Genomic DNA, 57,671 nt, shown 5'->3' with positions numbered 1-57,671 from the left:
CCATGGCGCGGTTCGCACCTGGCGCGACCGCCGGACTGATTTATATCCCGATTGGACTTAAGGGGAGATGTGGCAGTGTATAAAAAGCTTTATCTTCCCTATCAAGGGAAAAATGCCCGGGTGGTCATCCGCAACTATACTGAGCAGGATTTTGCGGAACTGATCCGCATTCAACAGGAAAGTTTTCCGCCTCCTTTTCCCTCTGAGCTGTGGTGGAATGAACAGCAATTGCACAATCATGTGACCCTGTTTCCAGAGGGGGCCCTGTGTGTGGAAGTGGAAGGAACGCTGGCCGGATCGATGACAGGGCTCATTGTCGACTTTGATCCCAGCCACCCTGCCCATACCTGGGAAGAGATAACAGATAACGGCTACATTACCAATCATAACCCGCAAGGAAACACTCTGTATGTGGTCGATATTTGTGTCCGGCCGGCCTACCGGGGCCTTGATCTGGGCAAATGGCTCATGCAATCCATGTATGAAGTGGTGGTGCACAAAGGATTGGAGCGCCTGTTAGGCGGCGGCCGCATGCCCGGTTATCACAGACATGCCTCGCACATGTCAGCCGATCAATACCTGCAAAAAGTTGTGAACGGTGAGCTTAAGGACCCGGTGATCAGCTTTCTTCTCCGTTGTGGACGCACGCCTTTGGGGGTCGTGCCCAATTATATAGAGGATGAAGAGTCACACAACTATGCGGCCTTGATGGAATGGCGCAATCCCTTCTGGCCAGAGGAAGAATAAGCAAAAATACCTGTTAAAGGATACTGAGACGTTATCATTCAGTCTCTCCGCTTGCAGACGCTGAAGTACCCAGGTTCACAAGGTCTGCAAGCTTTTTTGTTGCTGTTTGATATATTGATGCTAAAGGCTTATTTTTACTGGCATGGGACAACCACCGTTTCAAGCTTTGTTGGCGTTCCATCGCGTGCATCGCCAAGGATTGACCGGAAAAGGTGTGACGATCGCCGTTATTGATACGGGAATTTATCCCCATCCTGATTTAATCAATCCCGAGAACCGGCTTGTGGCCTTTAAAGATTTTGTCAACCGGCACACTGAACCTTATGATGACAATGACCACGGGACTCATTGTGCTGGAGACGCTGTGTCCAATGGCTACAGTTCAAATGGCACTTATACAGGCCCTGCGTCGGAAGCTCATGTGATTGGCGTTAAAGTGCTTAATCGTATGGGACCGGCTCCTTGTCAACGGTGATGGCCGGGGTGCAGTGGTGGGTGTGAATATTGTTTCTTGGCGTGCACCAGGTTCCTTTTTGGATAAAGCTTCCAAATCCGGGCGGGTGGGAGAGTATTATCTGACCATGTCAGGCACCTCCATGGCCACCCCCATTTGTGCCGGTGTGGCTGCGCTGATTCTAGAGCAACATCCCGGTCTGAGACCGGATGAGGTGAAACGCCGGCTGCTGGAGACTGCACAAGATTGGGGCTTGCTGCCTCAGGTGCAAGGTAAAGGGTATGTGGACGCTGAACAAGCTATACAGGTTAAATAGTACAAGGTATAAAAGAAAATGGTTTCAGATTGAGGGAAAAAGGCGGAGCATTGCCTCGCCCTTTTTTCTGTGCATATATTTTACATAATTATGAAAAATAGAAATATCTGCTAATGCTTAAAAAATAGTATTAAAATCAGCTTGAAACTTGCCGACACATATAATGGACGGCCCGGCTTTGTCAGGTAAATAATGAATATGTCAAAACAGACAAGGAGGAAACGCGGATGAAATCACTCAGTTTACGTTACAAGATTAGTATCCCATTTGTCATAGTCATTTTAGTGGCTGGCCTCATCCTTTCTTTTTTCAGTTACCGGTTTGGCGCTACGCTGTTGGAAGAAGAATTGTCGCAGGAAATGATGGGGAGCATGGACCAGCTTAACCAGTCATTTGAATTGTTTTTCCATAATATTGAACGGAACGCACTGATGTTTGCCAACAATGAGGCGGTTAAGGGGCTTGAAGAAGAAACCATACTGCAGCAATTTGCCAACTATCAAGAACATCATGCAGAACAGATTCTAAACATCTACGTGGGGACAGCTGAGGGAGATATGATATTATACCCCACTCAATCCTTGCCGGATGATTATGACCCGCGTGTACGGCCCTGGTATGAACAAGCAGTAGAACATCCTGATCATGTCATTTGGACAGATGCCTACATAGATGCAGTGACTGGCAACCTGGTCGTTACGGCTGCCAAGGCGGTTTTGGATGGGGGGAGCCTGGTGGCTGTGGTGGGGCTGGATATTTCGGCCCAAACTTTGGTCGAGTTGATTGGCCGGGTCAATTTTGGACAGACAGGTTACGGTATTCTGTTTGATAACCACGGCGTGTTGCTGGCCCATCCTGACCCGGATCTGGTAGGCCAGGATATGAGCAGTGAAACTTTTTACACCGAGATGGAAAGGAGTGGGGAAGCGGGTATCGTGCAGTATACTTACGACAGCAGTGACCGGATCATGGCCTTTGTGAACAATCCAACGACAGGCTGGAAGCTGGCGGGGGTTGTTTTACGGCATGAGTTTGAACAAAAGTCATCCAAGATGATCTACCCGATGGTGGTGATGTTTGGTCTGGTCATGTTAGCTTGTATCATCATCTCCTTTTTCCTGGCCAGAAACATAACCAAACCGATTAATCAGCTGACCAGAGCAATGAAGAAAGTGGAGTCCGGGGATCTGAATACCGTCGTAAGTGTAAAGCACAAGGATGAAATAGGCCAACTGGCTGCAGGATTTAATCTCATGGTCAGCCAAATGAAGCAGATGATTGCCAGCGTGTCGCACATGTCAGATCAGGTCGCTGAGTCAGCACAAACATTGGCTACCAGTTCAGAGCAAAGTTCAGCGGCTTCAACAGAAGTGGCCAAAGCAATGGAGGAGATCGCTTCCGGTGCCACTCAGCAATCTGAGCTGGTTGTTGAAAATGCCCAGGCCGTGACCCACTTGGCCGAGCAAATCAAGGTGATCGAAGATCAGGGTCAAGAGATTAAGACGGCCTCACAATCGATGTTGGCAGCTTCAAAAGACGGCCTCAGCCAGATGAATCATCTCCGGGAACAATCTGACCGGGCGAGCGCCATGACGGAAGAAGTGGTCAAGGCTATTCAGGTCTTGGAAGAAAGATCAAAGCACATCGGCGAGATTGTGAGCACCATTTCAGAAATTGCCAATCAAACCAACTTACTGGCCTTAAATGCGGCCATTGAAGCGGCCCGAGCCGGTGAATACGGCCGAGGATTTGCGGTTGTGGCCGGTGAAGTGCGCAAGCTGGCAGAGCAATCAGAACAAGCATTGCAGCGTATCAGTGGCATGATTGGCGAGATTCAAGCGGATACCCGCAAGACGGTTCAGATCATGGAAGAAACGTTGCAAGCAACAGAGGAGCAAAGTAAAGCAGTCACTGGTACACAACATGTCTTTGAAACCATTATGAGCCAGATTAGTGCTATTGACCAATTCATTGGCAATGTGGTGGAATCCATTACAAACATGGTAGAACAGAAAGAAAAAATGTTAAAAGGGTTGGATACTATCACTTCTATAACACAACAAACAGCGGCCGGAACGGAGGAAGTGTCAGCCTCTATTGAAGAGCAGACTGCTGCCATGGAGGAATTAGCCCGTCTGGCAGATGATCTGGAATCCTATGCCAGTCAGTTAAAAGAACAAGTAAATCGTTTCAAGTTGTAGCATTAGCCCCTGTCATGCATGAGCGGCGGTCAAACGGGAAACAATCTCATAAAGAGCCTATTATGCTGACAGGGGTGCTCTTATGGTCTATCTATTATTTGTCATTTCCGCTTTGGTAACCATTGTTGTGGCTGTACGTTTGTCCACCTACGCCGACGTGATCAGCCATAAAACAGCGTTTGGAGGTATGATCATTGGTGCTGTCTTGCTCGCTGTGGCCACGTCTTTACCTGAGGTGACCACCAGTGTAACCTCAATTTTGATTAATAGCCCTGATCTTGCCGTGGGAAATGTACTAGGCAGCAACTTATTTAATCTGTTGATCATTGCGGTTTTTGACCTGTATTTCCGCCAGCAGCAAGGCTTGTTGCATACAACCAGAGCATTAAAATATACCGCTGTTTTGGCGCTTTACCTGAGCATGGCCGTCTTTTTATTCTTGCTTGCCAAGTTTCCTTACGAAATATGGGGTGTGGGGGTGGATACATTGTTTCTTATCGCCGTGTACGGAACAGGCATGGTGCTCATATCCCGGCTAAATAAAGAGGATGGGGCTGAAGTGTCGGTTCCTGTCACACGTAAGACCATGTCTATCCCCGTTAAAGCAGAAGCAGATAGGGGGCGGCAATCAAACGATCCGTCGCGGGATATTCCTGTCCGCCAGGCCTGGATTGGTTTCATCGTTGCTTCTGTCATCATTCTGGTGGCTGGATCAGTCTTAACGATGACCGGTGACCGTATTGCCAAACTAACCGGATTGGGCTCTACCTTTGTCGGCAGCTTTTTGATTGCTGCTTCCACTTCATTGCCTGAGTCTGTTTCAGTTTATACCGCCTTTCAACTGCGTAACTACCAATTGGCTATTGGCTCTGTTTTAAGCAGCAATTTATTTAACATCTTAATATTAGGTCTTACGGATCTCTTATATCGGAAAGGCCCGCTTTTGTATATGGCTGATGAGACACACCGTCTGACGGCCATGTCAGCTATTGTATTATTGGGAATTGTGCTTTACGCCATGGGCCGCAGGCAGCCCCGTCCCCTTTTTTATCCACTCCCGTCTGCTATGCTGGTTGTCTTATATTTTGTATACAGTTATTTGATCTACGTTAACTCATCCCAGTATTAAAGTTTTAGGTCCTAAGAACCAAACAAAAAAATTTGAAAATTAATATTGATCAATCAAAAAGTATTGTTATATAATAGTATCAACAAAATAAAATCTGTATTAGTACAGATGTATAACAATTATCCGGTGCTCATCAACAGTAAGAGAGGAGGGAGACTGATGGATTGTTATCGCTGCGGCGGACACGGCGATGTGGAGTGCAGCCAGTGTCACGGCCAAGGTTTTGTCAATCAAGACACCCCTTGTCCCCACTGCCATGGTGAAGGATTTCATATTTGCCAAACCTGCTTGGGAAATGGGGCCATCGATTAAAAAAGTGATCAACGTTCTGGCAGCCGAATTCACCGACTGTCAGACATGTTGATCACAAGGAAGAGATTCAATATGGCGTTAAGGTGTTCCCCTCCATTATAGCACGTCGCTCATTTTTCGCAAAATGGGGAGTATATCTTTTTAAGAAATATTAAAAAAATAATTCCGTGGATAGGAGTGGTTGTCATGATAAACGAAAAAGACATTTTGGCTTTGGAGGAAAGCTGGAAATCAGAACGGTGGAAAGGGATTGAACGCCCCTACACTGCAGAGGATGTTTTGCGCTTGAGAGGTTCGATCAAGATTGAGTACACTTTAGCCCGCATGGGGGCCGAACGCCTGTGGGAACTGATTAATACTGAAGATTATGTTCACGCTTTGGGTGCCCTGACTGGGAATCAAGCAGTGCAGCAAGTGAGAGCGGGCCTAAAAGCGATTTATGTCAGCGGGTGGCAGGTGGCAGCTGATGCCAACTTGGCCGGCCAAATGTATCCGGACCAAAGTTTGTATCCTTCCAACAGTGTGCCCCATGTGGTTAAACGCATCAACCAAGCTTTGCAACGGGCTGATCAAATTGAACATGCGGAAGGTAAAAGCGACCGTTACTGGTTTGCCCCCATTGTAGCCGATGCCGAAGCAGGATTTGGCGGTCCGCTCAATGTGTTTGAACTGATGAAAGCGATGATAGAAGCCGGTGCAGCAGGGGTCCACTTTGAAGACCAGCTGGCTTCCGAGAAAAAGTGCGGACATCTGGGGGGCAAGGTGTTGCTTCCTACCCAGCATGCCATTCGCAACCTGATTGCTGCCCGGCTGGCTGCAGACGTTATGGGCGTGCCCACTGTGCTCATTGCCCGTACTGATGCCAACGCCGCCCGGCTCTTGACCAGTGATGTGGATCCTTATGATCATCCTTTCTTGACTGGAGAGCGTTCCCCTGAAGGTTACTACTATGTGAAAGCAGGACTGGAGCAAGCGATTGCCCGGGGATTGGCTTATGCGCCTTATGCCGACATGATCTGGTGCGAGACTTCAGAGCCCAATCTTGAAGAAGCCAGGCGGTTTGCTGAAGCAATCCATGCGAAATATCCGGGTAAACTTCTGGCCTACAACTGCTCGCCGTCCTTTAACTGGAAGAAGAAGCTGGATGATGAAACCATTGCTAACTTCCAAAAAGAGCTGGGCAAAATGGGTTACAAGTTCCAGTTTGTCACCCTGGCCGGCTTCCACTCCCTCAATTACAGCATGTTTGAATTGGCCAGAGGCTACAAAGAACGTGGCATGGCTGCCTATTCAGAATTGCAACAGGCCGAATTTGCCAGCGAAAAATTCGGTTACACGGCTACCCGTCACCAGAGGGAAGTGGGAACCGGATATTTCGACGAAGTGGCCCAAGTCATCTCCGGAGGCACCTCTTCTACGACCGCCCTGGCCGGTTCAACAGAGGAAGAGCAATTCACAACTGCACAATCATAATCCACTGAACTCCTTAAACATTTGTCCCTTGCCGCAGGGATGGCGTGAGCGAACTGCTCACGCCCCCGGGTGGCAAGGGCTTTTGGTTGCACACATTTTTCGCATGGCTATTGATAGCCGGTGTTTGCTCTAATTATGACCTGAACAAAGGGGGCGGGATTGTGTTACACTATCAATAGACACTATCCATAAAAGCTGAGGTGAAACAGATGGCTGAAACAATGGTAGGGCAATTCGTTCCCGACATCCGTTTGCCTGCTTCAAACGGCGAAGAGGTCGCTCTGACAGATTTTAAAGGGCAATTTGTCGTACTCTATTTTTATCCCAAAGATATGACACCAGGCTGTACCACAGAGGCATGCGACTTTAGGGACCATCATCAGCGCCTGAAAGAGCTGGGGGTAAAGGTGATTGGCGTCAGTCCTGATGATGTGAAGTCCCATCAAAAATTTATTGAAAAACACCATCTTCCTTTTCTGCTCTTGGCCGATACAGAGCAGCGTCTGGCCAGACATTTTCAAGTGTGGACCTTAAAGAAAATGTTTGGCAAGGAATATATGGGCATTGAACGCTCCACGTTTGTCATTGACCCGGAGGGCAAGATTGTCAAAGAGTGGCGTAAAGTGAAGGTTAAAGGGCATGTCCAAGAGGTCATCCGTAATATCGAACGGCTTACGGGGTAACTGCTCACAGCTTAAAGACTTGGTCAAACGGTTGACCAACACAGCGAGAATCAGGCAAGGAGGGATTAATGGTGAGTGCGCGGGAAATACCGTCTGCTGACGATCGTTTAAATGAATTTAAACATTTTCCTGTTGCTTGGGAGCCGAGTGAAGAACAAATCAAGGATGCTAATCTGACCCGCTTTCTAAAGCAGCACGGCCTTGAGGATTTAGCCCAGTTGTTGAAAAAGTCGACGGAAGATTTGGAATGGTTTTATGAAGCTGTGTTGAAAGCGCTTCATATTAAATGGCATCACCCTTATCGGCAAGTGGTTGATTTGTCCAAAGGGATGCAATGGCCCCGTTGGTTTGTCGGTGGCAAAACCAATCTGGTGGACAATTGTCTTGAAAAACATATCGAGAGTGGACGTGGCGATCATCCGGCTCTGATTTGGGAAGGGGAGCCAGGGGATAGTTGTGAATGGAATTATGCCAAGTTGAGCCGGGAGGTCAATAGGCTGGCTGCGGGACTGAAGGCATTGGGCATTGACAGAGGTGACCGGGTCGGCATCTTTTTGCCCATGTTGCCCCAAACCGCTGTTGCCCTGTTTGCTTGCGCTAAAATAGGGGCAGTTGTTATTCCCATTTTTTCCGGCTATGCGGCTGACGCAGTGGCTAAACGCCTGGACGATTGTAAAGCGAAGCTGTTGATTACGGCAGACGGCTTTTACCGGCGGGGGCGCATTGTTTCGATGAAAGCAGTCGCCGATCAAGCTCTGCAAGCAGTCCCGTCTGTTGAACATCAGGTGGTGGTGAAGCGTGCTGGCCAGGAGGTCGAGTGGCAAGAGGGGCGGGATATCTGGTATGATGAATTGCTTAAAGACCATCACACACCAGTAGAAACGGCATCGCTGGCCAGTGATGAACCGTTTATGATCATTTACACGTCTGGCACAACAGGGCGTCCGAAGGGGACGGTACACACCCATGCGGGCTTCCCGATCAAAAATGCAATCGACATGTATTTCTGTTTTGATGTGAAAGCCTCAGACCGCATCTTTTGGCTGACAGATATTGGCTGGATGATGGGGCCTTGGCTGTTCTTGGGAACCACCATGCACGGGGCAACAATGGTCCTGTATGAAGGGACGCCCGATTATCCCCATGCGGAACGGTTGTGGCAGCTGGTGGAGAAACATCAGGTGACTGTTTTGGGCATCGCCCCCACTGTGATTCGCGCCATGATGAATCATGGGGATGCATGGACAACCCGGTATCATTTATCTTCCTTGCGCCTCTTGGGTTCAACTGGTGAACCATGGACGGCCAAATCGTGGCAATGGTTCCTGGAAAAAGTGGGGCGGGGCCGCTGTCCAATTATTAACTACTCAGGTGGAACAGAAGTGTCCGGTGGGATCCTGGGTTGCTACCCCACTCTGCCGCTTAAGCCATGTTCATTTCATGGCCCGCTGCCCGGCATAGCTGCTGATGTGGTGGATGAAGAGGGGCATTCGGTTGTCGGCTCGGTTGGAGAGCTTGTGATCAGAAAACCATTTGTAGGCATGACCCAATCGTTCTGGCAGGATGATCAGCGTTATCTGGAAACCTACTGGTCAAAATGGCCGGATGTGTGGGCCCACAGTGACTGGGCCGCAGTAGATGACGACGGTTTTTGGTATATTTTAGGTCGTGCCGATGACACGATTAAGGTGGCTGGCAAACGGGTGGGCCCCTCTGAAATTGAATCGGCTGTATCCGAGCATCCAGCCGTCAGTGCAGCGGCAGCGATTGGCGTCCCAGATGAGGTCAAAGGAGAAGTACCTGTACTGTTTGTTGTCCTGCGCTCCGGATATTCGCCATCGGAAGCGTTAGAACAGGAGTTGGTAGGACAAGTGACCAGCCGCCTGGGTAAAGCATTGAAACCTCACCGAATCTGTTTTGTGGACGATCTGCCCCGTACCCGTAATGCAAAAATCCAGCGCCGTTTAATCCGGGCCAAATACCTCGGGCAACCGTTGGGAGACACATCAGCCTTGGAAAATCCCCGCTCCCTGGAGCAAATTGTCCCCTTAATCAAAGATAAAGTAACGGATTAATCTTTATGTTTATGTTTGGCAACCCTCACCTTGACAGGTGGAGATCGCTGGTTCGAGCCCAGTCGGAATCACTAGAGCGAGAGGCTTGAAATCCTTGTGTATCAAGGGTTTCAAGCTTTTTTCGTTTTATTGGCAATTGTGTTAAAATCCCTGTGATTTAAAAACTTGCACAAGTACTTGCACCTTTAGTCAACTAAAGGGTTCTAACTCTGTTTTAACAGGATGTCCTAAAAGCGATCACTTTTAGGACACCCTCTATTACATTTATCATACTCAAATTATGGTTTATAATTTCTGTTTTTGGGGGAATTGTAATAAAACTAAAAGGAATTAAAAATACCCTTTACAAAAATTTCGTTGTATGTTATATTAAAAGCGCAGGGATGGTCAACCATAAGTTACTTCATTAAATAATGAGTAATGTCTTTGAAGACAATCCTTGCGACAATGGAATTATTGCATAAGGAAGTTTCTTTTTTGTATTAAAATTAAAAAGGAATTAATAATACTTTATTAAAAAGTTAGGAGGTAAAATAATGAGCCGCGACAAAGCGTTGCAATTTATTCATGAATTAGAAAATCAATTTAATAAGAAAGAAATTGAAGCGGAAAAAGGATTAACAGTCGAATTATTAAAGCTGCATACTCTGTTTTTTGCCATGGAGAATGAAAAATATGGTGAGAAGCTTACAAACATCATAACAAGGGAAGAACTTAAAAATCGCCGCGGAAATGTAAAAGAGACCATCCAATCTTTATACCGTATGCTTGAAAGTATAGAGCCTTCACTCTCTGGCGTGTTTCTTAACGATACATTCAAGAACATCGAGGAAACCACTCTTTATAAATTAGTGGTTCTTCTTGAACGATATGGATTAACGAAAACGGAGTATCAACATAGCGAGGCTACGGCAGTTTTTTTTGAAACATTAATAAAAGAGCTGCTTGCATCTTCAAAAGGTTATGACTTCACACCCGATGGCCTGTCACAGCTAATGATTCAGGCATTAAAGCCAATTACGGGATCCGTATATGACGGAACCGCTGGAATTGCAAATATACTGGTTGATGCCTACCGATACGTTAAAGGCAAAGGAAAAGATATTACTGTTTATGGACAAGAGATTAATGAGGAGTTATATGTTATTGGCAAGCTGAATTTGTTTGTCAATCATATCTTGCCAGAACAGGGGGATATGAAATTGGGTGATACCATTCGTGACCCGAAATGGCTCGAAAATGGGCGCCTGATGCAATTTGACTATATTATGATGAATTTCCCATTCGGTTTAAGAGATTGGGGATATGAGTTTGCCATCAATGACCCTTATCATCGATTTGAATTATATGATCTTCCATCTAAATCACAAGGAGATTATTCCTTTATATTACACGCATTGGCGTCTTTAAATCAGGAAGGGAAAGCGGCATTAATCGTTCCTTTTGGAACACTGGTTAGAGGTGCGGCAGAAAGAAAAATTCGCTCCATCTTATTAAAAGACGATGTAATCGAAAGCATTGTTTCCCTTCCAAACAATTTATTTAGCGGAACGGGTATTCAGGTGGCGCTTCTTCTATTGAATAAACATAAACCAAGCCACAAAAAAGGCAAAGTGCAATTCATTAATGCCGAAGGGGATTATGAGCGGACAAGAACACAGAAATATTTGACTTCCAAACATGTCCAGAAAATCATTGAAACGCTCGAGGAATATGAAAACAAAGAAAAATACTCACGCATTGTTACTATAGATGAAATTGCCGAAAATAATTGGGACTTAAACCCATCCTTATACTTTATTCATGTGGAACTGGACACAGAATTCGGCAAGATCGTCTTTAATAAGAAAAAATACGAAAGCGAAGCGGAAAAACTTGTGCAGATCGGGGACATTGCGGAGGTCATCCGCGGCGTGAATCTTCCAACCCGTAGACAAATCGAAAGTGCAGACGGGGAGTTATTCCCTGTTATTCAAATACGAGATATCGAAAATGGAGAAATACGCTTTGAAACCATTGATGAATTTCCGATTCAAACAAGAGATGTACAGCGTGTTACCGCACAGCCGGGGGACATTTTAGTGTCAAGTAGGGGAACCCAACAGAAAATTGCCATTGTTCCGGAATACGATGGAACGATTTTAGTATCGAATATGTTTATTATCATTCGCCTTCATTCTACGAAAGAAGTCGATCCTGTCTACGTTAAACGTTTCTTAGAAAGTCCGATTGGCCAATACTTTTTTGAAGCTCATCAAAGCGGATCTATTGCAACAGTTTTAACTCCAAATGATATTCGCTCCATTGAGTTGCCTTTGCTTCCTATTGAGCAGCAACAGGAGATGATTAGACAGCTGGAAGAAGCAGATGAATTAATTCGCAAAGCTTATGAAGAGAGGAAGCAAAAATACTTTGATGCTTATCAAAAGTTTGGCATTGGAGCTTTTATCCGACCAATGATAAAGCAGGGGGAATGAGTGTTGAAAAAGAAACTTCTTCTTGAATTAAGAAATAGTCTAAGAAGACGAGGGTTTTGGGTGGACGTAGTAGATGAAGAATTAGTTTTGGATGTATGGTATTCAAAATCTAACTTCATCGAAATGATCAGTTTATTAACAGCATTACAAATAGGCATCAGCATTGGCGAACAAGGGATTCGGCTGAAGCCGAATACCCTTGTTTCGGATGAACTATTCCAGCAAATAGAGTTTTTTCATCGACAAGGATGGAACTGGTTTTCTGTTTTAAGACCACAAGAAGTCCCAGTTGCATGGAATCATAATCCGGACAACGACCTCTCTATATTGGATTTGGATAGCGGCATTGCTAGTCTAGTATTTGCATTAAATAAAGTCGGGTTATATACTTCTATGAGTTGTGACGGTCATGGGCAAAGAGAGCCAAACATCTGGCTACGCAGACAGGATCATGCTGAAACAATCCGGAACATACTTATGGAAGCTAATCAACAAGTCAGTTTTGCGTATGATTGGGAAATAAAGAAAGGATATAGAAGTATTGTTCTAACCTCAAAGAGGCGTTTATCCAACGATAAATGGGATGTGGAGAAAATACAGGATGATGCATTAGCTTTATCAGAATACATTTATAAAAACTATTCTGCATCTTCTGGTAAAAAGTTGAAGTTGTTATAATATTTCTAAGGTGTATGGAACGCTGTATAATTAAAGTTGGAACACTTTGGAGCATCCTAATGATTTCAAGTCTTTACTTTTGTTTTTCAACAAATCTAGTATGAAAAAGATAAAGAAGCAGGAGGAAGAGTATGACTGTAAAAGCAGACATCGATTTTCAAAAGGATTTATTTGAAGCAGCCAATAAAATGCGCGGGAGTGTGGCTCCTGCTGATTATAAACACTATGTACTTCCGTTAATCTTTTTGCGCTATCTTTCTAACAAGTACGAAAAGCGCCGAAAAGAATTAGAGCAAATCGTAAAAGATCCAAGCAGCGATTGGTATACGGAAGATGATGAAATGCAGCAAATCATCATCACCGACCCGGACCAATATAAGGCGGAAAACGTCTTTGTCGTGCCTGAAGAAGCAAGTTGGTCTTATATTATGAAAAACGCCAAGCAGCCGAATATTAAAGAGATTCTTGATAACGCGATGAAGCGTCTCGAAGAGGAAAACCCAGAACTGGAAGGCATATTGCCGCGAATATACCAAGGTTCGAACTTACCACCTGAAAACGTGGCGGGATTAATCGAAATTTTTTCTCGAGATGTGTTTAGTGCCAATACGGATGACAGTGTAGATATATTGGGCCGTACTTATGAGTATTTTATTAGTTCTTTTGCCGCTTCCGAAGGTAAAAGAGGCGGAGAATTCTTTACACCATCCAGTATTGTTAAACTGCTTGTTGCCATGCTGGAGCCGAAAAGTGGGATTGTGTTTGATCCAGCGTGCGGTAGCGGCGGGATGTTTATCCAAAGTGAAGAATATGCGCCAAACAAACACGCTCTTTCGTTTTACGGGCAGGAAAATGTGGTAACGACCGTACGTCTTGGAAAAATGAACGTTTTATTGCATGGCATCAATGCGGAAATTCGCTTGGGTGATTCGCTGTTAAACGATCAGTTCCCTGATTTAAAGGCCGATTACGTGATTGCCAATCCGCCGTTTAACCAAAAAGACTGGGGAGCAGACCGTTTATCAAAAAATGACCCGCGCTTAATCGGACCAGTCACAAACAGCAATGCGAACTATATGTGGATGCAACACTTCCTATATCATTTAAATGATACAGGTACCGCAGGGTTTGTGATGGCAAACGGAGCGATGACCACGAATGTGAAAGAGGAGAAAGAGGTCCGTCAAAAATTAGTGGATGAAGGATATATTGACTGCATTGTTCAATTGCCTGAAAAACTGTTCTTTAGGACAGTCATTCCATGTTGTTTATTTTTCTTAAGCAAAAACCGTGACGGCAAAAACGGCTATCGGGCAAGAAAAAATGAAATTTTGTTTATCGATGCCCGCAAAATGGGGACGCTCGTCAGCCGTAAGCAAAAAGCACTGTCCAAAGAAGAAATTGATAAAATCGCAGCCGTTTATCGTGCCTACAAATACGAAGGTGCTGAAGGATACGAAGATATTGTCGGGTTCTGTAAAGTTGCAACAATTGATGAAGTACGAGCCAATGACTACAAATTAACACCGGGGATTTATGTTGGGACGGAAGTATCCAATGAAGACGATGTACCGTTTGAAGAAAAAATGGCTGAATTGACACAGCGTCTTTTAGAACAATTTGAAGAGTCTAATCGCCTTCAAGAGAAGATTAAGAAAGACTTGGAGGGATTAGTATGAGTCAGTGGAGGGAAGTCACTCTAAAAGAAATCGGAGAACTTGCACGAGGAAAATCAAAACATCGTCCTCGCTATGATCCGATCCTTTATGGGGGAAAATACCCATTTATTCAGACAGGAGATATAAAAAATGCTAATAGAACTATAACAAAATATGAGCAGACTTATAATGAAGTGGGGTTAGCCCAAAGTAGACTGTGGCCAAAAGGAACTCTCTGTATTACCATAGCAGCGAATATAGCAGAAACTGCTATTCTAGGAATAGATGCTTGTTTTCCTGACAGTGTTGTTGGATTTATACCAGATAAGGATAAATGTAATGTTTATTATATATATTATTATCTTCAATGGTATAAGAAAAATATTCAGCAACTTGCTTACGGAACGGTTCAGGATAATATCAATTTAAAGACTTTTGATAACGTAAAAATTCTCCTACCTCCTCTTGAAATTCAAGAGAGTATAGCATCGATACTAGGTTCATTAGATGATAAAATCGAACTCAATCTCCAAATGAACGAAACCCTCGAAGAAATGGCCATGACGCTTTACAAACATTGGTTTGTTGATTTTGGACCATTTCAAGATGGGGAGTTTGTGGAGTCGGAATTAGGGATGATTCCAAAGGGATGGACAATCCACAAATACAGTGATTTACTTGATTCTTATATAGGAGGAGATTGGGGGAAAGATGAACCTAATGAAATTGAAAATGTTGAGGTTGGAGTTATTCGGGGATCCGACTTTGATAAGTTAAGTAATGGCGAATTTGGTAACATTCCGAAACGATTTATCAAAACTAATAGTTTCGATAAAAGAAGGATGATGGAAAGAGACATAATAATAGAAAACTCTGTAAATTCATCTACTAGATGCGTAGGCAAAAGTTTTATTGTAACAAAAGAGTTAATCAATATTTTAGGCACAAATTTAATATGCGCGAGTTTTTGTAAATTATTTAGATTAAAAGAGAAGAAATTTGCTTCTTTAGCATATCTACACCTCAATTATCTGTATGATACAGGGAAAATGGAGGACTACCAGAATGTCTCAAGTAATGGTATAGGCAATTTCCAAGCAAAGGAATTTGTTAAGATGGAAGGCATAGCAATGCCAAACGATTTCAAACAAATAAAAGATATTATAGATACTTTTAACAACATAATAGACCAGATTTCTTTAAATAGAAGTGAGGTTTTCCAACTTTCGTCTTTAAGAGATTTTCTCCTCCCTCGCCTTTTATCCGGTGAAATTGATGTATCTCAAGCCGAAAAGCAAGTAGAAGAAGTGCTTTAATAGACTTACATTTGACTAGGAGGTGCAAGCAACATGGCAACGAGACCTCTAGGTGAAACGGAATTTGAAGAGACGACGATTGAGCGTTTAAAGCGGTTAGGTTATGACTATCTTCATGCGCAGGAATTGTTTCAGCGTGGAGAGCGTAATAGTCTTCACGAAGTAGTTCTTTATGGTCGGTTGGAAGCCTTCTTAAAGAAGGCTTATCCGGTCATACCGGAACAAGAAATCAAAAGGCTTGCTCAAATTTTGACGGCGCCGGATGGGGTAAAACTGATTAACCGAAATATGCATTTTCACCAAATGTTGACGAAAGGACTTGAATTTTCTTATGAGGTAAACGATGAAACATACACGCCTCATGTTTTCCCGATCGATTGGGAACATCCGGAGAACAATGACTTTTTAGTGGTCAATCAATTGCCGATTGAAGGACGCATGTCCCGCCGGCCAGATATCGTTATATACATTAATGGTTTGCCGCTGATTGTGTTTGAGTTGAAAAATCCGAACAACGAGCAAGCGACTGTTTATGATGCATATACCCAAATTCAAAACTATACGTATGATATCTCGCAATTATTTAACTACAACGCTTTTGTTGTCATTTCCGATAACGTGGAAACGAAGCATGGGATGCCGTTTGCTGATTACGATTTCTTTGCTTCATGGAAATCGATTGATGGACGAAATGTCGATAACAACCGCGCCAATACGATGCGCACGCTGATTGAAGGATTATTCCCAAAAGACCGTCTGCTAAATTATATTCGTAATTTCATTGTCTTTTTGGAGGAAGGAAGCAAAATTACAAAAATTGGCGCGAAATATCACCAATTTTTTGGTGTAAACTTCGCTGTCAATGAAGCGATCCGTGCAACGCGGCCGGATGGGGATCGGAAAATCGGGGTGATGTATCATACAACGGGTTCGGGCAAATCGCTAAGCATGTTATTTTTCGCAGGAATTTTATCGCGCCATCCTGAACTGGAAAATCCATCTATTGTCATTCAAGTGGATCGTAATGACTTAGACGAACAGTTGTATGAGACGTTTGTGCAAGGGAAATCTTACATCGGCCATGTGCATCACGCGGAAAGTACCGAACAGTTGCGAACATTACTGAGAGGGGAAGCGGGACAAATCATTTTCTCCACCATTGAAAAATTCCGTAAAAAAGAAGGAGAAACCCGACACCCTGTTTTATCGGAAAGACGAAACATTGTCGTGATTGCCGATGAAGCACATCGCACCCAAGCCGGTTTTGCGGGCGGATTTGCCGCTCAGTTGCGTTATGCTTTGCCGAACGCTTCCTATATTGGATTTACGGGAACCCCGGTCGATTTTGTTGATAACAATACAGAAGAAATTTTTGGACATATTATCCACCGCTACGATATGGCTCAGGCGGTCGAAGACAAAGCGACATTGCCAATCTACTATGAAAGCCGTCTAATTCCGCTTGATTTATCTACTGAGGACATTGATGAAAAATACAGAAAAATTATCGAAGAAGCAGGGGAAGACGATGAAGAGTCAGAGAGCTATAAAAGAAAATGGGCCGCTCTGGAAAAAGTCGTCGGTACTCCAAAACGGCTCCGTCGTTTAGCCAAAGATATCGTATCACATTTTAACCAAGTCGCCAATCCATTTCAAAAAGCGATGATTGTCTGCATGAGCCGGCGCATTGCGGTTGATTTGTATAACTATCTAAGAGAAATTCCGGAATGTCCTCCTGTTGAAGTGATTATGACAGGGGATGTATCAAAGGATCCTAAAGAGTGGCGCGAAGTTCAGCCGGGAAGCAAATATGCGCATATTAAATCGAAAAAAGAGCAAGAAGAAGTGAAAGCCAAACTTCGTGACCCAGAAGATCCTTTGAAATTTGTCATTGTCGTCGATATGTGGCTGACAGGAATGGACGCTAAACCGCTTTCTTACCTTTATGTCGATAAGCCAATGAGGGGACACAATCTTATGCAAGCCATTGCCCGTGTAAACCGTGTGTTTCCGGGAAAAGAGGGCGGTGTCGTCGTTGATTATATTGGCATTGCCACATCCCTGAAAGAAGCAACTCATAAATATACGCAAAGCGGCGGCACGGGAAGTCCTACTTATGATATTTCCGAGGCCGTTAACATCTTTATGAATCATCTGGAGACAGTAAGGGGATTTATTCCAAGCGATATTGATGTTCAAAACTGGCGCGCAAAACCAAAGCTAGAGCGCGAAGACTTCATTGCAGATCTTGTTAACATTCTTTTAAACCGAGATCCTGAGGAATATATCCAAGCAGCTGCCAAACTTGAAAAATCGTATCAGTTGGTGAAACATCATCCGGATGTGCTTGAACTGGCGGATGAGGTCATGCTTTATTTCATGATGAAAGCGCAACTTCGCAAACATTTGCGTCCATCAATTGAAAAACCGAGTGAAAATAAAACATTGGAAGAGCGATTATCAGAACTCATCGATAACAGCCTGTTGGCAAAAGAAACGGTTGACATTTTCCAAATAGCAGGAATTGAACGTCCGGATATCAGCATATTGGATGATGCGTTCTTGGCAGATTTAACGAAAAAAGAGCATGTAGACTTGCGCTTAAAGTTGCTGAAAAAACTATTAGAGGACCAAATCAAAGTGACATTTAGCCAAGGAAGCCCACAGTCAAAGGCGTTAAGCGAACTTCTAGAAAAAACGTTAAGGGATTATCATAATCGTGTCATTCAAGCTGCCGATGTGGTCAGGGTTATGATTAACATGCGCAAAGAAATGGAAGAAGAAATACGCAAGCGACACGATTTAGGACTGTCAGAGGAAGAAATTGAATTTTACAAAGCGATCTCTGCTATGGAGCAGGAAGCGTTCTCAAACGAGTTTCTTGCTAGTTTAATCCATAAGGTGGTTAAAGCCTTAAAGAAACAATTAGCCGTAGACTGGACAAGTCCACACCGTCGTGATGTTTACGCTAAAGTGAAATTAGCCGTCAAGCAAGTACTCATCAAAGAAAAAATTACCGGCCAACAATTGCAATTTTTAACAAACAAATTCATGGAACAAGCCGAGCAGCAATACAAAGACTGGCCGATGAATGCGTGACAACGAGAATAGGATCGCGCTTTTTTTGTCACGTAAATGTTTGATAGGATGAGTGTCGGACATTGCCAGCATCCTTTTTATCACTCCACTGTTTTATTCTTCACAATCGTAACAGTGGCGGAGGGGATTTTAGGGGCTGGCAAGTCTTTTTTATATAATGAAAAGCTCTGCACTTTTCGGTTGCAGAACTCTATACTTTCATTTTGCACTAAACAACCACTCACTTAATTATGGATTTGAGTCAATATCCTGGACACAAAAAAGTTAAGTTTTAAGCCGAATGTTTCAAAAGATCTTCCACTTCCTGAGGTGTTCTGTAACCCAGGCGGCTATGGATTCTTTTACGGTTATACCACCCTTCTATGAATTGAAATAAGGCAAAGCTTGCCGAATGAAAGTCGAGATACTGTACATGGTTGACTTCCTCTTTCTTTAGGATGGCATGAAATGTTGCTAATCCCACAGCAAATAGCGAAGAGCCCTTTATCAATTATATGGAGACCTGAATTCGTGAGGATTCATCTATTAATCCCTCACCTGCTTTGATACAATGGGAAATCGAAGCCTTTCGTGAGGATGACTTCTTCCAATATGCCCTTCAGCTCAAAAGTGTACCGTCTCCAGCCCGGCTCCGCCAGCGTCTGGACGGGCTGGAATATATAGGTATTTAAGGTGATAATCAAATATTTTGTGATCATTTTAATGTCTATAAGTCATCATGTGGCAAACATTTAAACCAATCCCGCCCATATGTCACGGATTCCGGTGCTATTTTTTAATTTTAAAAACATTTGAAATAAATCTAAAAGTATGGTAAAAAATAATTAGACAGATTCATCTAAAAAATGGGCAAACACGGGTCCAAATAAAGGACTTCACCCCTTCTTGGAGAATATTTCAAGTGACCAAACAAGAAAAATCAAGAAAGGATGAAGTCACTATGTGTCCTAAAAGGGTATCCATGCCAAACTCTAGTTAGAAACTTCCTGTGTGTAAACAAAATATAAAATAGCTGAATAATAAAAAAAGGGGACGTGTGACATGCATATCGGCAAACGCATCGCCAAACTGCGCCGGGAGCAGCAGTTATCACTGGTTGACCTTGCAGATGGGCATTTATCCAAAAGCGAGCTGTTTCAAATTGAAGCAGGCCACCGGCTTCCAAAACCGGCTGTTTTGGAATATCTGGCTCAAAAATTGGATATCCCTGCTGACCACCTGCTTCGTTATGACCGGGAAAATCCGTTTTTGATGAAACAGCTGAGGCAAATACATGCAGAACTGGATAAGGGGTGTGTTCAAAAAGCAGAACTATTGCTTAAGGAGATTGGGGAAACCTATCCGTATATCTCCTCCGTGGAACAGGAGCTTTATTATTTGCTGCTTAAAAATTACCTATATATCTACCTGAAGGAATTTTCTCAGGCTGTTAAGTTTTTTGACGAACAGATTGTTCCTTTAGTGGATGACACCATTGTTATCCAGAGGCTCTCTTCCACTTCAGCTATTAACCTGTATTACTATGTTCAGGCTCGCGTTTTTCAATATAAGCACAGGTATTTAGAAAGTAACCGCTTTTTTTGCAAACTTTTGACCCAGCCGCTTGATGAACACCAACAAGCCCATGTGTTTTACAATATGGCCCGCAATTATTATTTTTTAAATGAATTTGAACAAGCCAAAACTTATGGTCATGATGCCCTGCCGCTTTCCCTGAAACACCATATGTGGCCGTTAGTCACCCAAACGTATATCCTGATTGGCATGATTGGCAGGAGATTAAAAGATTACGAAACGGCAGAGGAGTTTTACAAATGGGTGCTGAAATTGACAGAATTACACGAAATGGTTGAATTCCAGACTTGTGTTTTAGACAATTTAGGAAATTTGTATTTGGATCAGGGGAAATACCGGGAAAGTCTTGCCTATTTTCAGAAGGACTTGTATCTATCTAAGCACATTAACAGTCCGCAGTTGATCATTAGTTATTGTAATGTACTGGAGATATATTTGGCTCTTAGTGAGTTGGAAGAGTATCATGTACTGATGGATGAAGCTAAACAGGTCTGTGAACATGAGGAAGATTGGTATAGGTTGCTCATCATTGAAGCTAAAAGGTTTTACAAATCAGGTGACGTAAAAAATTACGAGACATTGATGGAAAAATGCATTAACTATTTTTCCCGAAAAAATATGTTGTTCTTTATACTGGAGGAAATCAAGCATTTGGCCTGCCACTTGGCCAAACAGAAAAACCACGCCAAGGCCCGTCATTATTTTAACTTATTGCGTGAAGATGATGCCAAGTTTTTACAAAAGGATAACATGTATCTGGAACCTCGTTCAAGATAATCTCATTCAACGTCAGGTTTGGTTAACCAAATGTATATATAAACCAACTTATTTTATAGGTTGACATTGTCTCCCTCTCTCCCTATACTGAGAATAGTAGCCAGTAGTTAAGCTGAAGGGAAGTTGGGAGAATGAAATTGAAAGACATGATGTATGTTGCTTTATTTGCAGCTGTTACAGCAGCGCTTGGTTTATTGCCCCCCATTCCCCTGCCATTTACACCCGTGCCCATCACTTCGCAAACCTTGGGAGTCATGTTGGCTGGTGCTGTTTTGGGTGCCCGTTTAGGCGGTTTGAGTATGCTCTTATTTGTGTTTCTTGTTGCCATCGGTGCGCCTGTATTAGCCGGTGGACGGGGAGGGTTGCCCATTATTTTGGGTCCTACCGGAGGGTATATCTTAAGCTGGCCCGTGGCAGCTTTTGTCATTGGGTTATTGGTGGAACGTTTTTGGGGGCGTTTAAATGTGTGGAAAGTGTTTGTGTTTAATATTGTCGGAGGTATGATTGTGGTCTATGCCATCGGAATTCCTTACCAGGCTTTTGTGACCGGCGTACCTTTATTGGCAACGGCTCTTTCGTCTGCGGCCTTTCTTCCGGGGGATCTCTTAAAAGCGTTGATCGCCTCATTGGTCGCTGTTAAAATCAAACAGGCTCGTCCACTCATACAACCGCACAAGGCCAATCGCTCCTCTTCTCATTAATCTGCTCCTTAATCACCATCATTGAAGTGTCCGCTTTTATGCATCTACGGTCAAGTAAGGTTTGGCTCCGTGGTTATTTTTTTAGAAAAGTGGTATAGACAATTAAACAACTAGATATTATACTAAACATTGAAAGGGGTTACACTAAGAGATCAAACGGAAAGGTGAAGGGCTCATGGCGGTAAATAGCATGGTGATTACCGGAGGAACAATCGTGACCGGGGAGAAGGTGATTCATGACGGACACGTCATCGTGGAAGGAGACAAAATTGCAGCCGTAAGTGACATTCCCTATGAGCAAGCAGAGACCAGTGTAAAAGTGATACACCTCAATGACAGCGACTTCCTTTTCCCTGGTTTTATTGATCTGCATATTCATGGTGCTGCAGGTGCCGATGTGATGGACGGCACCCGGGAGGCATTGCAAACCATTGCACAAGCGTTGCCTGCCGAGGGAACAACGAGCTTTTTAGCGACGACCATCACCCAAAGCGACGACGCCATTTCCCAAGCCGTTCAAAATGTTTACCAGTACATGAACGACCCTGCTCCGGGGGCAGAGGTGCTGGGCCTGCACCTGGAAGGTCCGTTCATCAGTGAACGCCATCCAGGGGCCCAGCCCAAAGGGCATATTGTCCCCCCTTGTGTGGAGACGTTTGCGAAGTGGGAAAAATTGTCTGGAGAAAAGATCCGGTTGGTGACGCTGGCTCCGGAAGAAGATGAGGGACTTGCGCTGGTCAAATACTTGAACAGGAGGGGGATCATCATTTCAGTTGGCCACTCCCATGCCACTTATGCGCAAGTGTCCCAAGCTGTCCAATATGGCCTGTCTCATGCAGCGCACCTGTTTAATGCCATGCGTCCCCTTCACCATCGTGAACCGGGAGTTGTTGGAGCCGTTTTTTTGCATCCTGACATCACGGCAGAGATTATCTTTGACCATGTGCATGTCAAGCAGGAAGTCGTACAGCTGGCCTACAACATCAAAGGTCCAGAAAGGATGATCCTGATTACTGATGCCATACGGGCTAAGGGGTTGGGGGACGGCTTGTATGACCTCGGGGGCCAAACGGTGACCGTAAAAGAGAACAGAGCGCTCTTGGCAGATGGCACGCTGGCTGGCAGCATGCTTAAAATGAATGAGGCTGTCAGACATGCCAGCAGGTTGAAAGGCTGTGACCTTGTGGGTCTTGTCAAACTGTCCTCTCTTAATGCAGCCCGCAAATTGGGCATTGCCCACCGCAAGGGAAGTATAGCCCCAGGAAAAGATGCTGATTTGGTTGTGCTAGATCAAGATTTCAACGTCCTGCAAACCATCTGTCGCGGACAGCTGATCTATGACAGGAAATGAGGTGAGTACGGTGGAGATTATCTATGCCCGTGATTATGAGCAACTAAGCAAGCAAGCAGCGCGCTATGTCTACCAGTTCGTGGCCAGCCGCCCTAAGGTGACCCTCGGCTTGCCTACCGGGGAAACTCCCATCGGCTTTTACCGCGAGCTGGTTGCTTTGCACCGGGATAACCCACTTCAACTGGACGGCATGGTCACCTTTAACCTTGATGAATACCTTGGCTTACCGCCCCAGTCACCCCAAAGTTATCATTTCTACATGAACCGGCATCTGTTTGAACCTTTGGGTTTGCCCCTTGAACAAACCCATATTCCCAATGGTTTGGCCAAGGACCCTGAAGCAGAATGCCAGCGGTATGAGGAAGAAATCAGGCGGCACGGTGGTCTGGACCTTGTGATTTTAGGTGTGGGGCGGAACGGGCATATTGGGTTTAACGAACCTGGCACCTCATTCGACCGGAGAACCCATGTCGTCACATTGGCGGAAAGTACCCGGCAGGCAAATGCACGCTTTTTCCCTTCCCTTGAAGAGGTGCCCACTCAGGCTATTACCATGGGCATTGCCACCATTTTGGAAGCGGACGAAATCATTCTCTTGGCCAGCGGCCCTAAAAAAGCGGAGGCTGTTTATCACTTAATAGAAGGTCACAAGGTGACTGAACAGTGGCCGGTCACAGCATTAAAGCGTCATGACCGCGTCACCGTATTCTTAGACCGGGAAGCAGCGGCCTTGTTATCAACAGCAAAGGAGACGAGGTCACCATGATTGACAAAGACTCTCCCATTCCGATCTATTACCAGCTCGAAGAACTGATTCGCACCCAGATTGAGAATGAGGCCTTACAGCCGGGAGACCTGATTCCTTCTGAGCGGGAACTGGCCGAACAATATAACATCAGCCGCATGACTGTCCGCCAAGCGATCACCAATCTGGTTAACGAAGGCTTGCTGGTCAGAAAGAAGGGCAAAGGTACCTTTGTGGCTGAGAGGAAAATTGAGCAGCCTTTGTCCAAGTTAAGGGGATTTTCGGAAGATATGCGCAGCCTGGGCATGGTACCGGAAACAAAGCTCCTTGAATTTAAAGAAGTACCAGCTCCCATTAAAGTTAGCCGGGAGTTGCAAATTGAAAGGGGGGATTTGGTCTGGCAGATCAGCCGTCTGCGTCTGGCTGACGGGCTCCCCATGGCCTATGAAGTGTCCTATTTGTCCAAACCGTTGATACACGGTCTGACGGAGGAGATTGTGCAAGGATCGCTATACGAGTACATTGAACAGGAGCTTAAGCTGAAAATTGAACGGGCCATTCAAAGTTTAGAGCCCAGTGTTGCTTTTAAACAGGAGAGCCAACTGTTGGAGATTGCCGAGCAAGCACCGGTTTTACTCATGAGACGAACCACCTATTTAAGTGACGGGACGCCGTTTGAGTATGTCAAGTCTGTCTACCGGGGAGACCGGTATAAGTTTGTCATTGAGATGTATCGTTAATTTGCGGAAAATCACGAAGTCAATGACAATGAAAAACTTGATTCTTACGAAGGGGTCGTGTTCTTATGTTAGCATTTTTGCAACGCATTGGGAGAGCCCTTATGCTGCCTGTAGCTGTCTTACCAGCTGCAGCTTTGCTGTTGCGTTTGGGGCAAGAGGACTTATTAAACATTCCTTTCATGGCTGCTGCTGGAGATGCCATTTTTGCTAACTTGGCCTTAATCTTTGCCATTGGAGTGGCGATCGGCCTGGCTAAAGACGGTCACGGTTCGGCAGCTTTGGCTGGCGCTGTGGGCTATTTTGTCCTGACCTATGGTCTGGCAGCCATCAATGATGAACTGAATATGTCCGTTCTGGGTGGTATTTTATCATAAATTTTCGAGAAGACCCCCACTTCTAAACGAAGTGTAAGTGGGGGATGAATCGGGACAAACATATGTTTTCCTTCTGAAACAGAAATGGTATATTAAAACCAGGAGGGAAAATCTATGCAGAAAGCGTATCGATTTCGCCTGTATCCCAATCAAAAACAACAAACTCTGATCCATAAAACATTTGGGTGTTGTCGCTATGTGTTCAATCACTTCTTGGCCAAACGAAAGGAAGTGTATGAGGCTGAAAGGAAAACGTTAGGGTACAACGCTTGTTCATCCATGCTCACACAACTCAAAAAGGAGCTTGAATGGATGAAGGAACCGGATGCCACGGCATTGCAAACAGCGTTGCGACACTTGGATGATGCATTCAAACGGTTCTTCCGGGAAAAGAAAGGCTACCCCCAGTTTAAAAGCCGTAAAAACCCGGTACAATCCTATACCTCTAAAAACAATAANGCCAAGTCCCGTGAAGTGGAAGGGCGTATCCTTTCCGCCACCATTCGGAAAAATCCATCGGGCAAATACTTTGTGTCGGTGCTGGTGGAAACAGAGATTCAACCGTTGCCTGCCTGTGACAGCAAGGTAGGCGTTGATCTCGGTGTCAAAGATTTTGCAACCCTTTCCACAGGGGAAGTCATTCCCAATCCCAAGTATTTGAAAAAGTATGAAGCTCAACTCATTCGCTGGCAACGGAAACTTTCCCGCCGGAAAAAGGGCGGTTCCAACTGGCACAAGGCCCGTCTTAAAATGGCCCGTTTGCATGAAAAGGTGGCCAATTGTCGCAAGGATTTTCTGCACAAACTGTCCACAAGGCTTATTCACGAAAACCAAGTGATCTGCCTTGAGGACTTATCTGTGCAGAACATGCAGAAAAATCATCGTTTAGCCAAAAGCATCGCTGATGTGTCGTGGTCCATGTTTCGCACCATGCTGGAATACAAGGCCAAATGGTACGGACGAACCATTGTGGTGGTGGACAAAACATTCCCTTCCAGCCAGTTGTGTTCCACTCCTGGCTGCGGCTATCGCTATCGGGAAGTAAAAAACCTCGGCTTGAGGGAATGGACGTGTCCATCGTGTGGTACACATCATGACCGGGACATCAATGCCGCCAAGAATATTTTGCAGGAAGGCTTACGCTTGTTGGCCGTCTAGCCAACTGAACCGTGGGACACACGGGGATCGCTCGGTCAACTTCCCATCATGAGATGGGATTACCCGAGAAGCCCCCACCTCTAAGCGTTAGCGTAGGTGGTGGGAGTATGTCACTAACGGGTACAGCCCTGGTTGTTGCTTTTATGTTGGATGTGCGTCACGGATTCGGCTTTTCCGCTGGCGCCATCGATTATTTGCTCAACTTTGGCATTGCCACCAACCCGGGCCGGTTGATTGTGATTGGCCTGGTTTATGCGGCCATCTACTTTGTCCTGTTCTACACCCTGATTACCAAACTTGATTTGAAAACCCCGGGTCGGGAAGAGGATGATACACTCGCCAATGCTAATCCTGAACAGCCACAGGATGAAGCAAAGCAAAGGGGTCGATTCGAGGACTTGGCCCAAAAGTATACCCAGGCCTTAGGTGGAAAAGACAATCTGGAGACGATCGATAATTGCATTACCCGCTTGCGCTTAAAAGTCAAGGACATGTCCAAGGTGGATGAGGCAGCTTTACAGCGTCTCGGAGCGAAAGGCGTCATTAAGCCAGGCGGCAACAGCTTGCAAGTGATCATTGGCACAGATGTGGAATTTATCGCTGATGCCATGAGAAAGCAGCAGTAACTTTACGAAAAAATGTAAGCGCAATCGCAGCTGAAAAGGAGTGACAGTGGATGAAACGTTTGCTGGATTGCCGGGCTTCTGATTTTGCCAAGATGAATGGCCAGCAGTTAAAACAAGCTATCCAGGCTTCTGAAGGACGGGTGATCCTGGCGGAAGTGTTCGCAACAGGTGTGCCAGTCTATCCTCAAGTCTCCCAGGCGGAGCTGGCAGCTGCCTTTGGAGCCGATCTGATTCTGCTCAATCTGTTTGATGTCTATCATCCCCAGGTCGCAGGCTTAAGTGTGGATGATCAAAGCAAGGTAGTACACACCTTAAAGCAATGGATCGGCCGGCCGGTGGGGGTTAATCTGGAGCCTGTGGATCCCGCCGCTCAGGCCCAGGAAACACTGGATGAATTGCCCCCGGGTCGCTTGGCCAGCACCGACACATTAGCCAGAGTCAAAGCGCTTGGCTTTGATTTTGTCTGTTTGACAGGTAACCCCAAAACAGGCGTCACCAACCGGGCCATCACCTCAACCATCCAAAAGGCGCGTCAAACGTTGGGCGAGGAAAGTCTGATCATCGCCGGCAAAATGCATGGCGCCGGTGTAGCGGGAGAAAGCGGCCGCGCCATTGTCAGCGACGAGGATATCCAGGCTTTTGTGGCAGCGGGAGCAGACGTGATTCTGCTCCCTGCCCCCGGCACCGTACCTGGCATCACAGTTGAGGAGACCTTAAAGCGGGTGGCGCTGATTCACCGTTTGGGGGCCTTAAGTTTACTGGCTATCGGTACCAGCCAGGAAGGGGCTGACCCAGATACCATTCGCCGCATCGCCCTTAACAACAAAATGGCCGGGGCTGACATTCACCATATTGGGGATGCCGGTTTGACTGGTATCGCCCTGCCGGAAAATATTATGGCTTATTCCATTGCCATTCGCGGCAGGCGGCACACCTATATCCGCATGGCCGCTTCCGTCTGGCGCTAAACCTTGGCCGACATGAGGATACCACCAACTGTTTCTCTCTGATATAATGGAGAAAAATTTCACCAAGAGCCCCTGAAGGAGAGAAACCCCATGGCAATCAAGCCCAAAACAACGCCGATCTATCAAACGTCTGTGTTTACCTTTGAGGATTTGAACGAGTTGGAAGCCTATTTTGAACAACCGTCCACAGCCTATATGTACACACGTTTTGCCAATCCCAACTCTGATGAGCTGGCCGCTGCGGTCAAAGCGTTGGAACAAGGTGCTGGCGCCGTCGTCACGTCTTCAGGCATGTCCGCTATTTTGACGGCCGTGCTGACATACTGTGAAAGTGGAGACCACCTGCTTTGTGCCGAAGAGATTTACGGCGGATCAAGCGTTCTACTGTCGCGGGAGTTGAGGCGCTTGGGGATTGGGGTCACTTACGTGCCGCTGGAGGACATGGATGACGTATCTCCGTATGTAACAGAGAAAACCAAAATGCTTTTAACTGAAACGATGACGAATCCGTTTCTCAATGTGCAAGATATCCAGCAACTGGCCTCCCAATGCCGGCGCTTGGGACTGAAACTGGTGGTGGACAATACTTTTGCGACCCCTGTTTTAACCCGCCCTTTAACATTGGGAGCAGACATGGTGATTCACAGTGTGACCAAGTATTTGTCGGGACACAGTGATGTGACGGCCGGGGTGGTGGTGGCCCAAACAGAGCCGGATGGCAGGCGGGCCCGGGAGATCGTGGTTCATTACGGACTTAATCTGAGTCCCTTTGAAAGCTGGCTGGCGGCACGGGGCCTGAAAACCTTGCACTTGCGTGTGAAGCAGCACAGTGCCAATGCCCTGGCCATTGCCAGGTATTTGGAGCGCCATCCGCGGGTTAAAAAGGTCTACTATCCTGGACTTCCCTCCCATCCCCAGCATCAGCTGGCCAAACGGCAGGGAAACGGTTTGTTTGGGGGGATGCTCTCGTTTGTCATTGATGATGATCCGGATACCGTTAACCGCTTCATGCGCGCCCTCACCCTCATTCCCTTTGCCCCTTCTTTAGCTGGCGTTCAATCTTCCCTTTCTCATCCCCTTAAAACATCGCATCGCGCTTTAACCCCCGAAAAGCAGCAAAAGCTGGGGATCACCATGGGTTTGATCCGTTTGTCTGTGGGAATTGAAGAGACGGAAGAATTGCTTGCTGATCTTGAACAGGCTTTAGATTCTATCGCTGATTAGAGGCGGTCCGGCGGGACTGCCTTTTTTCTTCATGTATGTTTGTCTTGTCTCTTTAACAAACTAAATTTGAGTTGACACACGCGGGGGAAGAATCTCACAGGAAGGAGTCTTGACCTTGAACCACAGGACAAAGATCATCTTGGCACTGTTTGGCCTCATGCTTGTTTCCCAGTTGGTCTCTGCCCATGTTTCGGTCGCAGCAAGCTGGTCCAACAAACCGATTCACTGGGGGTTAAAGAAAAGCACAGATCACCAGCCGCCTTCAGCAGGTCAAGAATGGGACCGGCTTTTAGCGAAGTATGATGCCTTTTACTTGGGCGATACTTCCAAGCGGGAGATTTATCTGACTTTTGATAACGGATACGAAAATGGATATACACAACGCATTCTGGATGTGCTGAAAGAAAAGCAGGTGCCAGCTGCCTTTTTTGTCACTGGCCACTATTTGAAAGATCAGCCTGACTTAGTCAAACGCATGGTGAAAGAAGGGCATATTGTGGGCAACCACAGCTGGTCCCATCCAGATATGACCCAGGTCAGCGATGACCGGCTGATCAAAGAGCTGGTCCGTGTGGAGCAAGAATTTGAACGGATCACGGGAGTTAAGGGGATGAACTACCTCCGCCCGCCCCGGGGGATCTTTAGTGAACGCACCCTCGCCCTTTCCCAAAAGCTGGGCTATCGCAACGTGTTCTGGTCCCTCGCCTTTGTCGATTGGCAAATTGACAGACAACGGGGGTGGCGCTATGCTTACGACAATATTATGGATCAGATCCATCCCGGAGCAGTTTTGCTTTTGCATACCGTTTCTAGGGACAATGCAGAAGCTTTGCCCCAGGTGATCGATGATTTGCGGGCACAGGGCTATGAATTTAAAAGCTTGGATGACCTGGTGATGGATCAACTCTGGAGGACAAGTCTTCACCATGCTGCTCCATAACTTCTGCTAGTAAGTGTATGTGGCTCCTAAGCGGGCCGCTTTTTTCTTCACGGGAATATTTTACTAGGTCTTTTTTTATTGCATTAAGAACATAAGTTCCCATATAACAGGAACATATGCTCGATTTAACTTTGGCTTAGAGGCATAAAATAAGCCTTCAAGAGAGACTCAGGACATGGTTGGTTCAAGTGGAAGATTGGGAGTGGTGGTCCTTTAACTCTTTAAGCAGCTGGCGGAGCTCCTTTATCTCCTGGCGCAATTTGGCTATCTCTTCGGCTGAAACGGAACTTCCGTCCCCTTCAAACAGGCCTTGCCGCTCTTCCCGCTGCCCTTCCTCCTGCTCTGCATCTTCCGTTTCAGCCCGCTCCACATTGCTGACAATGACCCCGACAAAAAGGTTGAAAATAACGAATGTACCAACCAAGATAAAGGCAACAAAGTAGATCCAGGACCAGAACACTTCAGCCATAATGGGGCGCATTATCCCGCTGGCCCAAGACTCCAGGGTGACCACCTGGAAAAGGGTGATGAGAGAAAGATGCAACGAACCGAAATACTCAGGCGCCACGTCCCGGAACAAAAAGGTGCCCATAACGCCAAAAATATAAAAAATTAACCCCATCAATAACATGATGTTGCCCAAAGACGGGATGGTATATAAAAGGGCACTAACCAGCCGGCGCAGGGAAGGGATAACCGTCACGGCGCGCAACAGGCGCAACACACGCAGGACACGTAAAACAGTTACAAATTGGGCCCCGACAAACAGGTGCCCGCTGGCCACAATCAGGAAATCAAAGACATTCCAACTGTCTTTAAAAAAATGATACCTCGGTCTTGTGGCCACCAACTTTAGGATAATCTCAGCCGTAAAAATCCATAAAATCATGCGGTCGATGAGATAAAACCAATCCTGGTACGGCTGGTAGATGCCGGGATAAGTTTCCATTCCCACTACAATGGCATTAATCACAATGAGCACAATAATAGCGGAAGTAAAGCGGGGATGGTGCACCAACCAGTCGCACCAAGCTTCAATAGGATGTTTCAGCTGAGAATGGCGCTCGTGGATGTGGGACATTGTGATTCCTCCAAGGTGTATGCTGACAATATAAGATGTGCTTACGGTTTAAAACGCACCAATAGTAGTATAGCACAAGTCACATTAAAGGAATAAAGAAAAAGTGAGACTGGCACACAGTCTCTCTTGCAGCTCTTTGCCGAGTCATTTTGATAGGGGACTATTAGCCCCTTTTAGGAATATAAGGGACTCAGAGCAGCTGTCCCCCTGCTTAGATCTGTTGCAACTTGTCTAGCACCACTTTGAGGATATCTTCCACTGCTTTGCGCTTGGGGCCTTTTAAGTGGGCCAGCTGAAACAAAACTGATTTCAGTTCTTTGTGGGTGGTCAAATAACGGATAATGTCCACCAGTTCCTTGTCTACCTCTTCATCTGCTAATTGGTATCGTTCTTTCATTTCACGCAATAATTGCTGAGGGGGGCGGACTTTACCCACCAGAAAATCAATGCTTACTTCAAACAATTCACTCAATTGGATCACTGCTTGCAAATCAGGGATCAACTGGCCATTTTCCCATTTAGAAAGTACTGAGCGGGAAATGTTAATCTTTTGGGCCAGTTCTTTCTGGGTCCAGCCGTGTTGTTCGCGATAGTAACGTATATTTTCAGCTAATGTGTTCACGGTCATCACCAGTCGTCATGTGGTAGTATATTAGCCAGTTTTTGCTGTGTATTTCCTTGGCTTCATCTGTTTCTGCCTCAGAGTTTAGCATTATTTACCATATGTGCAGCCAATTACTACGTTTTTGTTTTGCACTTATGGTATAATGTTCCTAATCAGAACAGCGCAAGACGCGGACCGGTGAGCCGTCGAGCAAACGGAATAGGAATGAAGGGAACAGCCTATGAGCTTGTTGGAACAAATTGAAAAATTGCGCGAAAAGCTAAACCAGGCAGCCAACCCTCAAGGTTGTTTGACCCATGAAGAGGTGCTCAAACTCAGTCAGGAACTGGACCGCCTTATCCTGCAATACCTCAAGTCCCGCAAGCATCCAGAAAAACCAGATTGAGTGCAGCCTCATGCCCGTCAGCCATTTACACAGACTGTTTTAACTGCTGGTAAGTTTGAAGCACATTGTGCACATAATTTTCCGTTTCCTTAAAAGGAGGGATGCCGCCGTATTTGTCCACATTGCCGGGGCCGGCATTATATGCCGCAAGGGCTAGGCGGAGATCCCCGTTGTAGCGGTCCAGCAGGCGGCGCAAGTAACGGACACCGCCGTCAATGTTTTGGGTTGGGTTATAAGCATCTTGCACCCCCAACTCCCGGGCGGTGCCAGGCATCAGCTGCATCAAGCCCATGGCCCCGGCCCGGCTTTTAGCCCGGGGGTTAAAGTTGGACTCACGGTGGATCACCGCGGCAATCAATAAAGGATCAACCTGATAACGGTCAGCTGCCCGTTCAATGATACTGGCAAAGGCATCCGCCCCTTTTCTTAACCGTTGCAGGGGCTGAGTCAAAGGTACAGGCTTGTCCGGAACCTGGAGGGCATACACCTCCGCTGCCCGCCCAGGCCGGGCCTTGGACTGAAAAGCGTTTTTGGAATAGTTGAGCCACTCACCTGTGTTACCCGTGTAGCCAGCGTGTAACAAAGGGACCCCAGGCGCTGACTGATGGACAACTGGCTGAACACGGGCAGCCATGGGCAAGGAGGATGACTGCTCTTGAAGATACTGCTCAAACACACGGGCAAAATGGGCATGGAAATTGATAGAGTGGACACCCCCTGTCATTGTTGGGGCTTCTCTTTTTGGCTGGATTTGTCTCAACAACTGTAATTCCAAAAGAGGCTGCCAAAAAGGGCCGCTCACGTCAACCTGCTCCTTCCCAGCGGAATAGAATGTAACAAATTTTTCTTATATTATAGCACCACGCTTGAGGACACACAATGGAACACCAAACTCCTTGCCGTTAAAGCCATTTTAATCTATCCTGGGTTTGTTTAAAATAAAATTAAGACAAGTTAAGGTTATGCAGGAAAGGGGCACCATGGTGAGCCATAGACTGACCCAAAAACTGGATGAAGAAAAAGTGTTTAAAGACCCTGTCCACCGTTACGTGCATGTGTACGACAAATTAATCTGGGACCTGATCAACACCACCGAATTCCAGCGGTTGCGGCGCATTCGCCAATTGGGAACCAGCTATGTCACCTTTCACGGTGCAGAACACAGCCGCTTTAATCACTCGCTGGGTGTCTACGAGGTGATGCGCCGGATATTGGAAAAATTTATGAGCCGTCCGACTTGGTCCTCTGAAATGCCCGACTGGAGCGAGGAAGACCGCTTGCTTTGTTTGTGTGCCGCCCTGTTGCATGATGTGGGACACGGGCCTTTTTCCCATAGCTTTGAAAAAGTATTTGATACAGATCATGAGGAATGGACCCGCAAGATCTTGCTGGGGGAGACCCAAATCAATCAGGTTTTGAAGCAGGTGTCCGCTGACTTTCCCCATAAGGTGAATGAAGTGATCGCCAAGACCTATGAAAATAAACTGGTGGTCAGCCTGATCTCCAGCCAGATCGATGCAGACCGCATGGACTACTTGTTGAGGGATGCCTACTATACAGGGGTCAATTACGGCAATTTCGATTTGGAACGCATTTTGCGCGTCATGCGGCCTCATGAGGAGTATGCGGTGATCAAATACAGCGGCATGCATGCCGTCGAAGATTATATTATGTCCAGGTATCAGATGTACTGGCAAGTTTATTTCCACCCGGTGACACGCAGTGCGGATGTGATTTTGCGTAAAATTTTCAAACGGGTTAAAGATCTGTATGAGCAAGGTTACCGTTTTGCCTGTCCGCCCCGTCTGCTGGAAGGATTTTTGGCAGGAAAGATAGAGCTTAAGGACTATTTGCGCCTGGATGAAAGCACCATCCTCTATTATTTTCAAATGTGGCAGGAAGAAAAGGATGGCATCCTGGCCGATTTGTGTGATAGATTTATAAATAGACGGCTGTTTAAATATGTGGGATTTAACCCCTCCAGCCACATGCGTCTGTCTTTGGAACTGGAGCAGTTATTTAAGCAAGCCGGTATTGACCCTGATTACTATTTGGAATTTGAGTCCTCATCTGATCTGCCTTATGATTACTACCGTCCCGGGGAAGAAGGGGAGCGCTTGCCGATCCACCTGCTCATGCCAGACGGGGAATTAAGGGAATTGTCGCAAGCCTCCCATATTGTCCAATCAATCTCAGGGAAGGCTCAAACCGACCATAAAATTTATTTTGCCCAAGATTTGCTGGAGGAAAAAGAAAAGACATACCCAGCTGTAGTGGCCAAAATTAAACAGGCCCTCAGGGATGCAGAGAAGAGCGGAGTAAGATAAAGGGGGACATGCGGTGTTAAAAGAACATGCCAAACTCATGTGTTTGCTCGAGCAGGCAGGGGAGATCAGCGGCCGCAAGAAATTGCAGAAAATCGTGTATATCTCCAAGAAATTCAACTTTGACTTTGGCGAGCGGTTCAACTTTCATTTCTATGGTCCCTACTCTGAAGAGTTAAGCCTCAAAATCGAAGAACTCCATCATCTGGGGTTTATCAGTGAAAAGAAGGAACACAAAAACGGCTATACCCAGTATACATACCGGCTGAGTGAAAAGGGAGAGGAATTTCTGCGGCTTTATCCAACCGAGATTAAGGGACTGGAGCCTTTTATACGCAAGCTGAACGGGGAGAGTTCCCGTTTCCTGGAGCTGGTTTCCACTTTGCTTTACTTTGATCATTTGCCCACAGCAGAGTTGATCAGCAAAGTACAAAAAGTGAAAAGTAAGCAAAACTACACTGAGGAAGAGATACATAAGGCGCTGGACTTTATTGATGAACTGCGTGCCCTGCGCCAGTCGTGATTGACGATTGCCGGGTTAACTGTGAACGTTTTGTGACATTTTGGTGGCAAAGGATACCGCTTTCTGTAAACAGGAGTAAAATGAAATTGAAGTCGGTAACATAAATGGATTAGGACAGTCAAAAGGCAGGAGGCTCCCTCCTGCCTTTTGGCGTGGATGAGGGGATACCGCATAGTTAAGATTGGGGAAGTTCATGGCCGTTTGGCTTTGTCCACCATTGTTTTAAGTGCTGCCAGAAGGAAGCAGCTTCATCCACTTGGACCGCCTCAGGGACAGTATCTTCATGGGGCAAGTGCTCCGTACAGATCTCTACTGGTTCTGTTCCTTTCTTAAAATACAACAACCGTTTGACCGGACAGTGCTCAGTGGCGAGCAACCCGTTTTCCGGATTAATATAGGCGCCGACGACCCCGTCCGGAACCGGAAATAAGGCAGGGGGCTGACCGGCCAAGGCTCCTTCCAGAAAGTGAGCCCAAATGGTGGCCGCCAGGCGTCCGTCATTATTGTGGTTGATCAGGCGGTTTTGATCGTATCCCACCCAGACACCCGCTGCCAGTTGGGGCGTAAAACCGATCATCCAGGCATCGGTGTCGGTGGAGCCCGTTTTCCCTGCTGCGGGCCGGTTTAAAACGGAAGCGACCCGGTAAGCCGTTCCCCCTTCTGCAAAGACGTGCTCCAACATGCGGTTAAGAATGAAGGTGTTGTTGGGTTCCAGGATGGACTCAAGGCGGGGGTGTTCCTCAACCAGGACGTTGCCGTTCCGGTCTTCAATGCGGGTAATGGCCAGTGGTTCGGCCTGCACACCCTGATTGGCAAAAGCCGAATAGCCTTTGACCATTTCCAGCAAGGTGACGTTTTGAGCCCCCAAAGCCAGGGAGGGCAGGGGTTGAAAAGTGCGTTCAAAACCGAATTGGTGCAAGGTGTGGACGAAGTTTTCTTCACCCACATGCATAATCGTCTTCACGGCATAGATGTTATCCGAACGGGCAATGGCTTGTTCCAGCGTGATATAGTCATTGGCATAACGGTCATTGAAATTGCGGGGAGTATAGGTGGCCCGTCCGTTGTCGTAGGTGAAGGTGGTCGGTTCGCTTTTCATCAGCGTGACTGGTGTAAAGCCGTGTTCCAACGCCATATAATACAAAAAAGGTTTGATGGAGGACCCGGGCTGGCGTTCAGCCAGCACCCGGTTAAACTGGGACTGGCCATAATTCCGCCCTCCCACCATGGCCTTAATGTACCCGGTGCGAGGGTCAATCGCTAAGAGAGCCCCTTGCAAAGGCCGGTCAGCGGGCAAATGCCTCTCCAACAAGTTTTCGGCCAAACGCTGCATATCGGCATCAAGGGTGGTGTAGATACGCAACCCGCCATGGTCAAAGACGTCTTCAGTGATGCCATAACGCTCCAGGGTCTGCTGGCGGACGAAATCCCGGAAGTAGGGGGCCAGGTTGGCATCCTGGCGGTGTTTTTCGGGGGAGATAAGGGTGAGCGGTGCAGCCAGCGCTTCCTCCCGTTCGGCTGCCGTGATATAGCCCTGTTCCTCCATCAGGTGCAATATCAGCTCTTGCCGTGACTTGGCATTAGCGTAGTTTAGCAAAGGAGAATAATAACGCGGCCCCTTGGGAATGCCGGCCAACAGGGCGCTTTCAGCCAGAGTCAATTCCCTGGCTGACTTGCCGAAATACAGATTGGCCGCCGCTTCTACTCCGTAGGCGGAATGCCCAAAATAGATTTGGTTTAAATAGTGTTCCAAAATGTCTGTTTTAGACAGATGCAGTTCCAACTGAATGGTGTACAAGGCCTCTTTTAACTTTCGTTCCCATGTTTTGCTGTGGTCCAGGTACAAATTGCGGGCCAGCTGCTGGGTGATGGTACTGGCTCCTTCCACATAGGAACGGTTGCGGATATTGGCCACAATGGCCCCTGCGATGCGTTTGAGGTCAAAGCCAAAGTGTTGATAGAAGCGTTGATCTTCCACTGCAATAAAGGCTTGCAGCAAGTAGGGGGGCAGTTCCTCAATGGGAATGAACGTCCGGTTTTGACCTTCATGAATGTGGTCAATGATGTCTCCGTCGGCAGAGTAAATGACTGTTGTTTCCTGCATCTGGAACGGGGGTAAGGGCTGTGAGCGCAAATATAACAAACTAAACAGCAGAATAGAAGATAAACACAAGGTCATCATAAATGTAAACAGGAGCACCCTGGTCAGCCATTTCAGAAAACGGATCAACCATGATTCATGGATCACTTCCATCTTTCAAAACCCCCCTTTGTTGCAGCATTTAAATGTAAAAGTTGCTGCTAACAGTATGGGGAAGATCAAACGGTTTTATACTGAAATATACTTGCATTTTTAATAAGGTTGGCTATAATTGGCTTGTTAGCTTCAGAGCAAAAATGCAAGGGGTGAACATCGAATGGAATTGTGGTTTACTGAACTGCAGACTAAAGCACACGGCATTACGACCAAAGTGAAGCAAACCTTGCACAGTGAACAGACGAAATATCAAAAACTTGATGTGATAGAGACGGAAGAGTTTGGCACCATGCTCGTATTAGACGGGATGGTGATGACAACCGATAAAGACGAATTTGTTTACCATGAAATGATGAGCCACGTGCCGCTCTTCACCCATCCCCGGCCCAAAAAAGTGCTGGTTGTAGGAGGAGGGGACGGGGGAACCATCCGTGAGGTATTGAAACACCCGAGTGTCGAAAAAACTGTTTTGGTTGAGATAGACGGGCAAGTGATTGAGTACTCTAAAAAGTTTCTGCCCAACATTGCTGGAGAACTGGATAACCCCCGGGTTGAGGTGCTGGTGGATGACGGATTTATGCACATCCACCAGCATCGCAACGAATATGACGTGATCCTCGTTGATTCCACCGAGCCGGTTGGCCCGGCAACCAAGTTATTTGAAAGGGGATTTTACCGAGGTATTTTTGAGGCCTTAACGGATGAGGGCTTGTTCGTCGCCCAGACAGACAATCCTTGGTTTCACGGAGACTTAATCCGCAAGGTGTTTGCCGATGTGAAGGAAATCTTCCCCATTACGCGCTTGTATACCTGTAACATTCCCACCTATCCCAGCGGTTTGTGGACCTTTACCATCGGTTCCAAACAACATGACCCTCTCAAGGCCAGTTTGCCTGAGCAGTTGGCATTTGAGACAAGGTATTACACGCCGGAAGTGCATAAAGCGGCGTTCGCCTTGCCTAAATTTGTTAAAGATTTGACTGAGTAAGCTTTCATATTGGTGCGCCAGTTTAAGCTGCTGGTATTGAAAAAGGTCCTCAAAGAGCCACAGCAGGAAATGGAGGAGGTTGCTATGCGTTTTGATGAAGCCTATTCGGGGCAGGTGTTCATCGCCAGCCATCCCCATTATGAGGAAAGCGAGGCGGTGATCTATGGCATGCCCATGGATTTCACAGTCAGCTTCCGGCCGGGATCCCGGTTTGGACCGGCCCGCATTAGGGAAGTGTCCATTGGGCTGGAAGAGTACAGCCCCTATTTGGACCGTCATCTTGAAGAAGTCCGTTATTTTGATGCGGGAGATATTCCACTGCCCTTCGGCAATCCGGGCCGCAGCTTAAAACTGATTGCAGAATTTGTGCGCAAGGTGCTGGCCGATGGCAAATTTCCTTTGGGCCTTGGGGGTGAGCACCTGGTCACTTGGCCCATCATTCAAGAAGTCAAGCGCCGGTTTGAGGATGTTTATCTCATCCATATTGATGCCCATGCCGATTTGCGGGAGGAGTACGAAGGAGAACCGCTCTCTCACGCGACGCCCATTAAGAAAGCATGCCAGCTGTTGGGGCCGGAGCGGGTCTATTCGTTCGGCATCCGCTCGGGAACCAGAGAAGAGTTTAAGTATGGGCGTGAGTCCGGTATGCATTTTTACCCCTTTGAAGTGGCCCAGCCGTTAAAAAAAGCGTTACCCTCACTGGCCGGTAAAAAGGTTTACGTGACCATTGATATTGACGTCCTTGATCCTGCTTTTGCCCCTGGCACAGGCACAGCCGAAGCGGGAGGCATCAGCTCGGCTGAACTGTTGGAAGCGATCCATCTTTTGGCCAAAGCGGATGTTGAGATCGTGGGGGCGGACCTGGTGGAGGTGGCACCCGTGTATGATCCAACGGAGAAAACGCAAATTGTGGCTGCCAAGCTGGTGCGGGAGATGCTGTTGGGCTGGGTAAAATAATGGGTTGCCATAATGCCTTTAAAGGTAACAGGTTAAAAAAATATGTTTGTACTAGGGATTAATCATATTTGCCACTCATTCTTATGTTATAATAGAGGCAAACATCCCATAGATGTTGACCGTGTTCCACTAGGGGTGCCCAGAGGCGGGCTGAGAGGGGCGGCGGCCCCAACCCTTTGAACCTGATCTAGGTCATGCTAGCGGAGGAAAGTGGAACAGAAGTGGTCTTTCAGGTTGTCGAACTGGCCACAATTGGCACAACGGATCCTGGGACAATCTGATTAAGGATACATTTCTGTTTCTGCCACTCCTCCGGGAGTGGTTTTTATTATTGTCAAACTTTACATGGAGGGAAGCATGATGGAACGGCAACGCCTGCTTGTTTTGATCGAAACGGCGATGATGGCTGCTGTGGCTTATGTCTTCAGTTTTATAAAATTAGGGGCGTTATGGGCCTATGGGGGCTCCATTTCACTGGTAATGGTGCCTATCTTTGTCTTGGCTTTGCGCCGGGGAGTGGCCGCTGGTTTGACCGCCGGGCTCGTTGTGGGGCTGATCAAAGCGTTGGTGGGTGGTTACGTGGTTCATCCCGTGCAGTTGGTGCTGGATTACCCCTTGGCTTTTGCCCTGTTGGGAACAGCAGGACTGTTCGCCCTTAATAAGGCCCACACACCAGGAAAAATGATAGGCCTGGCCACAACGGGGATTGTGCTGGCCTCAGGGTTGCGTTTCTTGAGCCATTTTGTCTCCGGGGTGGTTTGGTTTGGGGCCTATGCCCCGGAAGGGATGCCTGTCGCCATCTATTCTGCTTTGTATAACTTGTCTTACTTACTGCCGGAAATGATCATCAGCCTGTTGATTGTCATTTTCTTGATCAAGATGCGTCCCCAACTCTTGCAGGTCAGGTGATCAGATGAGTCCAACGGTTGAAAAACAACCTGTCAAGCTGCATATTCATGCCCAGAGGTTTGAACACGGCCAACCGGTGGATGAAGAGATCCAGCACTTAAAGGGAACCTTGTACCGCAAAGGAGAAATATACTATCTCAAGTTTAGGGAGCAAACAGAAGACGGCCCCATAGACAACACGTTGAAGATTGAGCAGGATAGAGTTACGGTCATCCGTCATGGCGCGGTCCGCATGAACCATGAATACCGGCTTAACAGTACCACACAAGGGATCTATCACACACCCTATGGGGCGTTGAACATGGAGACCCATACGACGGCTTATCGGTTTCAACCGTTGGGCACAACCTTGCCCCTGGGCTCCGAGAACTCAACCAACTTAAACCACTGTCGAGAAGACCGTTGCGGGGAACTGCACTGGGCCTATCATTTGTCCCTTAACGGCAATCAAGTAGGGGACATTCGCTTTACAGTGACACTGAAAGCCTAAAAGGAGAACGGCTTTTTCCTGGTCTGTCCAGGAGAAAGCCGTTTCTTAATGTCTGGCTCCTTTCGGGCAGTTGTGTTTTAGAGCCAAGGTGCCATTAACAATGACAACTGTGTCGCTGTCCTGATCCACCATGGCTGCTGAAACAGTTGTTCCGCTTTCAGCTGCCGGCAGTCCTGCAAATCTTGCTTAAAGATCGCCTCTACTTGGCGGTATACGTGACGGTCGTAGATAAATAACCCTGCTTCAAAGTCAAAATGAAAGCTGCGCCTGTCCAGGTTGACACTGCCGATATTGGCAATATAATCGTCCACCAAAGCCATTTTGGCGTGGTAAAAGCCTTTGTGGTACAGATAGATTTCTACACCGGCCGGCAGCAATTGTTTATGAAAGTGGAAGGAGGCATAGTGGACGAAAGGGTTGTCTGTCCGTTTAGGCACGATCAGTTTCACTTCGACCCCTCTTTTCCTGGCCGCGTTCAGAGCCTCGATGATCTCCTGATCGGGGACAAAGTAAGGGGTGCCCAGCCAAATCCGCTTTTTGGCCTTGTGGATGGCGATAAGATAACTGTCCTTGGCTATGGGACGGGTCATATCCGGTCCGCTGGGTACGACCTGGGCCAGGATGGTTTGTTGATCCCGCTGATGGGTTTCCTGACGGGTAAAGGTGGGGAAATACTGATCGTTTTCCTCCAACATCTCTCCAGTGGTGTAGTACCAGTCTGTGGCAAAAATACGCTGCATGAGCAGTACACTTTCCCCTTCGATTAACACGTGAACATCCCGCCAAAAGCCTGTGTTGGGATCCCGGTGTAAATACTCATCCCCTACATTCAATCCCCCCGTAAAGGCTACCTTGCCATCAATCACCACAATCTTGCGGTGATTGCGGAAGTGCATGTACGGCAAAAAGCGCAGCCGGGGAGGGGCAAACACCCCGCACTGGATGCCTTGCTTTTGCAACGCCTTAAACCTTTCCCCCCCAATCAGGGTATGGCTGCCCACCCCGTCAACCAGGAGGCGGATCTCAACCCCTTCCTGTACTTTTTGCTCCAGTTTCTCAAACAATTGATTAGAGATATGATCATCCTGAACCGTGTAAAAAAGAATATGTACATGATGCTGTGCTTTGTCTATTTCCTCAAACAGAGCGGGAAACAACGCTTCCCCGTTATTCAGAATGCGCAAGCGGTCATTTTGGGTGAGGGGAAAATCTGTGTTTCCTTGGATAAAACGGAGCACCTCGGTGTGGGGCTCAAGTTTAAAGCGTTGTTCCGCTTCCTGAACCGAAAGGCGTTCGTTCAGATTGTGTCTGACCCGCTGGAACAAGCGCTGGTCTGCCTGCGCCTTTTTTTGAAACTGCCGCCGCAAGTAAACATGCTGTCCCGCGACATAGGCCACAGCTAGGACAGCCAGGCCGGTCACAATCAACACGATTATCAATAAGGTCAACAGGGATCATCTCCTTTTTGCCTTCCAAGCATGTGTATCTTATAGTATTGGAGATGATCAACGAAAATATCACTCCGGCAGACGAACTTTGCTGTTTTTCAAGATGTGTCCGTCATAGCGAAACTCACCCAGCCAGGTTTCTGCTTTTAGAATAGGAGCCCGGCAGCATATACTGCGGTAATGGCCAACATTAATCCTCCGGCGTAAGCCGAGGTATCCTCCGCAGCGTTGGCAATACAGTTTGTATGCTTTTTGGGGCAGCTGAACGCGCTGGGTGGAGATCGCTCCTACACGTCTTAACTCCTGTTCAAAAACAGGATGGTGGTCATGATAGGGCCGTCCTTCAATAAACAAATGGTAATGGCATAACTCATGCAGCAAAACGGCCACAAAAATCTCCCTGTCGATCCAGTGGGCAGCGTACTTGCTGATTTCAATTTTAAGCGGTGTCCGCTGCCCGTTTTGTTCGGTGTACAGGAAGCGGCCCATGGTTTTTGTCAGGCGGCCGTTCCAGGTGACAGGAATCTGGCATGGCTTTCCCCAAAAGTGAAGGGAAAGTTTGTTAGCCAGTCTCTTTAGTTTTTGGGGATCGGTATCAATCGTACGCTCGGGATTGGGGTGTCTGGCCATCTTAAGCGTGTCCTTTCCATTTGTGTTCATTCTCTAGTTATGACCACTTGGAACTGTTATTGCGCAGGACGACCAGGCACTGTATCATCAAAAATGTAATGCTTTTCACCAGTAAACCAGCATGTGGCTGGCCAACATGTGCACAGGAGGTCCGTCAAATGATCAAGCCTTTGGCTTTAAGCCACTGCCCAACACCCCTCCATCGCCTGGAGCGGTTAAGTGAAGTGCTGGGAGTGGAAATCTGGATCAAGCGGGATGATTTGACCGGGTCCATCGTGACGGGAGGAAATAAAATCCGCAAGCTGCAGTATATTATGGCCGATGCCTTGGCTCAAGGGGCCGACACCGTGCTCACCACAGGAGGACCGCAGTCTAACCACGCCAAAGCGACAGCTGCTGTCGCCGTGCAGGTGGGCTTAAAACCGGTGCTGGTGCTGGCTGGACGTGATCCGGGCCGCCGGCAAGCTAATCTGTTTTTTAATGAACTGCTGGGAGCAGAGGTCCGTTTCAGCGGAGCCCGTACGGCGGAAGAGATGGAGGCTGCGCTGGAAGAGGCTTATCAGTCCCTTGTCCAAGAGGGACACAGACCCTATTTAATTCCTATCGGGGGCTCCAACGGTTTGGGCGCTTTAGGCTATGTGGATGCTTATCAGGAATTGGGCGATCATGATTTTGACTGGATTGTGGTGACCGCCGGAAGCGGCGGGACCTTTGCCGGTCTGTTTCTGGCCAATGAACGGGCCGGACGGTACGAGACAACACGCATCTTGGGAATCAGCCCCTGGCTGCCCGTACCTGATATTGCCGACAGAATCAAGCGTTGTCTCTATGAATGTGAACCGGCCTGGAAAGCGAAGGAGTTACTGCTTGATGATGCCTATATCGGCCCCGGTTACGGCAAGCTGACGGCAGAAGCGCAGGAAGCTATCACGACACTGGCCCGCCTGGAAGCGATTATTCTTGATCATGTCTACACCGGCAAAGCGATGGCGGCTTTGATCGATTACATTAAAAAAGGAAAAATCAGCCCCAATGAGAAAGTACTCTTTTGGCATACAGGGGGAGCGCCGGGGCTGTTGGCCATTCAGGACCGGTTTTTTGGCAGCAAAGAATGAGAGATGTTTAGCAAAGAGAGTCTTAAAAGGCGGAGCTATACCAAGATTACTTCAAATTGAGTGTCTTCTTTAATCGGTAAACATCATTCTCAAACGCCCACTGTTTTTCAGCAAGCAAGTCGATGCTATCCTTCATCTTTTCCTGAGTGACTTCAATTTGGGTCAGCCGTTCCTCAATGCGGTCTAGTCGTTCCTCAACGCGGTCCAGCCGTTCCTCAATGCGGTCTAGTCGTTCCTCGATACGGTCTAGCCGTGCATTGGTGTTTTTGATCTGCTCAGATAACTCCCTTATCGCTTGTAAAATGATCTTTTCATCCATCCGTTTCACCTCATATTTTTTACTATCATTTTACGTTTAAAACGGTAATATTTAAAGCATTTTTTGACGTAAGTTGATGTTAGCCGTTTTCTTTCGCAGGATGATATCAGGCCCCATCCTTGCAGCGGACGATTGATACCAAGCACAGGCTGTAATTTTCTTAAAATATGTTCCATTTACATCCTCCTCTAACTAGTTCTAACTGCCGCTCTTGAAGCGGGACAGAACATTCATCTTGCTGTGCCAGCTGTGTCTAAAACTCCGCATAGGAAAACAAGGTGGGCCCCTCATCTATATCACAGGCTTGCTTGCCTTTCATCTTCTTCTCCAAACGGTTAATGCGCTTCACTAAATTGGCTTCGGCCTGGCGGGGAGCGTGGCCGGGCAAGCGCTTGTGTTGTTTCCAGCGGGCATAAGCCTGACGGGCATAAAACAAGGCTTTCTCAACATCCTGCAGCTTATGTTCGTACAGTTTGGCGCATTCAATCAATATTTCCAGGCCGTATGGATGGTTGTCAACGGGGAGAGATTCCCACAGCACTAAAGCTTTCTCATAATTCCCCCGTTTTTTGTATAAACTGGCCAGTTGATGGGCAACGGGCACATAGAGGTGATGGTCGGCAGAAAGTGACGCCAGCAGTTCTTCATAGCAGTTTTGGGCCGCTTCCTCTTGCCCTAGCTGTTCCAGCCAGCGGCCCAATTCAACTTTTTCCTCTGCTGTAGAAGTTTGCCGTCCCAAGACAAGGGAGGATAGATGAATATATAAGCTGATCAAAGACAAAACATCCCATTCGTTATGGCGAAAAACGCCTTTGATCGTTTCGGGACAGGGGTCTTGCAGGTAGTCAAAGTACAACATGGGAGCTAAATAACCAGCCGTGTCTCTCTCGCGCCGGATGGACAGTTTGTGTTCTTCAATCACTGCCAGGCGGCAGGAGTGCAGTTCTTGTTTCCACAGCCGCCGGGCTGCATGCAGCAGGTCAAAGTGCCCAAAGCGGGGCAGCTTGGGCACCCGTTCCCTGACAAAGGTGTGCCTGGTTTTAACCTGCGGCCAGTCAAACGCTTTGCCGTTATAGGTGACCAAATTTTTTAAGTCACGGACATCCTGCAAAAATCCATGGTAAAACGCTGCCTCATGAGAGGGGCCGGGCAAGAAAAACTGGGTGATGTGCACATGATCCCGTTTCAGCCGGGCATAGCCCAGCAAAAATATGGTGTTGCCTGTGCCGCTGCCCAAACCTGTGGTCTCCGTATCAAAAAAGAGCAGATCTTCTGCCTCAAGAGATTGGGCTCGTGGCTCCCCTTCACTCTGTTCACCCCGGTTAAAAGTAGACAGGGGATGGGAAAAGGCAAGGTCATTCCACTGCTGAACAACCTCTTTGAGCTCTCCAAGCCGGTATAAGCCGTGCCGGTAATCGAGCGGATAGGTCACGGTGCGTACCAGGGCATACTCATCGTCCAGTACATACGGGTAAGTATTGAACCGTGCCTAGTTCTCTCGATGGGGAATGTCCGGCTGTCCGGCTTCCAGCTGCTGTCCGGCTTCATGTAAGGTTGGCTGGGTGGTCTGTACGTTTGGTTGTCCTGTTTTGTCCGGGTGTTGTTTCTCCACCGTGAGATGGCTTTTAAACCGGTTCAGCTTCCCTTTAAGTGACAAGGCGGATCCCTTCTCCCCGAATGATGTTCAGCAGGGCCACGGCCAGTTGCTTGCGGTTGGCGCTGCTATTCTCCCTTGTATCTGCACCATCTGCGGCCCCTACACAGGAAGGGCAGCCGCTCTCACACGGACAGCGGAGAATGGCTCGTTCTACTTCTTGCATAATCTTACCGATGCTTTGGTAAACCTGCTCGCTCAAGCCAATGCCCCCGGGATAGCGGTCGTACAGAAAGATCGTAGGCTGCTCATTATGCACTGCTTTCACTTGCGGAGTGACAAATAAATCTTGGGGATCACACATCACGTAAAATGAAGCCACGTGTCTCAATATATGGGCTAAACCGACCAACCCTTGCTCCAGGCGGGCTTCACCGTAAGTGTTCAGGAGATGGGCAGGCAGGCTGACCCAGGCAGCTGTGGTGTGCAACTCTTCTTCTGGCAGATGAATGGGACCGGAGCCAATGTTTTCATGGGTTTCAAATTTAATTTTCTTAAAAATAGTGGCCATGGCATTGACGGTTACGTCGCCGTACGCGAAGGAGACGCCCCTCTCTTCCCGCTGTTTATCCACTTCCAGCACTTTGAGCTGCACGGCCAGATTGGCATCAGTGTAATAATCAACGTTCACTTCCCGCACGTATGCTTTTTTCTGTTCGTAATCCAGTTTTTCCACCTGATATTGTTTGCCTTGATGCAGGTATATCGCCTCATCATGCAACAAGGTCATGGCGCTGAAACGGTCCATTTCCCCGATCACCTTCACATTGGGGGCCTCTGTTTGGTCGATGATGACCACATTTTCCTGGGAAGCGGAACGCAAGCTGATGTTATGGGCCGGAAAAGAGTCATTCATCCAGTACCATTTGTTTTTCTGGTAATGCAACACCTGTTCTTCGGCCAGAAAATGAAGGATTTCTTCAATCTCCACTCCTTCAAAAGTCTCGCCTTGACGAAAAGGAAGCTCATAAGCGGCACATTTAATATGATCAACCAGAATAATCAAGTTGTCCGGCTGGATGCGGGCGGTTTCCGGATTCCGTTCAAAAATAAACTCCGGATGTTGCATCACATACTGATCCAGGGGAGACGAGCTGCCCACCAGGAAGACGACCGATTCGTCCTGACGCCGGCCGGCCCGCCCGGCTTGCTGCCACAGGCTGGCGATCGTTCCTGGATAGCCGGTCAAGACGCACGCTTGCAGCTGTCCGATGTCCACGCCCAGTTCCAAGGCATTGGTGCTGACAACACAGCGAATATTCCCATTTCTTAAGCCGCTTTCAATTTCCCGCCGTTCTTTGGGCAGATACCCTCCCCGGTAGGCGCGGATGGATTTGGGCCCCAGTTCTTTTTGCACCAGCTGGCGGAGGTAATGTAAGATGACCTCCACTTTGACCCGGCTTCTGGCAAAGACGATGGTTTGGATCCCGTTTTTTAAGAGCAGGCTGGCAATCCGCCGGGCTTCAAGCGTGGCGCTGTGGCGAATATTTAACGGTTTGTTGACCACCGGCGGATTATACAGGATAAAATGTTTCTTCCCCCTGGGGGCGCCGTTGTTGTCAACCAGCACCATGGGTTCACCGGTGAGCTGCTCAGCCAGCTCCTTGGGGTTGGCAATGGTGGCTGACGTGCAGAAAAACTGGGGCGAACTGCCGTAAAAGCGGCAGATCCGCTTCAGGCGGCGCAGCACATTGGCCACATGGCTGCCGAAAACCCCCCGGTAGGTGTGCAGTTCATCTATCACGACATACTTCAGGTTTTCAAACAGGGCAACCCATTTGGTGTGATGGGGCAGGATAGCCGCATGAAGCATATCCGGATTAGTCAAGACCACATGTCCCGCTTGGCGGATCACTTGCCGGATATTGGCTGGCGTGTCACCATCATAGGTATGGGTTTTAATGTCTGCGTTCATGTCGTCCACAAAAGTTTGCAATTCTGTTTTCTGATCCTGGGCCAAAGCTTTGGTCGGAAACAGATATAATGCTCTGGTGTGGGGATTGTTAGCAATAGCATTTAAAACAGGCAGATTGTAGCACAGTGTTTTGCCCGAAGCTGTCGGGGTGACAGCGACAAAATTTTTGCCTTCCAGAGCCGCTTCCAAGGCCGTGGCTTGGTGTGTGTACAGTGCCTTGATGCCCCGTTGTTCCAGGGCTTTCCGTACTGTGGGGTGCAACGCCTCAGGAAACGGGGCATATTTTGCCTCTTGGGAAGGCAATGTAACCCACTCCACAATGTGGTCAGCAAAGGCCGGGTCTTGCTTCAACTCTTCCAGAAGTTGGGCAACGTTTTTTCTGGTGTACACCGCTCTTTCTCACTCTCCCATTAACATGCCGTCCAGATTGCTCAACCCCATTGTAGCGAATGGGTGTTCGTTTGGCAAATCTGGTTAACGTGCTTGATGTTGATGCACCACCAGCTGCGGAAAGGGAATGTCAATACCCTCCTGATCAAAGCGTTCTTTAACCATTTTTCTCAGTTTGCGGGCCAAGGCCCAATGCGTCATGGGACGGCAGGGGACGGTGATACGGATGACAACTTCTGATTCACCCAGATCCTGCACACCCAACACGCTGGGATCACCCACCACATCTTCTTCAGTTTGGGCAAACTCAGCCAACAACTTTTCCAGTACTTGCTCCGCTCTGTTAATGGGGGTATCGTAGGAGATGCCCACGTCTAATACAGCGACGGCGTTTTCCCGGGAATAGTTCGTCACTTCGGTGATATGCCCATTGGGAATGATATGCACCTGTCCCGTAAATTCTTTTATTTTAGTGATGCGCAGGCCAAATTCTTGCACTGTTCCGGTATATTGGCCAATAGTGACAAAATCCCCCACGGAAAACTGGTCCTCCAGCAAGATAAAAAAACCGCTCAGCACATCACGGACCAAATTTTGGGCGCCAAAACCGACCGCCAGTCCCACAATACCCAAGCCGGCTAAAACAGGCCCGATGCTGAAACCCAATTCAGCCAAAATGACCAGAATAGCTATAAAATAAATCACATTGCGCAATACGCTGTTGAGCAGACTCTGAATTGTTTGCTGCCGTTCACTGGGCAAGGATAAGAAGCGGTTGTGACGGACAGTAAGCAGCTTGTGTACCATACGTTGGCCAAGGCTGATCACCAGGCGGGCCAATAACATAATCACCACAATTTTGAGCAGCACATAGCCTGCTTGCACCCAAAAGGCACCGCTGGTTAACCAAGCCATCAGAGCATACATGATGTCGATCACTGTCAAACCTCCTTAAAAAGTATCTGGATAAATTTTGCCCACAAATCATCATTTCTTTCATAGAAAATGAATGACTATTCATTCAATGTATGTTATAATAAAATCACCAACTGTCAGTAAATTAGAAATATACAGTGACAGGAACGCTTTTGGCTGCTATAATAAACTTAAATCCGCAGAATGAGCGTTCAGTCGAAAAGGTTTCTGGCACACAGTGATACCCACAAAGGAGGCACTTTTGATGAACGGACTGGCCATACTCAATCTGATCGCTTTTTTTGCCATACTCGCCTATGTCTTGTACCTGTTCACCCATATCTTATACAGCCGCTACCTGTACATCAAACTGGGGCAGGAAGCGGACTTTAAAAAAGCCTTTAAAGAACGGCTGAACGAGATCTTGGTGCAAGTGTTTGGCCACTCCAAACTGTTTAAGGATAAAAAGAGCGGCCTGATGCACTTTGTGATGTTTTACGGCTTTATCATTCTCCAGTTCGGGGCCATCGACCTGATCGGCAAGGGTTTAAGCGGTAACCCGTACTGGTTAAAAGAGCTTGTTTTTGGCAGCGCTTACGGGGCCTTTGTCTTTATGCAGGAGATCACCGTGCTGTTGATCATTCTGGCGGCCGGCTATGCCTTCTACCGCCGCTTTATTGAGAAACTGCCGCGGCTGAAGCGCAACTTTAAAGCCAGCCTGGTGATCATCTTTCTGTTCACCCTGATGCTGACCGTGCTCTTGTCCTTAACCATGGAAGCCGTCATCATGCTCAAGGCAGGGGATCTGGCCGGCTATACCCTGGCCCATCCCATTACCTCTGTCCTGGCCAGTGGCTTAACCGGTTTGTCGGACGGGGCAGCGAAGGCCTTGTTTTACCTCTTCTGGTGGGCCCACAACCTGGTGCTGTTTGCCTTCTTAATCTATGTGCCCCAGTCCAAGCACTTCCACCTGATCATGGCGCCGGTCAACATTTTCTTAAAGCGCATGGATCCGCCAGGCAAACTGCAGCCCATTGACTTTGAAGATGAGACAGCCGAAGAATTTGGCGTGGGCAGGATTGAAAACTTTACCCAGAAGCAGCTGATGGATCTGTATGCCTGCGTGGAATGCGGCCGCTGCACCAACGTTTGTCCGGCGGCAGGCACCGGTAAAATGCTCAGTCCCATGGACATGATCGTCAAACTGCGCGACCACCTGACGGAAAAGGGGGCGGCCATCACCTCCCGCACGCCGTGGATGCCGGCCTTTGCCTTCAAGGGCACCACCGCCAACCAGCTGGCACTGGCCACCGCCAGCATCCAGTCCGGGGAAAATGAAGCGGCTGCTGCCGCAGAAGCCAAACTGACACATGTCAACTATGACAAGCAAATGATTGGTGACGTGATGACCGAAACCGAACTGTGGGCCTGTACCACCTGCCGCAACTGCGAAGAAATCTGTCCTGTAGGTAACGAACATGTGGACAAAATCGTCGACATGCGCCGCTATCTAGTCCTGACCCAGGGTGAGATGCCGGCTGAGGCCACCCGTGTCTTCAACAACATTGAGCGCCAAAGCAACCCCTGGGGCTTAAACCGCAAGGAACGCATCAACTGGCGGGACGAACGGGACGACATCAACGTGCCCACCGTTAAAGAAGTGGATGAGTTTGAATACCTGTGGTTTGTGGGCTCCATGGCCAGCTTCGACAACCGCAACAAAAAAGTGGCCCAAGCCTTTGCCAAAATCTTAAACACTGCCGGAGTCAAATTTGCCATCCTGGGCAACGAGGAGAAAAACTCCGGGGACACGCCGCGCCGCATGGGCAATGAATACCTGTTCCAGCAGCTGTGCCTGGAGAACATCGCCACCTTTGAAAAATACAACGTGAAAAAAATTGTCACCACTTGTCCGCATACTTACAACATTTTGAAAAACGAATACCCGGACTTTGGGCTTGAGGCGGAAGTGATCCACCATACCGAACTGATATACCAGCTGATCAAGGAAGGGCGTCTCAAACTGGGCAAGGAGATCAACCAGCGCATCACTTACCATGACTCCTGCTATCTGGGCCGGTACAACGGTATCTATGACATCCCCCGGGAAATCTTAAAAGCCATCCCCGGTGTGGAACTGGTGGAAATGGAACGCAACCGGGACTTAGGTATGTGCTGCGGTGCCGGTGGCGGCATGATGTGGCTGGAAGAAGACCAGGGCAAACGGGTCAACCTGGCCCGCACAGAGCAAGCCTTGGCTGTTAAACCGGATACCATCTCCAGTGCCTGTCCGTATTGCCTGACCATGATGTCGGACGGCACCAAGATGCTGGAAGTGGAAGATTCCATCGCGACCAAGGACATTGCAGAGATTGTGGCCGAAGCGCTGGAAACGGAGCAATCTGTCGTTCATTAAAACTTTTGAATATAAGCAAGAAAAACATAAGCAGAAAAACGCTCGGTCAGGACAAACAGTGCACCATACAGTATTGACCGTTAACCCGATGCCGGCCAGGCATCGGGTATCGGTCACTGAAGCGAAACTGAATGAGCGTTCAGTCTAGAACGGCAGTCTGGAATGCTTACTTTAAATGAAGAGGAGGAACTTGACATGCCGTCCACAGTGATTGTCAGTGCGTCCCGCACCCCCATCGGCAAATTTGGAGGCGTTTTCAGGACAGTCCCTGCTGTGGAACTGGGAGCGGTCAGCCTGAAAGAAACATTGTCACGGGCAGAATGGGCCCCTGAAAAGGTTGACCACGTGATCATGGGCATGGTGCTCCAAGGAGGAGCAGGGCAGATTCCTTCCCGCCAGGCGGCCAGAAAAGCGGGACTGCCCTGGGAGGTAGAGAGCGAAACGATCAACAAGGTCTGTGCTTCAGGCTTAAGGGCGGTCACACTGGCTGACCAAATGATCCGTGCTGGGGATGCGGAGGTGATTTTGGCCGGGGGAATGGAGAGCATGAGCCAGGCCCCCTACATCTTGCCCAAGGCCCGCTGGGGATACCGGATGGGTGATCAAGCTGCGGTCGATCTGATGGTACATGACGGCTTAACCTGCCCCTTTGATCACGTGCATATGGCTGTCCACGGCAGCAATGTGGCCGCTGAGTATGGCATAGACCGCCAAGCGCAGGATGAATGGGCTTTGCGCAGCCATCGCCGCGCTGTAGAAGCGACAGAAAAAGGCTGGTTTAGAGAGGAGATTGTGCCGGTTACGGTCCAAGAGCGCAAGAAGGAGCCGAGAGTGGTTGATACAGACGAAGCACCGCGCAAGGATACCAGCTTGGAAGCCTTGGCCAAGCTGCCGCCCGTGTTCACCTCTGACGGAACCATTACAGCAGGCAATGCGCCCGGCGTGAATGACGGGGCCAGTTCCCTGCTGCTTATGTCTCTGGCACGGGCTAAACAGGAAGGCAGGCGTCCTTTGGCCACCATCCTGGGGCATGCGGCAGTGGCTGATCAGGCACCGTATATTGCCCGCACCCCGGCCCTGGCGATCCAAAAGCTGTTGGCGAAGACAGGTTACCGCTTGGAGCAGATTGACCTCTTGGAAGTGAATGAAGCGTTTGCTGCCGTGGTGCTGACCAGCGGTAAAATCTTAGGCTGGGATGAGGACAAAGTGAATGTCCACGGCGGCGCCATTGCTTTAGGACATCCCATTGGGGCCAGTGGTGCACGGATCTTGACGACGCTCATCTATGCCCTCCGGCGCCGTGGAGGAGGGCTGGGCATTGCGGCCATTTGCAGCGGAGCAGCACAGGGAGATGCCATTCTGATCAAAGTGGATGAAGAATTTTAACATAAGGAAATCATCACGGACTGGATGATGGGAGGTTTGAACATGGAGCTGAAAAAGATTATGGTGATCGGAGCCGGCCAAATGGGCTCCGGGATTGCCCAGGTGGTGGCTCAAGCAGGAATCAATGTGCTTTTGCAAGATTTGACAGATGATTTTCTGAACCGGGGTCTCTCCCGCATCCGCCACAACCTGGACCGTCAAGTGCAAAAAGGCCGCATGTCTGCCGGGGAAAAAGAAGCGATTCTGCACAGGATTGAGCTGACAACGGATGTGGCCGCTGGAAAAGATGTGGACATGGTGATTGAAGCAGCAGTGGAGGACATGGAGGTAAAGAAAAATATTTTCACCCGTTTGGATGATACCACGCCGGAGCATGCCATTTTGGCCACCAACACCTCTTCCTTGCCCATTACAGAGATTGCCGCTGTCACCAAACGGCCGGAAAAAGTGATCGGCATGCACTTTATGAATCCGGTGCCGGTCATGAAGCTGGTAGAAATTATCCGGGGTTTGGCGACCAGTGATGAAGTGTATCAGGCCGTGTATGATCTGGCGCTCAAGCTGGAAAAAACGCCGGTGGAAGTGAACGACTTCCCGGGGTTTGTCTCCAACCGTGTCCTGATGCCCATGATTAACGAAGCGATTTACACGGTGTATGAAGGGGTGGCCAGTCCGGAAGATGTCGACCAGGTGATGAAACTGGGCATGAACCATCCCATGGGACCGCTTGAGCTGGCTGACTTTATCGGTTTGGATACCTGCTTATACATTATGGAAACCCTGCATGAGGGCTTTGGCGACGATAAATACCGGCCTTGCCCCTTATTGCGCAAGTATGTGAAAGCCGGCTGGCTCGGCCGGAAAACAGGGCGCGGCTTTTACCGCTATGACCAGCAATAACACCCCTTCTAAGCGGGACCTGAACATCAGAAAGAGAACACGGCATGAGTGGTGAGAACCGCTGGACACATCAACCATGGGGGAGACAATGATGAATTTGCGTTTTACAGAAGAACAAGAGATGATGCGCCGCATGGTGCGTGAATTTGCCCAGGAAGAGATTGCTCCCATCGTGGAGCACATGGACCGGACCGATGAGTTTCCGCGCCAGATCATCACCAAAATGGGCGAACTGGGGCTGATGGGGATCCCCATTCCAGAAAAATGGGGCGGAAGCGGCGCCGATTTCATCTCCTACATTATTGCCATCCATGAACTGTCCAAGGTGTCCGCCACCATCGGGGTGATTCTTTCTGTGCACACCTCACTGGGGACCAATCCCATCCTGTATTTCGGGACAGAGGAGCAGAAACAGCATTATATCCCCAAGCTGGCCTCAGGCCAATATCTGGCTGCTTTTGCCTTAACGGAACCCCACGCGGGTTCTGACGCAGGGAGTATCCGCACCCGGGCCGTCAAGGAAGGGGGCTATTATGTGCTGGACGGCCGCAAGGTGTTTATCACCAACGGGGGTGAGGCGGATGTGTACATGACCTTTGCGGTCACCGACCCGGAAAAAGGCAAAAAAGGCATTACTGCGTTTATCGTGGAAAAAGATACGCCGGGACTCGTCATCGGCAAAAAGGAGAAAAAAATGGGTTTACAAGGCTCCAGCACAACCGAGCTGATTTTTGAACAAGCCAGGGTGCCTGCCTCTAACAGACTGGGTGAGGAAGGCATGGGCTACACCATCGCCATGGCTAATCTGGATGGGGGGCGCATCGGCATTGCCGCCCAAAGTCTGGGGATCGCCGAAGCGGCGCTGGAGCTGGCCAAAGGCTATGCTGAAGAGCGGAAGCAATTTGGCAAACCGATCGGCCAGCAGCAAGCCATTGCGTTTAAACTGGCCGACATGGCCACAGAGGTGGAAGCAGCCAAACTGCTCACCTACCGCGCCGCCCAGCTGCACCAGGAAGGGCAGCGCTGCGGACGGGAATCCTCCATGGCCAAACTGTTTGCCTCGGATACGGCCATGAAGGTGACCACGGAAGCGGTTCAGGTCTTTGGCGGCTATGGTTACACCAAGGAATATCCTGTGGAACGCCTGTTCCGCGATGCCAAGGTGACCCAAATCTATGAAGGGACAAACCAGATCCAGCGCTTGGTGATTGCCAAACATCTCTTGGCTTGACATGGAGCGAAAGGGGAGGAAAAAATCATGAATTTTAAATTGTCGGAAGAGCATGAGATGATCCGCAAAATGGTGCGCGACTTCGCTGAAAACGAAGTGGCGCCGACAGCGGCCGAACGGGATGAAGAAGAGCGCTTTGACCGGGAGATTTTTGACAAAATGGCCGAGCTTGGCTTAACCGGCATCCCTTGGGATGAAAAGTACGGGGGCATCGGCTCTGATTATTTGAGTTATGTCATCGCCGTGGAAGAATTGTCCCGGGTCTGCGCCTCAACGGGTGTGACCTTGTCTGCCCATGTCTCCCTGGCCAGCTGGCCTATCTACAAATTTGGCACTGAAGAGCAGAAACAGCGCTTTTTAAAACCGCTGGCCCAAGGCACCAAGCTGGGGGCTTACGGCTTGACTGAGCCGGGATCCGGATCTGATGCGGCAGCCATGAAAAGCACCGCCAAACGGGAAGGGGATTACTATATCCTCAACGGGAATAAAATTTTTATCACCAATGGTGGCGAAGCGGAAATCTATGTGGTCTTTGCTTTAACCGACCCGGAGAAAAAACATAAAGGTGTGACGGCCTTTATTCTGGAAAAGGGGATGGAAGGCTTCCGCTTCGGCAAGAAGGAAAGCAAACTGGGCATTCGCTCTTCCCCCACTCTGGAAATTATTTTTGACAATGTCAAAGTGCCTGTGGAAAACCGCCTGGGTGAAGAAGGAGAGGGTTTTAAAATTGCCATGATGACCCTGGACGGGGGGCGTAACGGCATTGCGGCCCAGGCCGTAGGCATTGCCCAGGGGGCCCTTGACCACGCTATTGCTTATGCGAAGGAACGGAAGCAGTTTGGCAAGCCTATCGCAGAGCAGCAGGGCATCCAGTTTATGCTGGCTGATATGGCCACTAAGGTTGAAGCCGCCCGTTTGCTCACTTATCAGGCGGCTTGGGCGGAAAGTGAAGGCCTGCCCTACGGCCTAAAATCGGCCATGTCCAAATTATTTGCTGGTGACATCGCCATGGAAGTGACAACCAATGCTGTGCAAGTGTTTGGCGGCTATGGCTACACCAAAGAATATCCCGTGGAACGGTTCATGCGCGACGCCAAAATTACGCAAATCTATGAAGGCACCAACGAGATCCAGCGCCTGGTCATTTCCAGATACCTGCTCAAAGATTAAGCCGGAATGTGGTGATTGGATGCATCCCTTAGCCGAACGGATTATACAAAAAGATGTCAGAGCTTTGGCCAGAGCCATATCTTACGTAGAAGACCAGCATCCTGACCGCCTGGCCCTGTTGAAAGATGTGCATGCCTATCAAAGGCAGAGCTATATTATCGGGATCACGGGACCGCCCGGAGCAGGCAAAAGTTCCCTCGTCAGCGAACTGGTTGCCTTTTTGCGCCGCCAAAACTTAACGGTGGGCATTGTGGCGGTGGACCCCACAAGCCCTTTCACTGGCGGGGCCATTTTGGGGGACAGGGTACGCATGTCCCCCCATTATACCGACCCCGGCGTGTATATCCGCAGCATGGGCACCCGGGGCAGTCTCGGGGGGCTAGCCAGAGCCACCAAAGAAGCGGTCCGTTTAATCGCTGCCTTTGGCAAGGATGTCATTATCATTGAAACGGTTGGGGTTGGACAATCGGAACTGGATATCATGCATGCGGCGGACTCGGTGGCTTTGGTGCTCAACCCCGGCGCTGGCGATGTGGTGCAGGCTTTTAAAGCAGGGATTATGGAAATTGCTGACCTGTACGTGATTAATAAAGCTGATTTGCCTGGAGCTGAGAAAATGAAAGCGGAAATTGAGCACATGCTGGATTTGGTCAAACATGATGCCCCCTGGCGTCCGCCGATTGTGAAAACCGTCAGCACCAAAAAAGAAGGCATTGCTGAACTGTGGCAGACCTTGGCAGACCATCGCCGCTATCTGGAGCGTTCCGGTGAAGGCCAGCGGCGGCAGAACTTGCGGGCTGTGGCAGAGATGCTGGATGTGCTCAAGCACCAGTGGCAGGTTTTTATCAAGGCCAAACAGCAAGCGCCGGAATTCCTGCGCGCCAAAGAGGAGATTGCCGCTGGGCAGAAAGATCCCTATACGGCTGCGGAGGAATTGTTCAGCGCCTGGCTTAAACTAAAGGAGCCAGACCACACAACACTGGACGGTTAAACCAGACCCTTGTCCCGGACCGGGGCCAAGGCGCATTTAAACAAACAAGTTTGGTAAAGGGTGGTGAGCTGGGTGTGACACACCCTAGAAAGAAAATCCCGACGCTGGTGAAAGACCAGCGGTTGATTCAAAAGCGGCGGGAACAAATGATTGCAGCTGCTGTGTCCCTGTTTACGGAAAAAGGGTTTCACAAAACGACCACACGGGAAATTGCCTCCAAGGCGGGTTTCAGCATTGGCACGCTGTATGAATATATCCAGTCCAAAGAAGATGTGCTGTATCTGGTCTGCGATGCCATCCATCAGGAATTGGAGGACCGGCTCTTGCCTGTGCTGAAAGAGCAAGCAACGGGCCGTGAGTCGCTGGTGCAGGCCATCCGGCGGCTGTTTGAGATCATGGATCACATGCAAGACCAGATATTGATTATCTATCAGGAAGCCAAGTCTTTGCCGGCAGACACATTGCGGTATGTGTTGAAAAGGGAAGAGGAGATCACCTCTATTTTTGAACAGGTGTTGAAAAAGGGGATTGAAGACGGCAGCATTGCCATGGATCCCAAAGATGTGAAACTGATGGCCCATAATATTATGGTTCTGGGCGAAATGTGGGTCTTCCGGCGCTGGGCTTTGGCTAAAAACTTCACCCTGGAAGAGTATATCGACAAGCAGACGGCCATGATCTTAAATCAAATCTCTTATCGGGCCCAAGCGGAGGAGAGCCAAATTTCTTAAAGGAGCATTCCCGTTAGGAGCTTTTCCGGGGACTTGATCAAAAAAAGCCCTCTTGGTATGATGCAGGGGTGTCAACCACATCACTCACCATACCAAGGAGGACTTCAGATGAATTGTACACAAA

General features: G+C 48.1%; 49 protein-coding genes, 4 pseudogenes and 1 riboswitch (1 of these 54 running past the window's edge). Of the genes and pseudogenes, 40 read left to right on the top strand and 13 right to left on the bottom strand.

The annotated features are described in order from the left end of the window. The 14 genes and pseudogenes from IEW48_RS08930 to IEW48_RS08865 form a co-directional block, all read left to right on the top strand. On the top strand, positions 1-61 hold the 3' portion of the coding sequence (locus tag IEW48_RS08930) for a carbon-nitrogen hydrolase family protein (RefSeq protein WP_188623506.1). The gene continues 800 nt to the left of window position 1, outside the view; the window shows 61 of its 861 coding nt (coding positions 801-861); the start codon falls outside the window, past its left edge; the stop codon is at positions 59-61. Positions 62-75: 14 nt separating this feature from the next. Further along, on the top strand, positions 76-747 hold the full coding sequence (locus IEW48_RS08925) for a GNAT family N-acetyltransferase (RefSeq protein ID WP_188623505.1): 672 nt from the start codon (positions 76-78) through the stop codon (positions 745-747). Between the two features lie 193 nt (positions 748-940). Further along, positions 941-1,517, top strand: a pseudogene (locus IEW48_RS08920) (S8 family serine peptidase); the annotation flags it as partial. A gap of 227 nt (positions 1,518-1,744) precedes the next feature. Beyond that, entirely contained in the window at positions 1,745-3,718 is a 1,974-nt protein-coding gene (locus tag IEW48_RS08915; protein WP_188623504.1) for a methyl-accepting chemotaxis protein, read from the top strand. Between the two features lie 82 nt (positions 3,719-3,800). Further along, the gene (locus IEW48_RS08910) at positions 3,801-4,847 is read left to right on the top strand and encodes a sodium:calcium antiporter (RefSeq protein WP_188623503.1); all 1,047 of its coding nucleotides are present in this window, start codon (positions 3,801-3,803) and stop codon (positions 4,845-4,847) included. A gap of 159 nt (positions 4,848-5,006) precedes the next feature. After that, complete coding sequence (locus IEW48_RS08905) at positions 5,007-5,159, top strand: hypothetical protein (protein ID WP_188623502.1); 153 nt, start codon at positions 5,007-5,009, stop codon at positions 5,157-5,159. A 186-nt stretch (positions 5,160-5,345) separates the two neighbouring features. Continuing rightward, on the top strand, positions 5,346-6,632 hold the full coding sequence (gene aceA / locus IEW48_RS08900) for an isocitrate lyase (protein WP_188623501.1): 1,287 nt from the start codon (positions 5,346-5,348) through the stop codon (positions 6,630-6,632). A gap of 209 nt (positions 6,633-6,841) precedes the next feature. Beyond that, on the top strand, positions 6,842-7,315 hold the full coding sequence (gene bcp / locus IEW48_RS08895; protein ID WP_188623500.1) for a thioredoxin-dependent thiol peroxidase: 474 nt from the start codon (positions 6,842-6,844) through the stop codon (positions 7,313-7,315). Between the two features lie 68 nt (positions 7,316-7,383). After that, the gene (locus tag IEW48_RS08890; protein ID WP_188623499.1) at positions 7,384-9,390 is read left to right on the top strand and encodes an AMP-binding protein; all 2,007 of its coding nucleotides are present in this window, start codon (positions 7,384-7,386) and stop codon (positions 9,388-9,390) included. A gap of 536 nt (positions 9,391-9,926) precedes the next feature. Further along, positions 9,927-11,867: an N-6 DNA methylase gene (locus IEW48_RS08885; RefSeq protein ID WP_188623498.1), complete on the top strand. Its 1,941-nt coding sequence runs from the start codon at positions 9,927-9,929 to the stop codon at positions 11,865-11,867. Next, positions 11,868-12,545 carry a hypothetical protein gene (locus tag IEW48_RS08880; protein WP_188623497.1) on the top strand — a complete coding sequence of 226 codons (678 nt, stop codon included), beginning with the start codon at positions 11,868-11,870 and terminating at the stop codon, positions 12,543-12,545. 131 nt (positions 12,546-12,676) lie between these two features. Beyond that, on the top strand, positions 12,677-14,224 hold the full coding sequence (locus IEW48_RS08875) for a type I restriction-modification system subunit M (protein ID WP_188623496.1): 1,548 nt from the start codon (positions 12,677-12,679) through the stop codon (positions 14,222-14,224). Continuing rightward, the gene (locus IEW48_RS08870; RefSeq protein WP_188623495.1) at positions 14,221-15,519 is read left to right on the top strand and encodes a restriction endonuclease subunit S; all 1,299 of its coding nucleotides are present in this window, start codon (positions 14,221-14,223) and stop codon (positions 15,517-15,519) included. The genes IEW48_RS08875 and IEW48_RS08870 overlap by 4 nt, the downstream gene beginning before the upstream one ends. A gap of 33 nt (positions 15,520-15,552) precedes the next feature. Next, entirely contained in the window at positions 15,553-18,618 is a 3,066-nt protein-coding gene (locus tag IEW48_RS08865; RefSeq protein ID WP_188623494.1) for a type I restriction endonuclease subunit R, read from the top strand. Between the two features lie 271 nt (positions 18,619-18,889). Here IEW48_RS08865 and IEW48_RS08860 read toward each other — a convergent pair. Further along, positions 18,890-19,075: pseudogene (locus IEW48_RS08860) on the bottom strand (IS3 family transposase); the annotation flags it as partial. Positions 19,076-19,659: 584 nt separating this feature from the next. Between IEW48_RS08860 and IEW48_RS08855 the strand changes: the two are divergent. The 11 genes and pseudogenes from IEW48_RS08855 to pdaA all read left to right on the top strand — a co-directional run bounded on the left by IEW48_RS08855 (position 19,660) and on the right by pdaA (position 29,797). Beyond that, positions 19,660-20,970: a helix-turn-helix domain-containing protein gene (locus IEW48_RS08855; RefSeq protein ID WP_188623492.1), complete on the top strand. Its 1,311-nt coding sequence runs from the start codon at positions 19,660-19,662 to the stop codon at positions 20,968-20,970. Between the two features lie 131 nt (positions 20,971-21,101). Continuing rightward, complete coding sequence (locus IEW48_RS08850) at positions 21,102-21,671, top strand: biotin transporter BioY (protein ID WP_188623491.1); 570 nt, start codon at positions 21,102-21,104, stop codon at positions 21,669-21,671. Between the two features lie 175 nt (positions 21,672-21,846). Continuing rightward, positions 21,847-23,022, top strand: coding sequence for an N-acetylglucosamine-6-phosphate deacetylase (gene nagA, locus IEW48_RS08845; protein WP_371874851.1), 1,176 nt, complete (start codon positions 21,847-21,849; stop codon positions 23,020-23,022). Then, entirely contained in the window at positions 23,009-23,788 is a 780-nt protein-coding gene (gene nagB, locus IEW48_RS08840) for a glucosamine-6-phosphate deaminase (RefSeq protein ID WP_188623490.1), read from the top strand. Before nagA ends, nagB begins: the two co-directional genes overlap by 14 nt. Beyond that, on the top strand, positions 23,785-24,507 hold the full coding sequence (locus tag IEW48_RS08835) for a GntR family transcriptional regulator (RefSeq protein ID WP_188623489.1): 723 nt from the start codon (positions 23,785-23,787) through the stop codon (positions 24,505-24,507). The genes nagB and IEW48_RS08835 overlap by 4 nt, the downstream gene beginning before the upstream one ends. A gap of 65 nt (positions 24,508-24,572) precedes the next feature. Next, positions 24,573-24,878, top strand: a pseudogene (locus tag IEW48_RS08830) (PTS transporter subunit EIIC); the annotation flags it as partial. 117 nt (positions 24,879-24,995) lie between these two features. Continuing rightward, positions 24,996-26,039 (top strand): IS200/IS605 family element RNA-guided endonuclease TnpB, encoded by a 1,044-nt coding sequence (gene tnpB / locus IEW48_RS08825; protein WP_188623488.1) that lies wholly within the window; start codon positions 24,996-24,998, stop codon positions 26,037-26,039. Positions 26,040-26,152: 113 nt separating this feature from the next. After that, a pseudogene (locus IEW48_RS08820) lies at positions 26,153-26,665 on the top strand (glucose PTS transporter subunit EIIB); the annotation flags it as partial. Positions 26,666-26,715: 50 nt separating this feature from the next. Next, positions 26,716-27,633 carry a DUF7916 family protein gene (locus tag IEW48_RS08815; RefSeq protein WP_188623487.1) on the top strand — a complete coding sequence of 306 codons (918 nt, stop codon included), beginning with the start codon at positions 26,716-26,718 and terminating at the stop codon, positions 27,631-27,633. Between the two features lie 90 nt (positions 27,634-27,723). Continuing rightward, positions 27,724-28,857, top strand: coding sequence for a trans-sulfuration enzyme family protein (locus IEW48_RS08810; RefSeq protein ID WP_188623486.1), 1,134 nt, complete (start codon positions 27,724-27,726; stop codon positions 28,855-28,857). Between the two features lie 157 nt (positions 28,858-29,014). Then, positions 29,015-29,797 carry a delta-lactam-biosynthetic de-N-acetylase gene (pdaA, locus tag IEW48_RS08805; RefSeq protein WP_188623511.1) on the top strand — a complete coding sequence of 261 codons (783 nt, stop codon included), beginning with the start codon at positions 29,015-29,017 and terminating at the stop codon, positions 29,795-29,797. 184 nt (positions 29,798-29,981) lie between these two features. Here the strand turns inward: pdaA and IEW48_RS08800 are convergent, their stop codons facing one another. Both IEW48_RS08800 and IEW48_RS08795 read right to left on the bottom strand, forming a co-directional pair. After that, on the bottom strand, positions 29,982-30,878 hold the full coding sequence (locus tag IEW48_RS08800) for an ion transporter (protein ID WP_188623485.1): 897 nt from the start codon (positions 30,876-30,878) through the stop codon (positions 29,982-29,984). A gap of 211 nt (positions 30,879-31,089) precedes the next feature. Further along, a complete protein-coding gene (locus IEW48_RS08795) occupies positions 31,090-31,500 on the bottom strand; it encodes a helix-turn-helix domain-containing protein (RefSeq protein WP_188623484.1) in 411 nt (136 codons plus the stop codon). Positions 31,501-31,723: 223 nt separating this feature from the next. On the opposite strand from IEW48_RS08795, the gene IEW48_RS08790 reads away from it, so the two are divergent. After that, entirely contained in the window at positions 31,724-31,888 is a 165-nt protein-coding gene (locus IEW48_RS08790) for an aspartyl-phosphate phosphatase Spo0E family protein (RefSeq protein WP_229704001.1), read from the top strand. A gap of 25 nt (positions 31,889-31,913) precedes the next feature. On the opposite strand, the gene IEW48_RS08785 is transcribed toward IEW48_RS08790, so the two are convergent. Continuing rightward, the gene (locus IEW48_RS08785) at positions 31,914-32,690 is read right to left on the bottom strand and encodes a lytic transglycosylase domain-containing protein (protein ID WP_229704000.1); all 777 of its coding nucleotides are present in this window, start codon (positions 32,688-32,690) and stop codon (positions 31,914-31,916) included. 178 nt (positions 32,691-32,868) lie between these two features. Between IEW48_RS08785 and IEW48_RS08780 the strand changes: the two genes are divergently transcribed. Beyond that, positions 32,869-34,215: an HD domain-containing protein gene (locus tag IEW48_RS08780; protein WP_188623483.1), complete on the top strand. Its 1,347-nt coding sequence runs from the start codon at positions 32,869-32,871 to the stop codon at positions 34,213-34,215. 13 nt (positions 34,216-34,228) lie between these two features. After that, positions 34,229-34,735, top strand: a complete 507-nt coding sequence (locus tag IEW48_RS08775) for a YwgA family protein (RefSeq protein ID WP_188623482.1) — start codon at positions 34,229-34,231, stop codon at positions 34,733-34,735. Positions 34,736-34,910: 175 nt separating this feature from the next. Here IEW48_RS08775 and IEW48_RS08770 read toward each other — a convergent pair whose 3' ends face one another. Then, complete coding sequence (locus tag IEW48_RS08770) at positions 34,911-36,989, bottom strand: transglycosylase domain-containing protein (RefSeq protein WP_188623481.1); 2,079 nt, start codon at positions 36,987-36,989, stop codon at positions 34,911-34,913. A gap of 163 nt (positions 36,990-37,152) precedes the next feature. Between IEW48_RS08770 and speE the strand changes: the two genes are divergently transcribed. The 4 genes from speE (at position 37,153) to IEW48_RS08750 (ending at position 40,336) form a co-directional block, all read left to right on the top strand. After that, positions 37,153-37,980, top strand: a complete 828-nt coding sequence (gene speE / locus IEW48_RS08765) for a polyamine aminopropyltransferase (RefSeq protein WP_188623480.1) — start codon at positions 37,153-37,155, stop codon at positions 37,978-37,980. A gap of 84 nt (positions 37,981-38,064) precedes the next feature. Further along, the gene (speB, locus tag IEW48_RS08760; RefSeq protein ID WP_007502940.1) at positions 38,065-38,937 is read left to right on the top strand and encodes an agmatinase; all 873 of its coding nucleotides are present in this window, start codon (positions 38,065-38,067) and stop codon (positions 38,935-38,937) included. A gap of 121 nt (positions 38,938-39,058) precedes the next feature. Further along, positions 39,059-39,163: riboswitch (TPP riboswitch) on the top strand. Between the two features lie 134 nt (positions 39,164-39,297). After that, entirely contained in the window at positions 39,298-39,846 is a 549-nt protein-coding gene (thiT, locus tag IEW48_RS08755; RefSeq protein ID WP_188623479.1) for an energy-coupled thiamine transporter ThiT, read from the top strand. A 4-nt stretch (positions 39,847-39,850) separates the two neighbouring features. Beyond that, positions 39,851-40,336: a YwiB family protein gene (locus tag IEW48_RS08750; protein WP_188623478.1), complete on the top strand. Its 486-nt coding sequence runs from the start codon at positions 39,851-39,853 to the stop codon at positions 40,334-40,336. A 77-nt stretch (positions 40,337-40,413) separates the two neighbouring features. On the opposite strand, the gene cls is transcribed toward IEW48_RS08750, so the two are convergent. Then, entirely contained in the window at positions 40,414-41,784 is a 1,371-nt protein-coding gene (gene cls / locus IEW48_RS08745) for a cardiolipin synthase (protein ID WP_188623477.1), read from the bottom strand. A 69-nt stretch (positions 41,785-41,853) separates the two neighbouring features. Beyond that, positions 41,854-42,414: a SprT-like domain-containing protein gene (locus IEW48_RS08740; protein ID WP_188623476.1), complete on the bottom strand. Its 561-nt coding sequence runs from the start codon at positions 42,412-42,414 to the stop codon at positions 41,854-41,856. A 158-nt stretch (positions 42,415-42,572) separates the two neighbouring features. On the opposite strand from IEW48_RS08740, the gene IEW48_RS08735 reads away from it, so the two are divergent. After that, on the top strand, positions 42,573-43,529 hold the full coding sequence (locus IEW48_RS08735) for a 1-aminocyclopropane-1-carboxylate deaminase/D-cysteine desulfhydrase (RefSeq protein WP_188623475.1): 957 nt from the start codon (positions 42,573-42,575) through the stop codon (positions 43,527-43,529). A gap of 46 nt (positions 43,530-43,575) precedes the next feature. On the opposite strand, the gene IEW48_RS08730 is transcribed toward IEW48_RS08735, so the two are convergent. The 6 genes from IEW48_RS08730 to IEW48_RS08705 form a co-directional block, all read right to left on the bottom strand. Next, entirely contained in the window at positions 43,576-43,848 is a 273-nt protein-coding gene (locus tag IEW48_RS08730) for a hypothetical protein (protein ID WP_188623474.1), read from the bottom strand. Positions 43,849-43,853: 5 nt separating this feature from the next. Continuing rightward, complete coding sequence (locus IEW48_RS08725) at positions 43,854-44,024, bottom strand: hypothetical protein (RefSeq protein ID WP_007504608.1); 171 nt, start codon at positions 44,022-44,024, stop codon at positions 43,854-43,856. Positions 44,025-44,101: 77 nt separating this feature from the next. Next, positions 44,102-45,280, bottom strand: coding sequence for a ribonuclease H-like domain-containing protein (locus IEW48_RS08720; RefSeq protein WP_188623473.1), 1,179 nt, complete (start codon positions 45,278-45,280; stop codon positions 44,102-44,104). 57 nt (positions 45,281-45,337) lie between these two features. After that, complete coding sequence (locus tag IEW48_RS08715) at positions 45,338-45,505, bottom strand: hypothetical protein (RefSeq protein ID WP_188623472.1); 168 nt, start codon at positions 45,503-45,505, stop codon at positions 45,338-45,340. Continuing rightward, positions 45,495-47,807, bottom strand: a complete 2,313-nt coding sequence (locus IEW48_RS08710) for a DEAD/DEAH box helicase (protein ID WP_188623471.1) — start codon at positions 47,805-47,807, stop codon at positions 45,495-45,497. Before IEW48_RS08710 ends, IEW48_RS08715 begins: the two co-directional genes overlap by 11 nt. Positions 47,808-47,891: 84 nt before the next feature. Continuing rightward, complete coding sequence (locus IEW48_RS08705; protein ID WP_188623470.1) at positions 47,892-48,746, bottom strand: mechanosensitive ion channel family protein; 855 nt, start codon at positions 48,744-48,746, stop codon at positions 47,892-47,894. Positions 48,747-48,987: 241 nt separating this feature from the next. Between IEW48_RS08705 and IEW48_RS08700 the strand changes: the two genes are divergently transcribed. From IEW48_RS08700 to IEW48_RS08670, 7 genes are all read left to right on the top strand, one after another. Continuing rightward, complete coding sequence (locus IEW48_RS08700) at positions 48,988-51,138, top strand: heterodisulfide reductase-related iron-sulfur binding cluster (protein WP_188623469.1); 2,151 nt, start codon at positions 48,988-48,990, stop codon at positions 51,136-51,138. Positions 51,139-51,333: 195 nt separating this feature from the next. Further along, positions 51,334-52,524 carry an acetyl-CoA C-acetyltransferase gene (locus tag IEW48_RS08695; RefSeq protein WP_188623468.1) on the top strand — a complete coding sequence of 397 codons (1,191 nt, stop codon included), beginning with the start codon at positions 51,334-51,336 and terminating at the stop codon, positions 52,522-52,524. 42 nt (positions 52,525-52,566) lie between these two features. After that, entirely contained in the window at positions 52,567-53,424 is an 858-nt protein-coding gene (locus tag IEW48_RS08690; protein WP_188623467.1) for a 3-hydroxybutyryl-CoA dehydrogenase, read from the top strand. A gap of 91 nt (positions 53,425-53,515) precedes the next feature. After that, entirely contained in the window at positions 53,516-54,655 is a 1,140-nt protein-coding gene (locus IEW48_RS08685) for an acyl-CoA dehydrogenase (RefSeq protein WP_188623466.1), read from the top strand. 27 nt (positions 54,656-54,682) lie between these two features. Then, positions 54,683-55,825, top strand: a complete 1,143-nt coding sequence (locus tag IEW48_RS08680; protein ID WP_188623465.1) for an acyl-CoA dehydrogenase — start codon at positions 54,683-54,685, stop codon at positions 55,823-55,825. A 19-nt stretch (positions 55,826-55,844) separates the two neighbouring features. Beyond that, the gene (gene meaB / locus IEW48_RS08675; protein WP_188623464.1) at positions 55,845-56,816 is read left to right on the top strand and encodes a methylmalonyl Co-A mutase-associated GTPase MeaB; all 972 of its coding nucleotides are present in this window, start codon (positions 55,845-55,847) and stop codon (positions 56,814-56,816) included. A gap of 74 nt (positions 56,817-56,890) precedes the next feature. Beyond that, complete coding sequence (locus IEW48_RS08670) at positions 56,891-57,547, top strand: TetR/AcrR family transcriptional regulator (RefSeq protein WP_007504622.1); 657 nt, start codon at positions 56,891-56,893, stop codon at positions 57,545-57,547. Positions 57,548-57,671: the final 124 nt, after the last annotated feature.

It is taken from the genome of Caldalkalibacillus thermarum (genome assembly GCF_014644735.1).
Taxonomy (GTDB): domain Bacteria; phylum Bacillota; class Bacilli; order Caldalkalibacillales; family Caldalkalibacillaceae; genus Caldalkalibacillus; species Caldalkalibacillus thermarum.
Note: the sequence above shows the minus strand (reverse complement) of the source record. Positions and strands in the feature narration are given on the sequence as shown.

What these genes read in the sequence shown, in the direction of transcription:
- IEW48_RS08890 (WP_188623499.1), top strand. Translation starts at nt 7,384, where the DNA reads ATGGTGAGTGCGCGGGAAATACCGTCTGCTGACGATCGTTTAAATGAA.
- IEW48_RS08800 (WP_188623485.1), bottom strand. Translation starts at nt 30,878, where the DNA reads ATGTCCCACATCCACGAGCGCCATTCTCAGCTGAAACATCCTATTGAA.
- bcp (WP_188623500.1), top strand. Translation starts at nt 6,842, where the DNA reads ATGGCTGAAACAATGGTAGGGCAATTCGTTCCCGACATCCGTTTGCCT.
- IEW48_RS08905 (WP_188623502.1), top strand. Translation starts at nt 5,007, where the DNA reads ATGGATTGTTATCGCTGCGGCGGACACGGCGATGTGGAGTGCAGCCAG.
- IEW48_RS08810 (WP_188623486.1), top strand. Translation starts at nt 27,724, where the DNA reads ATGGCAATCAAGCCCAAAACAACGCCGATCTATCAAACGTCTGTGTTT.
- speB (WP_007502940.1), top strand. Translation starts at nt 38,065, where the DNA reads ATGCGTTTTGATGAAGCCTATTCGGGGCAGGTGTTCATCGCCAGCCAT.
- IEW48_RS08815 (WP_188623487.1), top strand. Translation starts at nt 26,716, where the DNA reads ATGAAACGTTTGCTGGATTGCCGGGCTTCTGATTTTGCCAAGATGAAT.
- IEW48_RS08835 (WP_188623489.1), top strand. Translation starts at nt 23,785, where the DNA reads ATGATTGACAAAGACTCTCCCATTCCGATCTATTACCAGCTCGAAGAA.
- IEW48_RS08750 (WP_188623478.1), top strand. Translation starts at nt 39,851, where the DNA reads ATGAGTCCAACGGTTGAAAAACAACCTGTCAAGCTGCATATTCATGCC.
- IEW48_RS08855 (WP_188623492.1), top strand. Translation starts at nt 19,660, where the DNA reads ATGCATATCGGCAAACGCATCGCCAAACTGCGCCGGGAGCAGCAGTTA.
- IEW48_RS08770 (WP_188623481.1), bottom strand. Translation starts at nt 36,989, where the DNA reads ATGGAAGTGATCCATGAATCATGGTTGATCCGTTTTCTGAAATGGCTG.
- thiT (WP_188623479.1), top strand. Translation starts at nt 39,298, where the DNA reads ATGGAACGGCAACGCCTGCTTGTTTTGATCGAAACGGCGATGATGGCT.
- IEW48_RS08875 (WP_188623496.1), top strand. Translation starts at nt 12,677, where the DNA reads ATGACTGTAAAAGCAGACATCGATTTTCAAAAGGATTTATTTGAAGCA.
- nagB (WP_188623490.1), top strand. Translation starts at nt 23,009, where the DNA reads ATGACAGGAAATGAGGTGAGTACGGTGGAGATTATCTATGCCCGTGAT.
- IEW48_RS08885 (WP_188623498.1), top strand. Translation starts at nt 9,927, where the DNA reads ATGAGCCGCGACAAAGCGTTGCAATTTATTCATGAATTAGAAAATCAA.
- pdaA (WP_188623511.1), top strand. Translation starts at nt 29,015, where the DNA reads ATGCTTGTTTCCCAGTTGGTCTCTGCCCATGTTTCGGTCGCAGCAAGC.
- meaB (WP_188623464.1), top strand. Translation starts at nt 55,845, where the DNA reads ATGCATCCCTTAGCCGAACGGATTATACAAAAAGATGTCAGAGCTTTG.
- IEW48_RS08790 (WP_229704001.1), top strand. Translation starts at nt 31,724, where the DNA reads ATGAGCTTGTTGGAACAAATTGAAAAATTGCGCGAAAAGCTAAACCAG.
- IEW48_RS08910 (WP_188623503.1), top strand. Translation starts at nt 3,801, where the DNA reads ATGGTCTATCTATTATTTGTCATTTCCGCTTTGGTAACCATTGTTGTG.
- aceA (WP_188623501.1), top strand. Translation starts at nt 5,346, where the DNA reads ATGATAAACGAAAAAGACATTTTGGCTTTGGAGGAAAGCTGGAAATCA.
- IEW48_RS08695 (WP_188623468.1), top strand. Translation starts at nt 51,334, where the DNA reads ATGCCGTCCACAGTGATTGTCAGTGCGTCCCGCACCCCCATCGGCAAA.
- IEW48_RS08740 (WP_188623476.1), bottom strand. Translation starts at nt 42,414, where the DNA reads ATGGCCAGACACCCCAATCCCGAGCGTACGATTGATACCGATCCCCAA.
- IEW48_RS08850 (WP_188623491.1), top strand. Translation starts at nt 21,102, where the DNA reads ATGAAATTGAAAGACATGATGTATGTTGCTTTATTTGCAGCTGTTACA.
- IEW48_RS08915 (WP_188623504.1), top strand. Translation starts at nt 1,745, where the DNA reads ATGAAATCACTCAGTTTACGTTACAAGATTAGTATCCCATTTGTCATA.
- IEW48_RS08725 (WP_007504608.1), bottom strand. Translation starts at nt 44,024, where the DNA reads ATGGAACATATTTTAAGAAAATTACAGCCTGTGCTTGGTATCAATCGT.
- IEW48_RS08730 (WP_188623474.1), bottom strand. Translation starts at nt 43,848, where the DNA reads ATGGATGAAAAGATCATTTTACAAGCGATAAGGGAGTTATCTGAGCAG.
- IEW48_RS08680 (WP_188623465.1), top strand. Translation starts at nt 54,683, where the DNA reads ATGAATTTTAAATTGTCGGAAGAGCATGAGATGATCCGCAAAATGGTG.
- IEW48_RS08685 (WP_188623466.1), top strand. Translation starts at nt 53,516, where the DNA reads ATGAATTTGCGTTTTACAGAAGAACAAGAGATGATGCGCCGCATGGTG.
- IEW48_RS08865 (WP_188623494.1), top strand. Translation starts at nt 15,553, where the DNA reads ATGGCAACGAGACCTCTAGGTGAAACGGAATTTGAAGAGACGACGATT.
- IEW48_RS08735 (WP_188623475.1), top strand. Translation starts at nt 42,573, where the DNA reads ATGATCAAGCCTTTGGCTTTAAGCCACTGCCCAACACCCCTCCATCGC.
- IEW48_RS08870 (WP_188623495.1), top strand. Translation starts at nt 14,221, where the DNA reads ATGAGTCAGTGGAGGGAAGTCACTCTAAAAGAAATCGGAGAACTTGCA.
- speE (WP_188623480.1), top strand. Translation starts at nt 37,153, where the DNA reads ATGGAATTGTGGTTTACTGAACTGCAGACTAAAGCACACGGCATTACG.
- IEW48_RS08690 (WP_188623467.1), top strand. Translation starts at nt 52,567, where the DNA reads ATGGAGCTGAAAAAGATTATGGTGATCGGAGCCGGCCAAATGGGCTCC.
- IEW48_RS08780 (WP_188623483.1), top strand. Translation starts at nt 32,869, where the DNA reads ATGGTGAGCCATAGACTGACCCAAAAACTGGATGAAGAAAAAGTGTTT.
- IEW48_RS08700 (WP_188623469.1), top strand. Translation starts at nt 48,988, where the DNA reads ATGAACGGACTGGCCATACTCAATCTGATCGCTTTTTTTGCCATACTC.
- nagA (WP_371874851.1), top strand. Translation starts at nt 21,847, where the DNA reads ATGGCGGTAAATAGCATGGTGATTACCGGAGGAACAATCGTGACCGGG.